General features: G+C 66.4%; 45 protein-coding genes, 2 tRNA genes and 2 pseudogenes (2 of these 49 running past the window's edge). 21 read left to right on the top strand and 28 right to left on the bottom strand.

What is annotated here, in order from left to right; genetic code table 11:
* Positions 1–370: the 5' portion of an IMPACT family protein gene (locus AC4PWQ_RS05635; protein WP_492090033.1), read on the bottom strand. Its footprint begins 296 nt before the window's first position; the window shows 370 of its 666 coding nt (coding positions 1–370); it begins with the start codon at positions 368–370; the stop codon falls past the left edge of the window.
* Positions 371–626: 256 nt separating this feature from the next.
* Here AC4PWQ_RS05635 and rpmF point away from each other — a divergent pair, with 256 nt between their 5' ends.
* Positions 627–794 carry a 50S ribosomal protein L32 gene (gene rpmF, locus AC4PWQ_RS05640; RefSeq protein WP_371152477.1) on the top strand — a complete coding sequence of 56 codons (168 nt, stop codon included), beginning with the start codon at positions 627–629 and terminating at the stop codon, positions 792–794.
* 1,134 nt (positions 795–1,928) lie between these two features.
* Here the strand turns inward: rpmF and AC4PWQ_RS05645 are convergent.
* A tRNA-Gly gene (locus AC4PWQ_RS05645) sits at positions 1,929–1,999 on the bottom strand.
* Between the two features lie 227 nt (positions 2,000–2,226).
* Here AC4PWQ_RS05645 and AC4PWQ_RS05650 point away from each other — a divergent pair.
* Positions 2,227–3,606, top strand: coding sequence for an MFS transporter (locus AC4PWQ_RS05650; RefSeq protein ID WP_492090034.1), 1,380 nt, complete (start codon positions 2,227–2,229; stop codon positions 3,604–3,606).
* Between the two features lie 84 nt (positions 3,607–3,690).
* Here AC4PWQ_RS05650 and AC4PWQ_RS05655 read toward each other — a convergent pair whose 3' ends face one another.
* The 4 genes from AC4PWQ_RS05655 to AC4PWQ_RS05670 form a co-directional block, all read right to left on the bottom strand.
* The gene (locus AC4PWQ_RS05655; protein ID WP_492090035.1) at positions 3,691–5,097 is read right to left on the bottom strand and encodes an MBL fold metallo-hydrolase RNA specificity domain-containing protein; all 1,407 of its coding nucleotides are present in this window, start codon (positions 5,095–5,097) and stop codon (positions 3,691–3,693) included.
* Between the two features lie 182 nt (positions 5,098–5,279).
* A complete protein-coding gene (locus AC4PWQ_RS05660) occupies positions 5,280–6,254 on the bottom strand; it encodes an epimerase (RefSeq protein WP_492090036.1) in 975 nt (324 codons plus the stop codon).
* Complete coding sequence (locus tag AC4PWQ_RS05665) at positions 6,251–6,679, bottom strand: pyrimidine dimer DNA glycosylase/endonuclease V (protein ID WP_371176699.1); 429 nt, start codon at positions 6,677–6,679, stop codon at positions 6,251–6,253. Before AC4PWQ_RS05665 ends, AC4PWQ_RS05660 begins: the two co-directional genes overlap by 4 nt.
* 4 nt (positions 6,680–6,683) lie before the next feature.
* Entirely contained in the window at positions 6,684–9,074 is a 2,391-nt protein-coding gene (locus AC4PWQ_RS05670) for an MMPL family transporter (protein WP_492090037.1), read from the bottom strand.
* 311 nt (positions 9,075–9,385) lie between these two features.
* On the opposite strand from AC4PWQ_RS05670, the gene AC4PWQ_RS05675 reads away from it, so the two are divergent.
* The 4 genes from AC4PWQ_RS05675 to AC4PWQ_RS05690 all read left to right on the top strand — a co-directional run bounded on the left by AC4PWQ_RS05675 (position 9,386) and on the right by AC4PWQ_RS05690 (position 13,114).
* Positions 9,386–10,312, top strand: a complete 927-nt coding sequence (locus AC4PWQ_RS05675; protein ID WP_371152471.1) for an ABC transporter ATP-binding protein — start codon at positions 9,386–9,388, stop codon at positions 10,310–10,312.
* 55 nt (positions 10,313–10,367) lie between these two features.
* Positions 10,368–11,183, top strand: coding sequence for an ABC transporter permease (locus tag AC4PWQ_RS05680; RefSeq protein WP_371152470.1), 816 nt, complete (start codon positions 10,368–10,370; stop codon positions 11,181–11,183).
* A gap of 148 nt (positions 11,184–11,331) precedes the next feature.
* Entirely contained in the window at positions 11,332–12,480 is a 1,149-nt protein-coding gene (locus AC4PWQ_RS05685) for a sensor histidine kinase (protein WP_492090038.1), read from the top strand.
* Positions 12,473–13,114: a response regulator gene (locus AC4PWQ_RS05690; protein ID WP_371152467.1), complete on the top strand. Its 642-nt coding sequence runs from the start codon at positions 12,473–12,475 to the stop codon at positions 13,112–13,114. The genes AC4PWQ_RS05685 and AC4PWQ_RS05690 overlap by 8 nt, the downstream gene beginning before the upstream one ends.
* Before the next feature lie 33 nt (positions 13,115–13,147).
* Here AC4PWQ_RS05690 and AC4PWQ_RS05695 read toward each other — a convergent pair whose 3' ends face one another.
* On the bottom strand, positions 13,148–14,410 hold the full coding sequence (locus AC4PWQ_RS05695) for a glycosyltransferase (protein ID WP_371163701.1): 1,263 nt from the start codon (positions 14,408–14,410) through the stop codon (positions 13,148–13,150).
* A gap of 155 nt (positions 14,411–14,565) precedes the next feature.
* Here AC4PWQ_RS05695 and AC4PWQ_RS05700 point away from each other — a divergent pair.
* The 7 genes from AC4PWQ_RS05700 (at position 14,566) to AC4PWQ_RS05730 (ending at position 20,422) form a co-directional block, all read left to right on the top strand.
* Positions 14,566–14,641 (top strand) — tRNA-Pro (locus tag AC4PWQ_RS05700).
* Between the two features lie 231 nt (positions 14,642–14,872).
* Positions 14,873–16,312, top strand: a complete 1,440-nt coding sequence (gene tig, locus AC4PWQ_RS05705) for a trigger factor (RefSeq protein ID WP_371163700.1) — start codon at positions 14,873–14,875, stop codon at positions 16,310–16,312.
* 284 nt (positions 16,313–16,596) lie between these two features.
* Complete coding sequence (locus tag AC4PWQ_RS05710) at positions 16,597–17,205, top strand: ATP-dependent Clp protease proteolytic subunit (RefSeq protein ID WP_492090039.1); 609 nt, start codon at positions 16,597–16,599, stop codon at positions 17,203–17,205.
* Between the two features lie 18 nt (positions 17,206–17,223).
* On the top strand, positions 17,224–17,898 hold the full coding sequence (locus AC4PWQ_RS05715; RefSeq protein ID WP_371152463.1) for an ATP-dependent Clp protease proteolytic subunit: 675 nt from the start codon (positions 17,224–17,226) through the stop codon (positions 17,896–17,898).
* Between the two features lie 300 nt (positions 17,899–18,198).
* Positions 18,199–19,452 (top strand): ATP-dependent Clp protease ATP-binding subunit ClpX, encoded by a 1,254-nt coding sequence (gene clpX, locus AC4PWQ_RS05720; RefSeq protein WP_371152462.1) that lies wholly within the window; start codon positions 18,199–18,201, stop codon positions 19,450–19,452.
* Between the two features lie 137 nt (positions 19,453–19,589).
* The gene (locus AC4PWQ_RS05725) at positions 19,590–20,000 is read left to right on the top strand and encodes a chorismate mutase (protein ID WP_371173950.1); all 411 of its coding nucleotides are present in this window, start codon (positions 19,590–19,592) and stop codon (positions 19,998–20,000) included.
* Positions 20,000–20,422: a twin-arginine translocase TatA/TatE family subunit gene (locus AC4PWQ_RS05730; protein WP_371176707.1), complete on the top strand. Its 423-nt coding sequence runs from the start codon at positions 20,000–20,002 to the stop codon at positions 20,420–20,422. Before AC4PWQ_RS05725 ends, AC4PWQ_RS05730 begins: the two co-directional genes overlap by 1 nt.
* 56 nt (positions 20,423–20,478) lie before the next feature.
* On the opposite strand, the gene tatC is transcribed toward AC4PWQ_RS05730, so the two are convergent.
* Both tatC and AC4PWQ_RS05740 read right to left on the bottom strand, forming a co-directional pair.
* Complete coding sequence (gene tatC, locus AC4PWQ_RS05735) at positions 20,479–21,315, bottom strand: twin-arginine translocase subunit TatC (protein WP_492090040.1); 837 nt, start codon at positions 21,313–21,315, stop codon at positions 20,479–20,481.
* A gap of 33 nt (positions 21,316–21,348) precedes the next feature.
* Positions 21,349–21,723, bottom strand: a complete 375-nt coding sequence (locus tag AC4PWQ_RS05740; protein ID WP_492090041.1) for a twin-arginine translocase TatA/TatE family subunit — start codon at positions 21,721–21,723, stop codon at positions 21,349–21,351.
* A gap of 105 nt (positions 21,724–21,828) precedes the next feature.
* Between AC4PWQ_RS05740 and efeU the strand changes: the two genes are divergently transcribed.
* The 5 genes and pseudogenes from efeU (at position 21,829) to AC4PWQ_RS05765 (ending at position 28,256) form a co-directional block, all read left to right on the top strand.
* Positions 21,829–22,932: an iron uptake transporter permease EfeU gene (gene efeU / locus AC4PWQ_RS05745; protein WP_492090042.1), complete on the top strand. Its 1,104-nt coding sequence runs from the start codon at positions 21,829–21,831 to the stop codon at positions 22,930–22,932.
* A gap of 76 nt (positions 22,933–23,008) precedes the next feature.
* Positions 23,009–24,199 (top strand): iron uptake system protein EfeO, encoded by a 1,191-nt coding sequence (efeO, locus tag AC4PWQ_RS05750; RefSeq protein WP_492090043.1) that lies wholly within the window; start codon positions 23,009–23,011, stop codon positions 24,197–24,199.
* A gap of 11 nt (positions 24,200–24,210) precedes the next feature.
* On the top strand, positions 24,211–25,722 hold the full coding sequence (gene efeB, locus AC4PWQ_RS05755; protein WP_371163694.1) for an iron uptake transporter deferrochelatase/peroxidase subunit: 1,512 nt from the start codon (positions 24,211–24,213) through the stop codon (positions 25,720–25,722).
* A 376-nt stretch (positions 25,723–26,098) separates the two neighbouring features.
* Positions 26,099–26,839, top strand: coding sequence for a DUF8692 domain-containing protein (locus AC4PWQ_RS05760; RefSeq protein ID WP_492090044.1), 741 nt, complete (start codon positions 26,099–26,101; stop codon positions 26,837–26,839).
* Between the two features lie 149 nt (positions 26,840–26,988).
* Positions 26,989–28,256, top strand: a pseudogene (locus AC4PWQ_RS05765) (IS256 family transposase).
* A 35-nt stretch (positions 28,257–28,291) separates the two neighbouring features.
* Here the strand turns inward: AC4PWQ_RS05765 and AC4PWQ_RS05770 are convergent.
* A protein-coding gene (locus AC4PWQ_RS05770; RefSeq protein WP_492090045.1) for an IS3 family transposase occupies positions 28,292–29,436 on the bottom strand; the annotation gives its coding sequence in 2 pieces (ribosomal slippage) (positions 28,292–29,151 and positions 29,151–29,436; 1,146 coding nt in all).
* 365 nt (positions 29,437–29,801) lie between these two features.
* Here AC4PWQ_RS05770 and AC4PWQ_RS05775 point away from each other — a divergent pair.
* Complete coding sequence (locus AC4PWQ_RS05775) at positions 29,802–31,610, top strand: AIPR family protein (protein ID WP_371176714.1); 1,809 nt, start codon at positions 29,802–29,804, stop codon at positions 31,608–31,610.
* Positions 31,611–31,669: 59 nt separating this feature from the next.
* Here the strand turns inward: AC4PWQ_RS05775 and AC4PWQ_RS05780 are convergent, their stop codons facing one another.
* From AC4PWQ_RS05780 to AC4PWQ_RS05845, 14 genes and pseudogenes are all read right to left on the bottom strand, one after another.
* Positions 31,670–32,518: a response regulator gene (locus tag AC4PWQ_RS05780; RefSeq protein WP_492090046.1), complete on the bottom strand. Its 849-nt coding sequence runs from the start codon at positions 32,516–32,518 to the stop codon at positions 31,670–31,672.
* Positions 32,491–33,147 carry a pentapeptide repeat-containing protein gene (locus AC4PWQ_RS05785; RefSeq protein ID WP_492090047.1) on the bottom strand — a complete coding sequence of 219 codons (657 nt, stop codon included), beginning with the start codon at positions 33,145–33,147 and terminating at the stop codon, positions 32,491–32,493. The genes AC4PWQ_RS05780 and AC4PWQ_RS05785 overlap by 28 nt, the downstream gene beginning before the upstream one ends.
* A 392-nt stretch (positions 33,148–33,539) precedes the next feature.
* Entirely contained in the window at positions 33,540–34,025 is a 486-nt protein-coding gene (locus AC4PWQ_RS05790) for a nucleotidyl transferase AbiEii/AbiGii toxin family protein (RefSeq protein WP_492090064.1), read from the bottom strand.
* Between the two features lie 16 nt (positions 34,026–34,041).
* A pseudogene (locus AC4PWQ_RS05795) lies at positions 34,042–35,342 on the bottom strand (ISL3 family transposase).
* 88 nt (positions 35,343–35,430) lie between these two features.
* A complete protein-coding gene (locus tag AC4PWQ_RS05800) occupies positions 35,431–35,916 on the bottom strand; it encodes a nucleotidyl transferase AbiEii/AbiGii toxin family protein (RefSeq protein ID WP_492090048.1) in 486 nt (161 codons plus the stop codon).
* Positions 35,917–36,265: 349 nt separating this feature from the next.
* The gene (locus tag AC4PWQ_RS05805) at positions 36,266–37,006 is read right to left on the bottom strand and encodes a type IV toxin-antitoxin system AbiEi family antitoxin domain-containing protein (protein WP_492090049.1); all 741 of its coding nucleotides are present in this window, start codon (positions 37,004–37,006) and stop codon (positions 36,266–36,268) included.
* A 133-nt stretch (positions 37,007–37,139) separates the two neighbouring features.
* Positions 37,140–38,987: an AMP-dependent synthetase/ligase gene (locus tag AC4PWQ_RS05810; protein ID WP_492090050.1), complete on the bottom strand. Its 1,848-nt coding sequence runs from the start codon at positions 38,985–38,987 to the stop codon at positions 37,140–37,142.
* Positions 38,988–39,109: 122 nt separating this feature from the next.
* Positions 39,110–41,788 (bottom strand): valine--tRNA ligase, encoded by a 2,679-nt coding sequence (gene valS / locus AC4PWQ_RS05815; RefSeq protein ID WP_492090051.1) that lies wholly within the window; start codon positions 41,786–41,788, stop codon positions 39,110–39,112.
* 111 nt (positions 41,789–41,899) lie between these two features.
* Positions 41,900–42,637: a DUF6318 family protein gene (locus AC4PWQ_RS05820; RefSeq protein ID WP_492090052.1), complete on the bottom strand. Its 738-nt coding sequence runs from the start codon at positions 42,635–42,637 to the stop codon at positions 41,900–41,902.
* Positions 42,638–42,941: 304 nt separating this feature from the next.
* Positions 42,942–43,391: a DUF6318 family protein gene (locus tag AC4PWQ_RS05825; protein WP_492090053.1), complete on the bottom strand. Its 450-nt coding sequence runs from the start codon at positions 43,389–43,391 to the stop codon at positions 42,942–42,944.
* Positions 43,392–43,736: 345 nt separating this feature from the next.
* A complete protein-coding gene (locus tag AC4PWQ_RS05830; protein ID WP_492090054.1) occupies positions 43,737–44,297 on the bottom strand; it encodes an immunoglobulin domain-containing protein in 561 nt (186 codons plus the stop codon).
* A gap of 209 nt (positions 44,298–44,506) precedes the next feature.
* A complete protein-coding gene (locus AC4PWQ_RS05835; RefSeq protein ID WP_492090055.1) occupies positions 44,507–45,190 on the bottom strand; it encodes a DUF6318 family protein in 684 nt (227 codons plus the stop codon).
* 409 nt (positions 45,191–45,599) lie between these two features.
* Complete coding sequence (locus tag AC4PWQ_RS05840; RefSeq protein ID WP_492090056.1) at positions 45,600–46,160, bottom strand: immunoglobulin domain-containing protein; 561 nt, start codon at positions 46,158–46,160, stop codon at positions 45,600–45,602.
* A gap of 206 nt (positions 46,161–46,366) precedes the next feature.
* A complete protein-coding gene (locus AC4PWQ_RS05845; RefSeq protein WP_371164791.1) occupies positions 46,367–47,053 on the bottom strand; it encodes a DUF6318 family protein in 687 nt (228 codons plus the stop codon).
* A gap of 426 nt (positions 47,054–47,479) precedes the next feature.
* Between AC4PWQ_RS05845 and AC4PWQ_RS05850 the strand changes: the two genes are divergently transcribed.
* Positions 47,480–48,538: a putative endonuclease domain-containing protein gene (locus AC4PWQ_RS05850; protein ID WP_492090057.1), complete on the top strand. Its 1,059-nt coding sequence runs from the start codon at positions 47,480–47,482 to the stop codon at positions 48,536–48,538.
* A 671-nt stretch (positions 48,539–49,209) separates the two neighbouring features.
* Entirely contained in the window at positions 49,210–52,767 is a 3,558-nt protein-coding gene (dnaE, locus tag AC4PWQ_RS05855) for a DNA polymerase III subunit alpha (RefSeq protein WP_371173977.1), read from the top strand.
* Between the two features lie 245 nt (positions 52,768–53,012).
* Here the strand turns inward: dnaE and AC4PWQ_RS05860 are convergent, their stop codons facing one another.
* From AC4PWQ_RS05860 to AC4PWQ_RS05875, 4 genes are all read right to left on the bottom strand, one after another.
* Complete coding sequence (locus AC4PWQ_RS05860; protein ID WP_492090058.1) at positions 53,013–55,118, bottom strand: FG-GAP repeat domain-containing protein; 2,106 nt, start codon at positions 55,116–55,118, stop codon at positions 53,013–53,015.
* Between the two features lie 651 nt (positions 55,119–55,769).
* Entirely contained in the window at positions 55,770–56,456 is a 687-nt protein-coding gene (locus tag AC4PWQ_RS05865; RefSeq protein WP_371152428.1) for a hypothetical protein, read from the bottom strand.
* A 221-nt stretch (positions 56,457–56,677) separates the two neighbouring features.
* Positions 56,678–57,238 carry a hypothetical protein gene (locus tag AC4PWQ_RS05870; RefSeq protein ID WP_492090059.1) on the bottom strand — a complete coding sequence of 187 codons (561 nt, stop codon included), beginning with the start codon at positions 57,236–57,238 and terminating at the stop codon, positions 56,678–56,680.
* Between the two features lie 328 nt (positions 57,239–57,566).
* Positions 57,567–57,671: the final stretch of an RNA-binding S4 domain-containing protein gene (locus AC4PWQ_RS05875; protein WP_371152426.1), read on the bottom strand. It continues 129 nt past the right edge of the window; the window shows 105 of its 234 coding nt (coding positions 130–234); its start codon lies beyond the right edge, outside the window — the gene reads right to left on this strand; it ends in the stop codon at positions 57,567–57,569.

Genomic DNA, 57,671 nt, shown 5'->3' on the forward strand with positions numbered 1-57,671 from the left:
AACCGCCCCGACCCAGCAGGGTGCCGCCAAAGTAGCGGGTCACCACCGCCGCCACGTTCGTCAGGCCCGCGCCCCGCAACGTGTCCAACATGGGGATGCCGGCGGTGCCGGCGGGCTCGCCGTCGTCCGAGGAGCGCTCGATACTCACCGCGCCCTGTCCCGGCAGGATGAACGCGCTGCAGTGGTGGCGCGCATCCGGGTAGATGCTCCGGGCAGCGGCGACCAGCGAGCGGGCGGCAGACTCATCCGAGACGTAAGCCAGCGCCGTGATGAAACGTGAACGCTTCTCCTCAATCTCCGCAGACACCAGGCAGCCGGGCGCGGGCGTCAGTCGCGTCGCGCAGGCGGCGGGAGAGGTCGGCAAGGTCACGAGCGCAATCCTCCCACAGTGCGAGATGGGCACGTAGAGTCCGGCAGTGCTCGCACCGGTGGCGGCGAGTGGGGCGGCGGCGGAACGTCGTCCCCGAAGGTCCAAAGCGTGGGGCAAACCACGCCAGGCGCGCTCGCCACGAGGGCTGCGCCTGATAAAATGCTCTGGTTTGCCGCGCAGGGTGCGACTCGCCCCCTAGCCCAACCTGGGCAGTGGCTTAAGAAGTCCCCCGAACACGGAAGGAGCGGCAGGGCTCATGGCAGTTCCGAAGCGCAAGATGTCCCGTAGCAACACCCGCTCTCGTCGGTCCCAGTGGAAGGCCGAGCTCACCACGCTCGACGCCGTTCGCGTCCAGGGCCGCGAGGTGCGTATCCCGCGTCGCCTGCACAAGGCGTACCAGGCTGGTCTGATCTCTGTCGACTGACTTAACGCAGGGTAAACCAGGCCGGGCCGTCCCAAGAGGGGCGGCCCGGCCTTTTGTTGCCGTGAGGTGGCCCCAGGTCTCGCAAATGTGACAACGGGGTACATGCGACCGCTTGGGGGCGTGCCCCCGGTCGGTCGGATGTACCCCGAGCTCGCGCTTGTACGCTCGGTGCCGCCTCGTGGCGGGTGTTGGGGTGATGCGCGCGGGAGTTCTGCCCGGGGGCCCCAGGTCTCGCAAATGCGAGTGTGGGGTACATGCGACCGCTTGGGGGCGTGCCCCCGGTCGGTCGGATGTACCCCGAGCGCACTTTTGTACGGTCGGGGGCACCGCGCCGGCCCCGACCTGGCCCGGCCAAGGTGAGCCCGACAGCAGCTGGGGTGTGCACGCCGTGGCCGGGTGTGCGCAGTGGCCCGGCGGCGCAGTGCGCGCCCGGACCCCGACGCCCCCACCGCCCCCACGCTCGCAAATGTGACAACGGGGTACATGCGACCGCTTGGGGGCGTGCCCCCGGTCGGTCGGATGTACCCCGAGCTCGCGCTTGTACGCTCGGTGCCGCCCAAGGCCCACGTGGAGGCCCACTCGATTGCCCGACCCGCACATAAGCGAGGATCCCACCGGTGTTCCCGGTGGGATCCTCCCTAAGAGCGGGTATGAGCCGCAGCTTTGCTGCTCTCATACCCTCCTTGTTCGCCTTGAGCATTCGAGCAAGCTCGACGCTCAATGCTCACTTCGAGCGGGTGACGGGATCCCCACTGACGCTGTGCGTCAGCGTGGGCCCACTCGATTGCCCGACCCGCACATAAGCGAGGATCCCACCGGTGTTCCCGGTGGGATCCTCCCTAAGAGCGGGTATGAGCCGCAGCTTTGCTGCTCTCATACCCTCCTCGTTCGCCTTGAGCATTCGAGCAAGCTCGACGCTCAATGCTCACTTCGAGCGGGTGACGGGATCCCCACTGACGCTGTGCGTCAGCGTGGGCCCACTCGATTGCCCGACCCGCACATAAGCGAGGATCCCACCGGTGTTCCCGGTGGGATCCTCCCTAAGAGCGGGTATGAGCCGCAGCTTTGCTGCTCTCATACCCTCCTCGTTCGCCTTGAGCATTCGAGCAAGCTCGACGCTCAATGCTCACTTCGAGCGGGTGACGGGAATCGAACCCGCGCAATCTGCTTGGAAGGCAGAGGCTCTACCATTGAGCTACACCCGCGTGCCGCCGTTAGGCTGCCGCGCCAGTATAGCCCCACCCCAACCACACGGCCAAAGCAAGCGCCGCGCAACCACCCAACGGCCCGGGGCGCGCAGCCCACCGCCCCCGCGCCAGCCGTCCCCCACCCGTTGCCCGGATTCTGACGCCCCGGGCTGCCCGCGCCGCATTCCCTTTTATCCCGCTCACACCCGCGCGAGATGAGCAGAAGCCGCCTGTAAATTAGCGACGTGACTGACAACCCCGCGCCCGTCGAGCCCACCCGCATCCCTCGCGCCCAGGCCGACGCGGCCACCGCCTCGACCGGCACCGCCCCCGCCTCGACCGGCACCGCCACCGCCTCGACCCGCACCACCCCTGCGCCGGCCACCCCGGGCCCCACCCCCGTCACTCAGCCCCCGGCGGCAGCGAACCAGGTGTCAGTGGTCCTGGCCGTCGTGATGCTGGCGATGGTCGGTCAGTCCATCCTGGGTCCCGTGGTGGCCCCGCTCGCCCGGGCCGTGGACCTGCAGGAGTGGCAGATCGGCCTGACGATCTCAGCCGCCGCCCTCATGGTGGTCACCACGGCGCAGTTCTGGGGCCGCCGCTCGCAGGCGTGGGGCCGGCGCGTGGTGCTGCGCTTGGCGGTGGTCGGCGCGTTCTTCGCCTCCACCGGCTTCGCGCTCGCGGCCAACGCGGGCATGGCCGGCGCGGTGGGCGTGACCACCCTATTCATCCTCTTCTTGGCGCTGCGCGGCGTGGGCTTCGGGGCATTCCTGTCCGCCCTGGTGCCCACGGCGCAGGCCTACATCGTGGACGTCACCAGTCCGGGCCCGGAGCGCGTGAAGGGCCTGGCCGGCCTGGGCGCGGTGCAGGGCAGCTCGATGGTGGTTGGCGCGCTGATCGGTGGCGTGCTGGCGGGCACGATGGGCCTGCGTGCCCCGCTGTTCGCCCTGCCGGTGATGCTGGTGGTGGGCTTCCTGCTCACCCAATTCGTGCTGCGCCCAGAGCCTCGCCACGAGCTGGTGGCCACGCCCAAGCGGGTCTCGTGGCGCGACGAGCGCGTCTTCCCCTTCCTGGCCGCCGGTTTCGGCATGTTCACGGGCCTGGGCTTCATCCAGCTCATCTCGGGCTTCATTGTGCAAGACCGCCTGCACGTGGCCGGCGACGTCGCCTCCATGTACACCGGCGGCGTCCTGCTGGCGGCCGGCCTGGGGATCGTGGCGGCGCAGATGGTGGTGGTGCCGCGCTCCGGCTGGACCCCGCCGCAGCTGCTGCGCAACGGATTGAGCATCGCCCTGGTGGGCATGGTGAGCTACCTGCCCGACTGGGGCCTGACCGGCCTGGTGGTCAGCTCTGTGCTGATGGGTTTCGGCATGGGCATCGCGATGCCCGGCTACAGTTCCGGCCCGACGATGCTGGTGCGCCGCGACGAGCAGGGCGGCCTGGCCGGCCTGGTGAGCGCCACCAACGGGCTTACCTTCGTGATCTCCCCGGCGCTGTCCACCTCCCTGTACGGCCTGTGGCGCCCGCTGCCGCTGATCGTCGGCGCGGTGGTACTGGCCGCCTCGCTCGCCCTGGTGGTCTTCCACCCGCGCATCCGCTCCTTCCGGCCGGTTTTGACCGACTAGTTGGCCGACGCTGCCGCGCCCGCGCCCCTCACCACCCGGCCGCTGCGTGCGGGGCCGGCAAGAAGGGCGGTGCGTGGCTGGGGGCTAGCGGCGGGAGCGTCGGACCCTAATGGTCTCCCCGCGCTTTGGTACCACGGCCACCCGGCCTAGTTCGCTGCCCAGCCGGTCGGCCAGGGCGGTGGCGGACTCCTGCTCGCCGTGGACGCAAAAGACCTGCTGGGGCGGCGGCTGCAGGGCGGCTACCCAGTCCACCAGCTCGGAGCCGTCGGCGTGCACGGAGAACTCCTCATCGCGCACCACCTCGGCCAGCACGGCGACGTAGGCGCCGTGCATCTTCAGCTGCCGCGCCCCCTCCGCCAGCGCCCACCCGCGCGTGCCCACCGCCTGGTAGCCGGTCAGGACCACGCAGTTGCGCTCGTCGGGCAGCATGTGCTCCAGGTGGTGCAGCACGCGCCCGCCCGTGGCCATCCCGGAGGCCGAGATGACGATGCAGGGCTTGTCCGGGCGGTTGAGACGCTCGGACTCCTCCGGGGTGCGCACCTCGCGCAGGTCCAGCTCCGGCAGGCGCAGCCCGCGCGCCTCCGCGCACAGCTCGTCGGCGTAGGCCGAATCCTGGTAGACGCGCAGCGAGGCCAGGGCCATGGGGGAGTCCACGAACACCGGCACCGCCGGGATACGGCCCTCGTTTTGCAGGTCCGCCAGGGTGCGCAGCACCACCTCGGTGCGGTCCACCGCGAACGCCGGGATCAACACGGTGCCGCCGCGCTGGATGGTGCGCCGGATCGCGTCGGCCAGGCGCTCGTGGGGTGGGTCCTCGCTCTCGAAATGCTCGCGGTCCCCGTAGGTCGATTCGATCAGGACCACGTCAGCGCCCGGCGGGATCTGCCGGGGCCTGAGCACCGGGTGGGTGGGCCGGCCCAGGTCCCCGGAAAACAGGACGGTCCCGGAGGGCGTGGTGACGTGGATGGAGGCCGAGCCCAGGATGTGCCCGGCGGGAATCCACCGCGCGGTCATTCCCCGGCCCAGGTCCAGCGGTGTATCGAAGTCGACCGGCTTAAGCAGCGGCAGGGTGCGGGCCACGTCCTGGGAGTCGTAGAGCGGCTGGGGGCGGGCGTGCTTGGAGTAGCCGCGCGTGCGCGCCAGCTCCGCGTCGCGCTCCTGGATGTAGGAGGCGTCCCGCAGCACGATCGCGGTCAGCTCCAGCGTGGCCGGCGTGCCCCAGATCCGCCCGGTAAAGCCCTGGCGCACCAGGCGCGGCAGCATGCCCGTGTGGTCCATGTGGGCGTGGGTGAGCAGCACGTCCGTGATTGCCTCGGGGGAGAAGGGGAACTCCGCCCAGTTGCGCAGGCGCAGGTTCTTCTCGCCCTGATACATGCCGCAGTCGATGAGGATCTGGCGTGGCTTGTCAGTCCCCGCGTCCACGGTCAGCAGGTGCTTGGATCCCGTGACCGTGCCGGCGGCCCCGATGAACGTCAACGTGGTGGCTCCCATGACACAAGTGTGCCCTGGGTCACTGCGGCGTGGGGTGGCTTTGGTGGCCCGGCGTTGCGCCAACGCCGCAGGGGCGGGGCTGCCGCCGGGATTTTCGTGGTGCTTGGTCCATTCGTTGCGCCAACGCCGCAGGGGCGGCGCGCCTCGCTACTCCAGGGCTGCCGGTATTGCCTGCGGCCGCCCTACTCCAGGGCCGCCTGGATCGCCTCGCTCACCGTGGGGTGGGTGAACGCGAAGCCGGAGTCCAGCAGGGCTCGCGGCCGCACGTTCGCGTCCGCCAGCAGCAGGGCGTCGGCAGCCTCCCGCCCCAGCGCCATGCGCAAGCCGAACGCCGGGGCCGGCAGCCAGAAGGGGCGGCGCAGCAGCCGGGCGACTGCGCGGCCAACGTCGTTCGCCGTGGCCGGGGTGGGGCCGCACAGGTTCACCGGGCCGGTCAGGCGGTGGTCGATCACGTGCAGGATCGCGCCGACCTCGTCGGCCAGGGAGATCCACGGCCACACCTGGCGCCCGCCGGCCAGCGGGCCGGCCAACCCCAGCCGGGTGATGGCGATGAGCGGGCGCAGGAAGGACTCGCGGTGCACCACGGGCGCGGTGCGCAGCAGTGCCACGTCGGTGCCCGGGGCGGCGGCGAGCGCCTGGGCCTCCCAGCGCTGGCACAGCCCGGCCAGGAAGGTAGCCCCGGGCGCGCCAGACTCCGTCAGCTCCGCCCCCGGCTGGCTGCCGTAGAAGCCGACCGCGGACGCGCTCACCAGCAGCGGCTGGCCCGCACCGCCCGCCGTACCGCCCGAGCCGTCCGCCGCACCGCCCGAGCCGCTCGCACCGTCCGCCGTACTGGCCGCCGTACCGCCCGGCAGCTCGGCGAGTGCCCGCACCACGGTGCGCACAGGGGCCAGCCGGGAGGCCACCAGCTCGCGCCGGTACTTGGCGGTCCACGGCAGGCGGGCGATGCTGGCGCCGTTGAGCACCACCACCGCGTCCGCGCCGGCCAGCACCCCCGCATCCAGCACGCCCCTAGAAGGCTCCCACCTGGCCTCGAACGGTCCGCGCGGCTCGCGCCGCACCAGGCAGGTCACGGCGTCGCCGCGCCCGCGCAGGGCGGCCACCAGCTCGCCGCCGATCAGCCCGGAGGCCCCGGCCACCACGATCCTCTTGCTCACGTTCGCTCCCACGGCTCTGGGCCTCCCTCGATGACGCTAAAGAGCGGATGGGCGCTCGGGCTAGCAGCCTCCCAGCGCTCGCGGTCTGCGGGGGAGCGCTGGGCCAGCTTGGCGCCCAGGTGGGCCCACTCGTAGTCCAGCTGCCCCCTGGTCACCGGGATCGGTGCCACCCGCGCGCCCGGGTGGATGATCTTGGAGGCGTCGAAGCGGTAGCCGCGCGCGCTGGCCTCCGCGTGCAGGGCGCTCAGGAACGCCCCCATCGCCTCCAGCGGCGCCTCCGCCCGGCGGAAGCGCTCCAGCTGCGGGTGGTGCTGGTAGCCCTTCGTCTTGCCGGCCAGCACCGCCTGCGCCAGCAGCGCCTCGCGCCACCCGGCCACCAGCCCGGCCCGATCCAGATGGGCGGGGTGCAGGGACCACAGCCGCATCTACTTACCCCCGGAGCTCTGCCGCTTGGACGACGCTCCGCCCGTCGCCCTCTTGGAGCCGCCCGCCGCCCCACCGGCCGGGTCGCCGGCCTCCGACCCGGCCAGGCGCGCGCTGGCGCCGACGGGAGCAGGGGGGCGTGGGCGCGGCAGCGTCGTGCATCAACTTAGATGGCCACCAGATGCGCGGCCCGATGTCCAGGCCGAGGGCCGGCACCAGCAAGGTGCGCACCACGAAGGTGTCCAGCAGCACGCCGAAGGCCACGATGAAAGCCAACTGCGCCAGGAACAGGATCGGGATGACGAACAGGGCGGCAAACGTGGCCGCCAGCACCAGACCGGCGGAGGTGATGACCCCGCCGGTGATGGCCAGGCCGCGCGTGATGCCGGCGCGGGTGCCGTGCTGCAGGGTTTCCTCGCGCACGCGGGCCATCAGGAAGATGTTGTAGTCGATGCCCAGCGCCACCAGGAACACGAAGCCGAACAGCGGCACGGAGGCGTCCGCGCCCGGGAAGTCCAGCAGGTAGTTGAAGATCCACGCGGAGATGCCCATCGCGGTGGCGAAGGACAGGGCGGTGGTGGCGATCAGGACGATCGGGGCCAGCACCGAGCGCAGCAGCAGGATCAGGATCACCCAGATCACGAACAGCACCACTGGCAGGATCAGGTTGCGGTCGTGGATGGAGGCGGCCGTGGTGTCCACGGCGGTAGCGGTCACGCCGCCCACCAGCGCGCCGGGGACCTCGCGGTGCAGCGTGGTGCGTAGGTCGTCGATGGTGGCCGCCGCCGCGTCGGAGTCCGGGGCGTCGGTGAGCGTGGCCTGCAACAGCACGTCCCCGCCCGCGACCGTGGGGGTGGCCGGCGGGGTGCCGGGCGGGCCCAGCGGCACGATGCCCTCGGAGGTGATCGGGGCGGCCCCGGCCGGGGAGTCGGCGCTGACCACGGAGATTCCCTCGATGCCGGAGAAGGACTCCAGGATCAGCACGGCGGTCTCCAGCTCTGCCTGCGGCACGATGACCTGGGCCGGGCTGCCGGAGCCGCCGGGGAAGTGCTTGCCCAGCGCCACCTGGCCGTCGCGGGCCTGGGAGGTGCCCAGCACTAGCTCGGACTGCGGCACGCCGCCCACCTTCAGCTGAGGCACGCCCAGCGCGCCGATCAGTAGCACCACGGTGGTGACCACCCAGATGGTGCGCGGGCGGCGCTGCACCCAGCGGGCCAGGCGGGTCCACAGGCCGCCGGTGGGCATGCCGCCCTCGGCGGCCACCACCTCCGGTTCGAAGCGCGGGGCGCTGGGCCAGAACGCCACCCTGCCCAGCAGGTAGAGGGCCGCGGGCAGCATGGTCAGGGCCGCCAGCATGGCGAAGGCGATACCGATGGAGGCCACCGGCCCCAGCGCTGCGTTGGACTTCAGGTCGCTCAGCAGCAGGCACATCAGGCCGGCGATGACCGTGGAACCGGAGGCCAGGATCGGCTCCACGGATCCCTTCCAGGCGGCGCGCGTGGCCTGCCACTTGTCGCGGGTCACCCGCAGCTCCTCGCGGTAGCGCGAGACGTAGAGCAGCGAGTAGTCGGTGGCCGCGCCGATGACCAGGATGAACAAGATTCCCTGCGTCTGGCCGTTGAGCAGCAGCACCTCCCACTTGGCCAGCCACCACACGGTCAGCAGCGCGGCGCACAGCGCGAACAGGCTGGTGGCCAGCACGGCGATGGGCAGCAGGAAGGAGCGGTAGACCAGCACCAGGATCACCAGCACCGCCACCAGGGCCACGATCAGCAGCAGCCCGTCGATGCCGCCGAACGCGGTGACCAGGTCTGAGGTGAAGCCGGCCGGGCCGGTGACGTAGACGGTGAAGCCGTCTGGGGCATCCTGGCGCAGCGTGGAGAGCAGGGCGGTGACGGAGTCGTTGATGTCCGCGCCCTCCTCGATGGCCATGAAGGCCTGCGCCGCCAGGGTGTCCTCTGAGACGAGCGCGGGGGAGTAGGCGTCGCTCACTCCCTCCACCTGCGCGGCCTTACCCAGCAGCTCCATCAGCTGGCCCTGGGTCTGCTTGTAGATGGGGGAGTCGGTGGTGAAGACGACGATGGCCGGGATGTCGTTGGAGCTGCGGAATTCGCCCAGGCGCTCTTGCACCTGCGTGGCCTCCGCCGACGACGGTAGGAACGCCGCCAGGCTGTTGGACGCCACCTCCCCCACGCGCCCGAAGTAGGGGCCGCCGATCGCGGCGACCGCCAGCCACGCCAGCAGCAGCACTACCGAGACGATGGCGCGGCCGGTGCTCTTGCTCCTGGTGGACGACGCTGCCTCCCGGCCGCCCCCACCAGCTGGCGTCCTGCGTGGGTCTGGGCGCCTGGCGGGCGCGGTGGAGGGGGAGCTGGACGAGGACCGGGGAGAGCTCATGCCTGCGTTCCGTTTCAATCGGGCGAGACCAGGGCGCGGCTAGGTGGCCGGGCCGGCACTCGCTAACTGGCAACATTCTGGCAGCGTGTCAGCTTCGCAACAATCGGATGCGACGGCTTGGGGCGAACTGTCGTCAAGCCGCCTGTTGCCCAGGCGGCGCGGGGGCAAGCCGGGTCAAGCTGAGTCAAGCCGGGGCACGCCCGCGGGCTAGGCCGAAGTCGGGCGGGGCGCGGCACCTATGACAAATGTCAGTGCTGGCCGCGCTACGCCTGCCACTTCTGGCGTCGCGCCGGCCGGGCCACACTGGTGGCATGGAAGATTCCCGCATTCCCACCGCAATCGAGGTCGCCGCCGTCACCAAGCGATTTGGTGCCACCACCGCCGTGGACGACGTCTCCGTGTCCGTGCCCTCCGGCCAGATCCTGGCCCTGCTGGGCAAGAACGGCGCAGGCAAGACCACGCTGATCGACATGATCCTGGGGCTCCAGGCCCCCGACTCCGGCCGGGTTTCCCTGTGGGGAGGCCCGCCGCGTCAGGCGATCAAGCGCTCGGCCGTGGGGGTGGTGCACCAGACGGGCGCGCTGCTGCTGGACCACACGGTGGGGCAGATGCTGCACCTGTTCGCCTCCACCCACGCCACCGCCCTGCCCCTGGAGCAGGTGCTGGCCGAGACGCACCTGACCGAGCTGCGCGGCAGGCGGATCGGCAAGCTCTCCGGCGGCGAGCAGCAGCGGGTGCGCCTGGCGTTGGCGCTGCTGCCGGACCCGCTGCTGCTGATCCTGGACGAGCCCACCGCCGGCATGGACGCCACGGCCCGCCGCGAGTTCTGGGACATGATGGCCACCCAGGCCGAGCGCGGTCGCACCATCGTGTTCGCCACGCACTACCTGGCCGAAGCCGAGCAGTTCGCCCAGCGCACAGTCATCATGAAGGACGGCGCGATCGTGGCCGACGCCCCCACCGACGAGCTGCGTCGCCTGTCCCGCCTGCGCACCCTGCGCGCCCTGGTGCCCGCCGCTCGGCGCGGGCAGACCGAGTCCGCCCTGGCCGGCTGCGGACTGGGCGGGGCCGATTTCGAGTGGCGCCTGGCCGACGTTCCTGCCGGCGAGGCGGAGCTGGTGGCGCGCTGCGCCCAGACCGACCAGGTGGCCCGCGCCCTGCTGGACCTGGACGGGGTACACGACCTGGAGATCACCTCCCCGTCCCTGGAGGACGCCTTCGCCCGCCTGACCTCCTGACCGCTGCCCCATCAGAACCGCTCCACCCTCACCTCTCCTCGGAAGAAACAGAGAAATGATCAGCACCGCCTCGAACCCAACCAGCCCCGCCACCATCCCAGACCTGCGCTCGCGCCCGCTCACCCCGGGTTGGCGCGGAATCGGCTGGGTGTTTTGGTACAGCTTCGTCAAGCTGGTGACCAATCCCTACTCCGTCGGTTTCGCCGTGCTCATGCCCACCTTCATGTACCTCATGTTCGGCGCCGGCCAGGCCTACTCCCAGCAGTGGACGGTCAACTCAAACGTGGCCGCAGTGGTGCTGGTGAACATGGCCCTGTACGGCACCATCATGACCACCTCCTCGATGGGCTCGGTGGTGGCGCTGGAGCGCACCAGCGGCATCTCCCGGCTCTACGCCATGACCCCGCTGAGCTCGATGGGCGCCATCCTGGCCCGCATCGGCGCGGCCATGCTCACCGCGGCCGTCGTGACCGGGATCGTCTTCACGGTGGGAGCCCTGACCGGGGCACGCATGTACGCCGGCGCCTGGGTGCAGGCCGCCCTCCTCATCGTCGCCCTCTCCGCCCTGCCCGCCGCCGTGGGCCTGGCCTGCGCCTTCCTGGTGCGCAGCGACGGCGCCTTCGCCCTCACCAGCGGCATCACCGTGGTGGGCTCCTTCGCGGCCGGGCTGTTCATCCCACTGTCCCAGATGGGCTCCTTCTGGGCCGCCGTGGCCCCCTGGACCCCGTTCTACGGCATGACCAACATCGTCCAGCTCTCCTCCTACGGCTGGGCGGCCTTCAAGTGGAGCTGGCTGCTCAACTACCTGGCCTGGACCGTGCTGTTCGCGCTCGCGGCAGCGTGGGGCAACCACCGCAACACCGGGCGTTAACGCCCAGAGGGCGGCGGGCGGAGCGTCGGACACCCGCAGGCCACCGCGAGGGCGGCAACCGGGTCAGGCGGCGGGCGCGGCGTTGGACAATGCGGACAACCGCGCCGTCGGGCGGGCAAACTAGCAACAAACGGCGAGGAGGAAGACGGTGAAGCAAGCTGAGGCGGGTGCACGCTTCTGGGGCGTGCCGCTGGAGCGGTGGACGGCGCTGAAGTGGTCCTCGCCGTCCCTGCTCTTCATGGGCTTCGGCTTCCACGCCGCCTTCGGCTACGGCCTGACCACCCTGGAGGGCGCCGTCTACTTCGCGGGAATGGTGGCCATGCTGGTCACCTACGTGGCCTCCTGGCTCATCAACGACCCCGCCCCGCGCACCACCGCCGGCTGGCGCGCATTCCTGCTCACCACCGCGCTCATGGCGCTCTTGCAGGTGGGGCTGGCGGGGTGGTCGGCGAGCAACGGCGGCGCGGGCATGCTCTTCATGCTCTGCTACGTGGCCGCCCAGGTGGCTCTCCAGTCCCCGCGCCGCTGGGTGTGGCCCGGCGTGGTGGCCGTGCTGGTGCTAGCCCTGGCCGAATACTGGCTCTTCCCGCTGGAGACGGTGTTCGCGCTCATGGTCATCGGCGTCACCCTGGCCTCCTGCCTGTTCTCCCGCTACGCCGTGGAGGCCGAATACCGCAAGGAACTCGAGGCCGCCCAGGCCCTGGAGATCGCCCAGGAGCGCGAGCGCAACCGCATGAGCGCCGACCTGCACGACATCCTGGGCCACACCCTCACCGGCATCACCATCAAGGCAGACCTGGCCGGGCGCCTCCTGGACGCCGGCCGCGCGGAGGAGGCCCGCGCCCACATCGACGAGCTCACCGAACTCTCCCGCACCGCCCTGACCGAAATCCGCCAGGTAGTCAGCGCCAACCGAGTGCTGCTGCCGGAGGCGGAACTCGACAGCGCCCGCCGGCTGATAGAGGGCGCCGGGGCCAGCTTCGAGGCCACCGTGGAGGGCCTGCCCGCCCCGGGAGTCGATTCCACCCTGGTGGCCCACACCATCCGCGAGGCCGCCACCAACGCCGTACGCCACTCCGTGTGCTCCTACGTCAAGGTCAGGGTGCACCCCGCCGGCGTTACCGTGGTGAACGACGTCGCCGCCCGCCTGCCCCTATTTCGGGCCACCGGCGCTGCAGACAAGAGCGCGGGCACCGGGCTGAGCGGGCTGCGCGCCCGCGTGGGGGAGCGCGGGCACCTCACCTGGGGGCAGCGCGACGGGCAATGGAAGGTAGAACTGGAGCTGAACCATGAGTGAACCCATCCGCCTGCTGGTAGCGGACGACCAGTCCATGGTGCGCGGCGCCATCGCCACCCTGCTGAGCCTGGAAGCCGACCTGGAGGTGGTGGGCCAGGCCGGGGACGGGCGCCAGGCGCTCGCTGCGTTGGCGGAGCTGGCCGCCCGGTCCGGGCGGCCCGGGGCGCCGGTGGACGTGGTGCTCATGGACGTGGAGATGCCCGGCGGGGACGGGATCACCGCCTGCGCGCAGATCCGCCAGCGCTATCCCGGCACGCGCGTGCTCATGCTGACCACCTTCGGGCGGCCCGGCTACGTGCAGCGCTCCCTGGACGCCGGGGCCGCCGGGTTTGTGGTGAAGGACGCCCCCTCGGAGCAGCTGGCCGAGGCCGTGCGGCGGGTCCATGCCGGCCTGCGCGTGATCGACCCGAGCCTGGCCGTGGAGACCCTCTCGCGCGGCACCTCGCCCCTCACCGAGCGGGAGGAGGAGGTGCTGCGCGCGGTGGCCGAGGGCGGCACGATCGCGGACGTGGCCGCCCAGCTCGGGGTCGGCCAGGGCACCGTGCGCAACCACGTCAGTGCGGCCATGCTGAAAACGCACGCCCGCACCCGGGCCGAGGCCGCCCGCATCGCCACCGAGGCCGGCTGGCTCTAGGGCGGGAAGACGGCAGAGACGGGCGCGGCGCCGCTAGCGCGCGGCGTTGGCCGCCTCCAGCAGCTCCACGCTCCGGGTGGCAGAGGTGGCGCACTCGGTGCGAACCCGGGCGGCCACCTCGGCGCAGCGGGCGCGCAGGGCAGCGTCGTCCACCATCTCCCGCAGCTCCTCGGCAAGGGCCTCGGCGTGGTAGAAGCGCGGCAGCAACTCGCGGGCCACGCCCAGGCGGACGGCGGACTCGGAATTGTCGAACTGGTCGTAGCCCACCGGGCGGATCAGCTGCGGCACGCCCGCGCGCAACGCCTGCGCCATCGTGCCGATCCCGCCGTGGTGCACAAACACCGCCGCCCGGCTCATCAGCACCGAGTAGGGGGCGTAGCGCACCGTGATCACGTTCTCGGGCAGGTTGGCCGGCACCAGCTCCGGGTACTGGCACATCAGGATGCCGCGCAGGCCCGTGCGCCGGCACGCCTCCACCGACTCCGCGAAGAACGGGCGCGCCTTCATGTTGGGTGTGCCGGCCGTAAACACCACTGGCGCAGGCCCGGCCGCCAGGAACTCCTCCACCTCGGCGGGCAGGGACTTGCCGCCCTGCTCGTCGTTCAGCACGAAGCTGGTCTGCACCAACTGGGCCGGCCAATCCGGGGCGTGGGAGAACCACTCGGGGAACAAACCCAACATCATGTGAGCCTGGTTGTGCCAAGCCATCACCCCTCCACGAATCGGGGCCAGCCCGTAGGAGGAGCGAATCTGGTTCAACGGGTGAGTGAAGTGGCGCTTGAAGAACATGCGGTCCGCGCCCCGCCAGATCAGTCGGTTGACCCGCCGGGAACGGATCAGCTTGCGGCCCAGGTCCAGCTGCGTGGCGTAGCGCGGCGGCTGCGCAAAGGAACCGATGGAGGCCGCCGCCAGGTGCAGCGTCACGTCCAGCGTGTCCGTGATCTCCGCCAGCACCCGGTGGGCCGGCATGAACAGGCCCCCCAGGGCAAGGGTGTCACCGGGCACCACGTCCGCCCGCATCGCCTCCACGAACGGGCCCACGCCTTCCACCTGGCGCTCCAGGGCCACCTTCAAGGACTGCAGCGGATTGGTCTTTTGCACCTCGCGCACAACCGAGTCGTAGACCTCGTCGGAAGAAAGCGGCACGTAGCGGGCGCCAGTGGACTGCGCCCACTCCTGGAACTTCGGAAAGCCGTAGACCACCACCTCGTGGCCGCGCGCCACCGCCTCCTTCGCGATCGCCAGATAAGGCAGCATGTCGCCGTAACTACCCATGGGGCTAAGCAAGAGTCGCATAGATATAGCCTCTCCTTCCGGGTCAATTGTGGCCCACCGTTCCGGCGGGGACATCCGCCACAAGGCCTAGCTGTGGGTGGGCGCCCAGGCGTCGGCGAGGGGACATGTATTCTGTAGCCTGCCCCGCAAGGGCAGCGGCCTAAACGCCGCATGAACGGGCTGTGGCGCAGGTGGTAGCGCGTCCGCTTTGGGAGCGGAAGGCCGCGAGTTCGAGTCTCGCCAGCCCGACCAGCCGAGTAGGTGGGCGGTGAACCCGCCACCGGCCCAGGTGGGCGGTGAACCCGCCACCGGCCCAGGTGGGCGGTGACAACCACGGTGGCCCCGGCGGTGTTGCCGGCCAACTCCCCGCCTACGGCGAAAACCACAGTTCTAGCGGTACAGGCGCATGCCTCCAGCCCCTAGACTGGTCAAGTTGACCTGGGCGCATTGCCCGTAAAGTCCCCAGTCATTGGAGAACCAGAAGTGAAGTCCGAAATCGAGAAGCTCTCTTCCACGCGCGTCAAGCTGACGGTGACCGTTCCGGAGGCCGAGCTGGCCCCGCACCTGAAGGCCGCCTACGCGGAGATCAGCTCCCAGATCTCGGTGCCCGGCTTCCGCAAGGGCAAGGTGCCCACCCGCATCGTGGACCAGCGCGTGGGCCGCGGCTACGTGATCCAGGAGGCCGTCAACGCCGCCCTGCCGGAGGCCTACGACGCCGCCGTGGTGGAGAACGAGCTCTTCCCGATGTCCCGCCCCGAGGTTGAGGTCACCTCCGTCCCCGGCGTCGAGGACAGCACCGACCTGGTGTTCACCGCCGAGCTGGACGTGCGCCCCGAGATCGAGCTGCCCGAGCTGGGCGACATCGAGGTCACCGTCGACGCCGTCAAGGTGGACGACGAGGCCGTGGAGAACGAGCTCACCGAGCTGCGCAAGCGCTTCGGCTCCCTCAAGCCCGTCAAGCGCAAGGCCAAGAAGGGCGACTTCGTTGAGATCGACCTGAAGGCCGTGATCGACGGCGAGACCATCGACGAGGTTGCCGGCACCTCCTACGAGATCGGCTCCGGCGCCCTGCTGGAGGGCCTGGACAAGGCCGTCACCGGCATCAAGGCCGAGGAGTCCGTCACCTTCACCACCAAGCTGGCCGGTGGCGAGCACGCTGGTGAGGAGGCAGAGGTCACCGTCACCGCCCAGAGCGTCAAGCAGCGCGACCTGCCGGAGGCGGACGACGACTTCGCCCAGCTGGCCTCCGAGTTCGACACCATCGCCGAGCTGCGCGAGAACCTGGCCGAGGTCGCCAAGGAGCGCGCCGCCTCCCTGCAGGCCATCTCCGCCCGCGACAAGCTGATCGAGACCCTGGTGGAGCGCGTCGAGTTCGACCTGCCGGCCGCCCCGGTCGAGGAGGAGCTGGCCCGCGTGCTGGAGCGCGAGGGCAAGGCCGACGACAAGAAGCGCGCCAAGGAGGCCCGCAAGGACATCGAGTCCGCCCTGCGTGTGCAGATCCTGCTGGACGTGCTGGCTGAGAAGCGCGACGTCCAGGTGGAGCAGGGCGAGCTGATCGAGTTCCTGCTGCAGACCGCCCAGACCTACCGCGTCGACCCGCGCGAGTTCATCTCCGGTGCCGACCGCGCCGGCCAGATCCCGGCCTTCGCCTCCGAGGTGCGCCGCAACAAGGCCATCGCCCTGTCCCTGCGCGACGTCAAGGTGAAGGACTCCGAGGGTGGCGACGTTGACCTGACCAAGTTCGTTGGCTCCGACGAGGCCGACGCCCAGGCCCAGGTCGAGGCCCTGGCCGCCCAGGCCGCCGCCATGGTGGAGAACGGCGAGGACGGCGGCGTTGACGCCGAGATCGAGCGCCTGGCCGCCCAGGCCGCTGCGGACATCGAGGCCGGCGACGTCGAGGACGCCGAGGCCGAGCAGGCCTGAGCCTGAGTCCTGTAGGCAAGGGGCGGGGTCGACCGGATGGTCGGCCCCGCCCCTGCTTCGTGCCCGACTAGGCGGGGAAACGCGGCGGGGCAAGGCATGCTGGGCGCCGCCGCTGGACGGGGCGTGGGGCGCGCTGCGGCGGGCGCTCTAGGGGAGGCGGGGCGGCAACGTCGTCCAAACGGGGCCCAAGGCGCGGGCCATGCGCCTACCGCGAAACCGGGCCGGTGGAAGGGGCCGTTGCCCGGCGGAGGCGATAACCTCAGTGAAGCGAAAGGGGTTTGAATATGAATATGCCCGTGGCAGAAGCCCGGACCGGGGGCTTGGCCCTGAACGACCACATCTACAACCGCCTGCTCAAGGAGCGCATCATCTGGCTCGGCTCCGAGGTGCGCGACGAGAACGCCAACGCCATCTGCGCCCAGATGCTGCTGCTGGCGGCGGAGGACCCCACGCGGGACATCTACCTGTACATCAACTCCCCGGGCGGCTCCATCACCGCCGGCATGGCCATCTACGACACCATGCAGTACGTCACTCCGGACGTGGCCACCGTCGCCACCGGCATGGCGGCCTCCATGGGCCAGTTCCTGCTCTCCTCCGGCGCCCCCGGCAAGCGCTTTGCCACCCCGCACGCCCGCGTCATGATGCACCAGCCCTCCGGTGGCATCGGCGGCACGGCCACCGACATCCGCATCAACGCCCAGCTGATCCTCCACATGAAGCGCGTCCTGGCCGAGCTCACCGCCGCCCAGACCGGCAAGACCGTGGAGCAGATCAACTCCGACGCCGACCGCGACCGCTGGTTCACCGCCCAGGAGGCGCTGGAGTACGGCTTCATCGACCACGTGGTTTCCTCCTCTGCCGCCGTGCAGAGCGCGGGCCAGCAGCACTGATCCAGGAAGGAAACTGTTATGACCACTCCGTTCATGGGTCTGGCCGGCGCGCAGGCCGCCGGGATTGCTCTGCCCCCGCGTTCCCGCTACGTGGTGCCGCAGTTCGAGGAGCGCACCGCCTACGGGCACAAGCGCCAGGACCCCTACGCCAAGCTGTTCGAGGACCGCATCATCTTCCTGGGCGTCCAGGTGGACGACACCAGCGCCGACGACGTCATGGCCCAGCTGCTCGTGCTGGAGTCCATGGACCCCGACGGCCTGATCACCATGTACATCAACTCCCCGGGCGGTTCCTTCACGGCGCTGACCGCGATCTACGACACGATGCAGTACATCAAGCCGCAGATCCAGACCGTGTGCCTGGGCCAGGCCGCCTCCGCTGCCGCGGTGTTGCTGGCCGCCGGTTCGCCCGGTAAGCGCCTGGCTCTGCCCAACGCGCGCGTGATGATCCACCAGCCCTCCATGGAGGGCGGCGGCTACGCGCAGGCCTCCGACATCGAGATCCAGGCCAACGAGGTGCTGCGCATGCGCGAGTGGCTGGAGGAGACCATCGCCGCCCACACCGGGCAGGACGTGGAGCGCGTGCGCCAGGACATCGAGCGCGACAAGATCCTCACCGCCGAGCAGGCGCGCGAGTACGGCCTGGTGGACCAGGTGCTGACCTCCCGCAAGTCCCCGACGCGGGTGAACTGACGCGATCGCGCGCGGGGCCGGGCTGAGGCCCGGCGGCGCGAGCGAATAGCGTGAGTGGTGTGGGCCGGGTTCTGCGGGAGTCCGGCCCACGCCCGTGTTTGGGGCGCGGATAGACGACGCTCCGCCGGCCGCCGGGCGCAAGCCGGCGGGCGTGAGTTGCGGCGAGTTCCCGGTGGACGACGCTCCGCCGGCCGCTCCGCGCACGCCGGCGGGCCGCGCTGCGGCGAGTTCCCGGGCGCAATCGGCCCCAAGGGGATAGGCTGGCGCAAGTTGTGTCATGCCAGTTCAGGAGGGACCACGATGGCGCGCACCCCAGAGGGCGTGGATCTGCTCAAGTGCTCGTTTTGTGGCAAGAGTCAGAAGCAGGTCGTGAAGCTGATTGCTGGCCCCTCTGTTTACATCTGCGACGAGTGCATCGAGCTGTGCAACGAGATCATGGAAGAGGAGCGCGCCGCCAAGGCCGGGCCGGAGGAGATCGACCTGCCCAAGCCGCGCGAGATCTTTGAGATCCTGCAGGCGCACGTGATCGGGCAGGAGTCTGCCAAGCGGGCGCTGGCGATCGCGGTCTACAACCACTACAAGCGCGTCAAGGTGCGCGAGACGATGGGCGTGGGCGGCTCCGAGGTGGAGATCGCCAAGTCCAACATCCTGCTGCTGGGCCCCACCGGCACGGGCAAGACCCACCTGGCGCGCTCGCTGGCGCGGCTGCTGGACGTGCCCTTCGTGATCGTGGACGCCACCGCGCTGACCGAGGCCGGCTACGTGGGCGAGGACGTGGAGAACATCCTGGTCAAGCTGATCCAGGCGGCCGACGGGGACGTGGAGCGCGCCCAGCGCGGCATCATCTACGTGGACGAGATCGACAAGATCTCCCGCAAGAGCGAAAACCCCTCCATCACGCGCGACGTCTCCGGTGAGGGCGTGCAGCAGGCGCTGCTGAAGATCATCGAGGGCACGGTGGCCTCCGTACCGCCCACGGGTGGGCGCAAGCACCCCCACCAGGAGTTCATGCAGATCGACACCAGCGACATCCTGTTCATCGCGGCCGGCGCGTTCGCGGGACTGGACGAGATCGTCAAGCACCGCCTGGGTCACCGCTCCACCGGATTCGGCTCCGACCTGAAAAGCAAGGAAGAGATGGGCGACCTCTTTGCGCAGGTCACCCCGGAGGACCTGCACAAGTTCGGCCTGATCCCCGAGTTCATCGGGCGCCTGCCGGTGCTGGCCACCGTGGCGGAGCTGGACACCAACGACCTGGTGCGCGTGCTGACCGAGCCGAAGAACGCCCTGGTGGAGCAGTACAAGTACATGTTCTCCATCGACGGGGTGGAGCTGACGTTCGACGATGACGCCATCCGCGCGATCGCGGAGAGAGCGCAGGAGCTGGGCACGGGCGCGCGCGGCCTGGCGTCCATCATGGAAAAGACCCTGGCGGGCGCGATGTTCGATGTGCCAAGCTTCCCTGACGTGACCAAGGTGGTCATCACCCGCGAGGTCGTTGAGGGCGGCGCGCAGCCGCTGCTGGTGCGCGAGGGCGAGGCCCGCCGCGCCTGATCGGGCGGTAAGTCGCGGGCGGTAGGCGCCGGCGGCGTGTGCGCGGCGTGGGTGCCGGGTGTGGGCCGTGCGGCGCCGACGCCGTGGTGTAGGCCGTTCGGTGCGGGCCGCGCGGTGTTTGAAGCAGAGGGGGAGAAGTGGCTGGTTTGGTTGAACCACAGGGCGAGCACGCCGAGCAGGGCGGTGCCGGCGCTATCCCCGCCGAGCTGGCGGAGGCCAGGCGCGCGATCGACAACATCGACGCCGCGCTGATCCACATCCTGGCCGAGCGCTTCCGCTACACGCAGCGCGTAGGTTACATCAAGGCGACGGCGGGCCTGCCGCCGTCGGACCCGGCGCGGGAGGCCGTGCAGGTGGAGCGGCTGCGCAGGCTGGCCACGGAGGCGGGGCTGGACCCGGTGTTCGCGGCAAAGTTCCTGGCCTTCGTGGTTGCCGAGGTGATCCACCACCACGAGCGCATCCGCGAGGAGCACGCCGCGGGCGGCGAGGCCGGGGACGACGTTGCCGCGCCTACGGGCAGCGCAGAAACCGACGGGACTGAGCGGTAGTGGAATTCCTGGGTGTCTCTGGCACGGAGTTTGCGTTCCTGGCGCTGGTGGCGCTGGTGATCTTCGGGCCCACGGGGATGCCGAAGGTGGCCAGGGGGGTCCTGCGCGGTTGGGGCAAGGTAGCGGCGTTGCGAGCTCAGATGGCCACGGCGGCTGCGAGCCTGCAGCAACAGGCGGTTGGTGACCCGCTGGTGGCCCAGTTGCGGGCCGAGGCCGCCCAAGCCCGGGCGGAGCTAGAACGTGTGACTGCGCTTGGCGCCGGCGCAGCCGGCGGGGGAGCGGCAAGCACCGGTGGGGCAGCCACGGCGAGCGGCGGGGCCGGCAGGGCCGGGGCTTACGCGCGGGAGATCGAAACGCTGGTGGCGCCGGTGCAGGAGGTCGCGCGCAGCGTGGCCGCCGACCTGGGCAAGCTCCCCGACTAGCGGTTCGCGCGGACTCTGCGGGCGCGGCAAAGGAGCCTCGGTACCCGCGCTATGCGCTAGCTGGGAGTCTTGCGCTGCGCGCCCCGCCTGGTGCGCTGACGCCAGCGTCGAATCGGACGCCACTCGCGCAGCGCGCACACCCCCACGGCCGCGTAGTACAGGGCGATGAGGGCGGCTCCCTGCAGGATCATCGACCAGAGATCCGGCAGCGGGTTAGTTATTGCCGCGAAGGTGTATGCGGCCAGGACTGCCCACCGCCACGCCCCCACCAGGCGCCGTACCGTGACCAGTCCGAGCGCGTGCGCGCTCACCACCGCGACGGGGAACAGGAAGGAAATGCCGATCACCAAGGTGAGGATGGAGACGAAGCGCAGGTAGCTGTCGGCGTCCAGCAGGGCGCGGGCGCCCTCGGGCACCTGGGTGAGCAGGATCCCCACTGCGCGCGGGAGGAACCAGAGGGCGGCCCCAACGCCAGTCAGGAACAGTGCAGCAGAAGGCACCACGATCGCCGCCGCCACCTTCTTCTCCCGCTTGCGCAACGCGGGGGCCAGGAACAGCCAGCCTTGGGCCAGCCACCACGGGCTAGAGATGATCAGGCCAGCCCACATGGAGAAGCTCAACCGCACAGTGAAAGGCGCCAGCACGGTGCGGAAGTTGAGCCCGGCCTCCGGCAGCGCGTCGGTAACGAAGGAGAAGAGCCAACGGGTGGCCGGGGGGAAAAGGAACCAACCGCCCACGGCTCCCGCCAGCAGCCCGAGCGCCGCCAGCAGTAGGCGCTTGCGCAGTTCTAGCAGGTGGGCGGTCAGGCTGAGTAGCTGCGCGTCGTCGCCCCCGGCGGCCCGGTTGGGGGCAGCAGGGGGCGCGGCAGCTCGGGCGGCGGTGCTAGTAGCCACGGCGGGCGGCGATGCGTCCGGGGACGGTGGCGGCTACTGGGGCAGCGTCGTCCCGCCGCTGGGGGCGGAGAGCGGCGGGGTCGTGGGGGCCACCGCGGGAGGGGAGGCAGGGGCGGCGGGCTCTGTCAGGCCGGCAGGCGACGAACCGGGGCCCGGCTCGCCGGAAACGGCGGGCGCACCGGGGGAGGCCTGAGCGGCCATCGGCGCGGCGAGCGCACTAGGCGGCGCAGGCGTTGCGGTGGCCGGCGTACCGGCGCCGTTGGCGGGGTCGTCCTTGGTGAGCTCGCGCACCTCTTCCTTCAGGATTCGCGCGGATTTGCCCAGGTTGCGGGCCACCTCCGGCAGGCGGGGCGCGCCGAAGACGATCAGGACGATGACGATCAGGAGAATTACGTGTGAGGGTCGCAACTTAGCTCCGTTATCGAATGTTGGAGGTAGACGCACCTTGGCTTGGCAGGTTAGCCTAACCAGGCCCTTAAACCATAAGGACGGTGTTTCTAAAATGGAGTAGCGGTGCTATTTTACGCGAACTTCCTGATCGCACTGCGTGAAGGAGTGGAGGCCGCCCTCATCGTTGGCGTGGTTATCGCCTACCTAGTGAAGGTCGATCGACGCGAGCTGATCGGCAAGGTCTGGCTGGGTGTGGCCATCGCCGCCGCCATCCCGCTCGCCATGGGCGCCTACATGACCTGGGGCCCCTACACGCTGTCCTTCACCGCGCAGGAGGTGATCGGCGGGACGCTCTCGCTGGTCGCCGTCGCGATGGTGACCTGGATGATCCTGTGGATGGGCAAGAACTCCCGCAAGTTCGCCGCAGAGTTGCAGACCAAGACGGCCGCGGCCCTGGAGTCCGGTTCCCGTTGGGGAGTGGTCTGGATCGCGCTGATCGCGGTGGCCCGCGAGGGTATCGAGACCGCGGTGTTCGTGTGGGCCACGGTGAAGTCCAGCACGGAGACCTCCGTGGCCTCCCCGGCCCTGGGCGTGGTTGCCGGCCTGGCGGTGTCAGCGGTGATCGGCTGGCTGGTCTACACGGGCGCGGCGCGGATCAACCTGAAGGTTTTCTTCCGCGTCACCGGCCTGCTGCTGATCTTCGTGGCCGCCGGCATCGTCTCTTACGGCCTGGGCGACCTGCAGGAAGCCAACGTCATCTCCGGCTGGGGAGTGCCGGCCTACGACTTCTCCGCCTACGTCAACGGCTCCGTGTTCTCCTGGCTGGATTCGCGCTCCTGGTGGTGGGTGCTGTTAGAGGCCATGTTCAACCTGAACGCCGCCCCCACCCACCTGCAGGTGATTGGTTACCTGAGCTACCTGGCGATCGTGCTGCCCATCTTCCTGGTGGGCTCCGGCATGGTCACCCGCCGCGCAGTAAAGGACCCCTCCAAGTCCGACGCTGCCCTGCCCGCCGCCCCCACGGCCGGCCCCGCTGCCCCCGGCGCCACCTCCAAGACTTCCGCCGACGCCACCTCCAACGGCGCGGCCGAAGACGGCGCCCCTTCCGGCAACGCCACCGGCGCTGCCAACCAGACCCTGTCCGCCCCTCTTACCCCCGCCACGACCCCCGCCGAGCCGGCCGGCAGCCACGCCTCCAACGCTGCGCCCGCCGCCGATTCGGCCTGACCTCACTACGACACGCAAGTGTCAAAGCGGCCGGCGGCAACGTCGGCCATCCAACTCCAACTCAATAAGGAGAAAAATGCGCAACCTCACTCGCATTGGCGCGCTCAGCGCCGTCGCCGCACTGGCCCTGTCCGGGTGCGTCGCCAACGACCCCGCCGGCGGCTCCGGCAACGCCGCCTCCGGCTCCAACACCCTCACCGTTGAGATCACGGACGACGCCTGCAACGTCTCCGCCAACACCGCCCCCTCCGGTGTGACCAGCTTCAAGCTCACCAACAACGGCACCGTCCGCAACGAGTTCGAGATCCTGGCCTCCGACAAGCTGCGCATCGTGGGCGAGCGCGAGAACGTGGGCCCCGGCACCACCGTGGACTACACCATCACCCTGGAGCCGGGCACCTACTACACGGCCTGCAAGACCAACATGATCGGCAACCTGGTGGACGTGCGCGAGTTCACCGTCACCGACTCCGGCAAGACCATCGAGCTGGCCGCCGACGAGAAGGCCGCCGTGGAGGAGGCCGTCACCAACTACACCGCCTACGTGCGCGACCAGGCCGGCCAGCTGCTGACCGCCACCCAGGCGTTCGCCGACACCTACAAGGCCGGCGACTTCGACGCCGCCCGCGCCTCCTACGCGCCCACTCGCATGTACTACGAGCGCATCGAGCCGACCGCCGAGGCCTTCGGCGACATCGACCCGGCGCTGGACCTGCGCGAGGTGGACTGGCAGGCCATGGGCTCCGAGGGCGGCACCTGGCAGGGCTGGCACCCCATCGAGAAGGACCTGTGGCGCCCGGCCGGCTACGCGGGCCTGAACGAAGCCGAGCGCGCGGCCATGGCCGACCAGCTGGTGGCCGACACCCAGAAGCTCTACGACCTGGTCTACTCCGAGGACTTCTCCGTCAGCCTGGACGAGATCTCCAACGGCGCCATCACCCTGCTGGAAGAGGTCGCCACCACCAAGATCACCGGTGAGGAAGAGGCCTTCAGCCACACCGACCTGTGGGACTTCCAGGCCAACGTCGAGGGCGCCAAGGTGGCCTACGGCAACGTGCAGGCCCTGGCCAAGAAGAAGGACGCCGACCTGGCCAAGGACATCGAGGACCAGTTCGCCGCCCTGGAGGCCGAGCTGGCCAAGTACAAGGAAGGCGACGGTTACGTCTTCTACGACAAGGTGGACGAGGCCGCCCGCAAGGAGCTCTCTGACGCCGTCAACGCCCTGCGCCTGCCGCTGGCCAAGCTGACCGAGACGCTGCTGGGCTGAAGGGCGTAGCCGTGAACCAGGAGCTCAACTCCGAGCACGGCGCCGGGGCCACCCACGCGGGTGGCCCCGGCGCGGGGTGTCCGTTCCACGCGACGGGCAAACAGGGCGATGCGGCCGGCGCGAGCGCTGGCCACGAAGGCGGCGGGGCCGGCGGGAACGTCGGCCACGGCGGCAATCCTCACCTCGGTGGGCGCGACGCTGCGGCTGGCGGCGGTGAGGCCGGTAACGCCGGCGGGCTCACGCGGCGCCAATTCCTGGGCCTGGCCGGGTGGGGAGCGCTCACCCTTGGCCTGGCCGGGGGCGGATTCGCGCTGGGGCGCGGCGCAGGCACCGGCGGTGCGGCCGCCAGCGGGGGCGCGGCCGGGGACATCGGCCAGCTGCGCTACCCCTTCAGGGGCGTGCACCAGCAAGGCGTGCTCACCCCCGCGCAGCAACAGATGCACACGGCCGCGTTCGACCTGACCACGAAGGACCGCAAAAAGGTCATCCAGCTGCTGCAGGACTGGACCTTGGCCGCCGAACGCATGACGAACGGCGACCTGGTGGGGGACTACACCACCTCCCTGCACGGGCCGCCGGCTGACACCGGCGAGACCACCGACCTGGGCCCGGCCGGGCTCACCATCACATTCGGGGTGGGCGCCACACTGTTCGAGAAGGACGGGGTGGACCGGTACGGGCTGGCCGCAAAGATGCCCAAGGCGCTGCGCGACGGCATCCCGCCGATGGCAGCGGAGAAGATCGACCCGAAGCTGGGCGGCGGTGACCTGGTGATCCAGGCGTGCAGCGAGGACCCGATGGTCAACCTGCACGCGCTGCACAACCTCACCCGCATCGCCTTCGGGCGGGCCACCATGAGGTGGACGCAGCTGGGGTACGGCAGGACCTCGTCCACCTCCACGGCGCAAGCCACCCCGCGCAACCTGTTCGGCTTCAAGGACGGCACCGCCAACATCAAGGCCGAGGAAGCCAAGAGCGAGCTGGACTCCCACCTGTGGATCCAGCCCGGCGACGACCAGGGCGACTGGGCGGCCGGCGGCACCTACCTGTGCGCCCGCAAGATCAAGATGATGATGGAGGTGTGGGACGAGCTCTCGCTAGGCGAGCAGGAGCGGATCGTGGGTCGAGACAAGATCTACGGCGCGCCCCTGAGCGGCGGGGGAGAGTTCGACACGCCCGACTTCAAGGCCGAGGGGACCGAGCGGACCACCTCACCGGCCGGGCTGGCGATCGACCCGAACTCCCACGTGGCCCAGATGCACCCGGACAACAACGCCGGGGCGCGCATGCTGCGGCGCGGATACAACTACCTGGAAGGCGTGGACTACCTGGGTCGCCTGGACGCGGGCCTGTTCTTCATCGCATTCGTGCGCAACCCCGCCGAGAGCTTCATCCCGGTGCTCGCGCGCATGAAGGACGACCTGCTCACCGAGTACATCCAGCACCTGTCCTCTGCCGTCTACCTGGTCCTGCCCGGGCTGCGGGACGGCGAGGACTACCTGGGGCAAAAGCTCTTCGCTTAAGGCGGGGCATGGCCGGGGCCCGGCTGTGGCGGGGGCTGCGTTCGAAGGAACGCAGCCCCCGTTCGAGTTTTCGGGGGTGTGGGGCGCGGGAGGGGTGCGGGGTGCGGGTGTGCGGGTGGAGGGGTGTGGGGTGGTCGGAGGAGGCGCGTGCGGGTTGCGTCCTGGGGCGTGCTCAGGACGGGGTGTGGCGCGGGTGTGGCGCGGGTGTGGGCGTTCGGAGTGAGGTGGCGTTGGGCGGGAGGATTCGTAGGAGTGGGGCTGCAATGCTGCGTCGAATCGCCAGAATTCGCAGGCTGCCTCACCTATCGTTTAATTGGCGCGTTGCTTGCAAGGCGCAGATAGTTTGCCGCCCATTTCCTCCAGTGGGAGACATACCATGCTCAAGCGCCTCAGGCTGTCCTTTTCTAGCTTCTCAGGCTGGCTAATCTGGCTCATGCTACTCATTTCGACGGCGATGGTGGGAGCGTCGGGCGTGCTATGGCTGACCGTGGGGCGGCGCGGGGATGTGTCCTCCCCGTGGTGGGAGACCTGGAACTGGTTCAACGTGGGAGGCGAGTACAACCTCTCGAGCTGGTGGGCGGCCTCGCAGTGGATCATTTTGGCGGTCGCGGCAGTGTTCGTGGCATTCCTGTCCCGCCGATTTCGGTTCATGTGGCTACTGATAGCGGCGGTAGCGCTGTACGGCTCCGCGGACGAGGCCACGGAAATCCACGAAGAATTCTGGTCCTACGGCGACGCGATCACGCCGTATCTGGCATACGACTTTTTCTCCTACCGGTGGGCCGTATTCGGGACCGTAGTGGTGATAGCCGTGCCGGTGCTGCTGGCGCCGCTGCTATACAGGCTCCCGCTGGACGTGCTGAAGCGTCTGGTGATCGCGGGACTGATCTTTGTGGGCGGCGCGGTAGGAGTCGAGACGCTCTCCGGGCACCTAGACCCGATCCTGGGGCCAATGACCTCCAAGATGCTCGCCATCATCCATATCGAGGAATACCTGGAGCTGCTCGGCGTGATCGCGGGCGTGTGGGCGGTGCTCTCGATGTGCGAGTGGAAGCGGACGGAGACGGGGCTCCAGGAGAGGTGCCGGGAGTATCGGGGTGAGGTGGGGGCGGGGTAAATGCGGGTAGAGGGTGTCAGATTGTTTGTGTAAGTGGTCGATCTTCGAAAGGTTGATTGACTATGACTGTGACCGAGACTGACGAGCGGGGTCAGGGCCCTGGTAAGACCACTGGTAGTGGGATCCCTGATGGGCTGGTTGACCAGCTCATGGCAGCGGCTGGTGAGCGTGGTACTGAACTGACCAGGCCGGGCGGGTTCCTGCCCGAGTTGATCAAGGCAGTACTAGAGCGTGGCATGCAGGCCGAGCTTAGTGAGCACCTGGGCTATGACAAACACGACCCCATCGGGCGCGGTAGCGGCAACTCGCGTAATGGGACTTCGAAGAAGACCGTAAAGAACCGAGATCGGCCCCATCACGCTGGACAAGCCACGGGATCGGGCAGGCAGTTTCGTCTCCCGCCTGGTGCCTACCGGACAGCGCCGCCCGGGCGGGCTGGATGACATGATCATCTCCCTGTACGCCGGGGGCATGTCCATCCGCGAGCATCTATCACCACCTGGGGCCGCCACCATCGGCAGCGAGCTATCTCATGAGTCCATCAGTAACATCAGGCAGGCCGTGATGGAGGAAGTCGTTGCCTGGCAGCGCCGCCCGCTAGAACGCTTCTACCCAGTGGTCTTCCTTGACGCCATCACGGTGAAAATCCGGAAGCAAAACCGGGTGCAAAACCGCGCCGCTCACATCGCGGTAGGCGTGGACTTAGAAGGCGTAAAACACGTGCTGGGGATCTGGATCCAAGCCCACGAAGGAGCCAAATTCTGGGCTGGAGTCTGCGCGGAACTGGCCAACCGGGGCGGGCAAGACGTCCTGATCGTGGCCTGTGACGGTCTAACCGGGTTTCCCGAAGCGATCGAAGCGACCTGGCCCGGGGCCCTGGTACAAACCTGCGTGGTCCACTTGATCCGCTCTTCCATGCGTTTTGTCTCCTACAGCGACCGTAAGAAGGTCGCTGCCAGCCTGCGGGAGATCTACACGGCCGTGGACGAAGAAGACGCCGCCGGCGCCTTGGAAGACTTCGCTGCCAGCCCGATGGGGAAGAAATATCCCGCTGCGGTACGCACCTGGCAAAGTGCCTGGGAACGCTTCATTCCCTCACCAGCCTTTGGGCCAGCCACCCGGCGGGTTATCTACACCACCAACGCGATCGAATCGTTGAACTACCAGCTACGCAAAATCATCAAGAACCCAGGCCATTTCCCCAAGTCGCCAGGCCGCGTTGAAGCTCTTGTGGCTAGCCATACGCAACATCGAGGACAAACGCGCCCGCCAACGCGCCAAGCACGCCGCCAGTCCCAAGGGCACCCCACGCCCCCAAGGCATCTCCAAACTCATCGAAGGAGCCACCACCCACGGCTGGCAACAAGCACTAGGCGAACTCGCCCTCCACTACCCAGAACGCTTCCCCAACAACTAACCCACCAACCCACGGGTCTGGTGCAAGTTTTGGTGTCAGTTTGTGTAGATTGTTTCGTATTCGATTGGGGTGAGTTTGCCTAGGCGGGCTTGGCGGCGTCGGCGGTGGTAGGTGGATTCGATCCAGTGGCGGATGGCGGTGGCTAGTTCCTGACGGGTTTCCCACTTGCGGGTATTGAGCACGTTCTTCTGTAAAAGCGCGAAGAAGGACTCCATGGCAGCGTTGTCCGCACACGTGCCGGCCTGTCCCATGGACTGGACCAGCCCGTAGGCGCGGGCAGCTTGCCGGTAGGCCGTGGAAGTGAACTGCGCACCACGATCTGAATGGATTACACACCCGGCTGGTGGGTGGCGGTCTGCTACCGCCTGGGCCAAAGCGTTAACCGCGAGAGAAGCGCTCATGGACGTAGCACTGCTAAGAGCCACGATCCGGTTAGACCACACGTCCTTGATCGCACACACATACAACTTGCCCTGAGTGGTGGGATGTTCGGTGATGTCAGTAAGCCAGAGACGGTTAGGCCCATCGGCATGAAAGACCCGCCCAACCAGATCAACCCCAACGCTTCTAGCGCTCTTGGTGGTCTTGGTCTTGCCTTTGGGTGCAGTAATAGACCTAATGCCCAACTCGTGACAGATCGACCACACCGTGCGGCTAGCCACCTTGACTCCCTGGCGGGCTAGTTCATCGGTGATCAGCCGGTAGCCAAAAGCAGGATCAGCACTATGGATGGCCCTCACCCGTTCCTTTAAGTAGCTACGGCGTTGTTCTAGCCGGCTTTGCCTACACCCGCGCCACCGGTAGAAAGGCTGGCGGGCGATACCAAGCACCCGGCAGATCCGACTAACTGCTATGCCCAAACCAGCTAGTTCTTCTACCAGGGGGTAGATCATTTTGGGTTCACATCACGGGCCAGGTAAGCCGCCGCCCTTCTAAGGATGAAGCACTCTTCTTCCTTCAACCGCAACTGGCGCTCTAACTGCGCGATACGAGCCTTGTCCTCACCCGCACCCGGCTGGAGCACGCCCTTAGAAACCTGCTCGCGTCTGATCCAAGCATCCAGAGTCGAACCCCCAATCCCAAAATCAGCTGCTACCTGCGCCAACGTCATCCCAGCAGGACGATTCAACGCAAAACGCACCACATCCCGACGGAACTCCGGCGCATACTTCCTGGGCATCACAGCCCCCTCCCGCGAGACCAACAGCCCCGCAACCAGTGACACCAACCATTACACCATTCCCCTTCTAGACACCCAAGGCTTTAGCCCCCAATTCCATCAATGATTGGGAAGAGCCACTTTGAAAAGACCTGCAGCGGTGCCGACGCCGATCAAAAAGGGGACGCTTCTTGATCGGCGTCAGCTGGACGAGCATGCCGACTGGAACACCGCGAAACGCAGACCTCCAGCGCCACATTGGAGTCAGCGAATCAGCGCGGCTGTTCGCCATCAGCAGAAACTGTCGCAAGTCAAATAAGCCGACGGTGGGTACGTCGAGTGTAAACTCACAAACCGTAATCTGTGTCTCGGTAGTTAGGGTCAATATGTGTGATGCGTTGCTGAAATCCCGCCTGGGTGCCTTCGCCAAAAAGTACGGGTATGACCATCTGGAAAACTCGGTTCTGTTTGAGAAGTTCGCTATAGAGTTATTTCTTCAAAAGTGGGTGGCGGGCAATTCGGAGGCCATAGACAGTGCGCATATTGAAGAGCGTGACGACGATGGTGTTGACGGTTTTGCAATCTTCATTAACGGACAGATATTTGATTCGGCGGGAGACATTGAGTCGCTTCTACATGAAGGTGATAGAAATGACGTTCATGTCGTCTTCTTGCAGGCAAAGGCCTCGCCCTCGTTTAGCGGGAATTCTATGGCCCGTTTTTTGAACACGGTGCATGCCTTTACCTTGTGTGCGGGTGGAGACGCTGCGGAGCTGAAGCCGGCGCTCAAAGGCCGGCTGTCGTTACTTGAGGCGGTAGTAAAAAATATTATTCGATTTAGGGTGACGCGCATCCCTGTCTCCTTGTTCTATGTCACGACCTCGCGAGATGAATCTGCAAAAGCTCGCGAAGATTCACAGGTTAAGAATGCTCTTGATAGAATCAGAGCGCTAAACGTTTATGAGGACGTTGATATTATCTGTCTAGGTAGCGATCAGATTGATGCAGCGCTCACTGATTTGAAGGGAGTGAAGAAAGTCGATATCACGTTGCAGCACAAGCTTGCAATACAGGGGGTTCGTGATGGTCTTAATGGCTACTTGGCCTTGGTTGCACTGTCCGATGTCCTTAAGCTGGTTGCAGACGAAAGAATGAGTATTAGAGCGGGTATTTTCGATGATAATGTCCGCCTTTATCAAGGTAGAGATTCTGCCGTGAATAAGGCTATAGCTACAACGTTGTCGTCCGATGATCGCACTCTTTTCCCCTTCCTCAACAATGGCTTAACAATTCTCTGTCAGGAACTAGAAACAAATTACAACACGGCCATTCTCTCGCGCTATCAAATTGTTAACGGCGGGCAGACTTCAGTTGAAATTTATAATTATTATCATTCTGAAAGAGGCAAGGGGGTTTCGCATGAGAGGATTGTTGAAACTCTATCCCAGGCACTTGTTTCAGTTAAGTTGATTGACACTGTGGATCGAGAGTTGTCTCAGAGGATCACGGTAGCCACTAACTCTCAGAATCAGATCAGTGCCAAGGAGATGGCGGCAATTCAGGAGCATGCAAAGAAGATTGAGGAGTACTTCGACGCTTCGGGGCTAGCAGGTTTACGATATCTTCGTCAAAGTGGTCGGATCGACTCATCGGTCCCGAAGAATCGACAATTTAGCACCGAGGGGCTTGTTCGTGCGTTCTGCTCCGCGGTGCAAGGGAGATCGTCAGATGCGATTAGGCGCCCGAAGGATCTGATGGAAGATAAGTCAGTTTGGAGCTCGAAGTATGATCCGAAGCTCTACTACTTTGCTGCGTATCTAGCGTATCGTGTTGGCGTTGTTCTTGCGCAGGAGCGTCAGGAGCATGGCTATGGTAAGGCGTTGTACCACATTGTGCGTATTGTGACAGAGGTGTTTTATCCTGAGGTTGTGCAAATTAGTGACTACGTTCATGGAAAGCTGTCGTTGAAACGTCACGAGACTAGAGATTTGCTCGGTAAGATCCCGTCACACGAGACGCTTTGTGATGAGAATGTTGTTAAGGTCATGGATTGCAATGTGCGAGAGGTTGTGACATACATTCAGAACGATTCGTTTATTTCGGGTCTGGGGCGTTCAGTTGTAAAGGATGATGTGCGTTCGCTGGAGTCATTCAGAAGTCTTCGTGATGGCTTCGTCGCGTGGAGAAATCGCTAAGATTGCTTTAGGCCAGGTTGCGCTGATGATAGTTTTGGCGTCAGCTTCGTGATGCTTCGTCATTTGCGGCGAGAAGATCGGGCGTCTCCAACCTGATCGTCGTGGGTACTCCGGCTGGAGCAGGCGTTCTGGAAGGGATGTGATGGTTTGGTTTTTGAGTTCAGGACATCTGCGGACATCAGGACTAGCTGTACCCTGTCTCTTGCCTCCAGCTTCAGAAGCAAATGACCGATGTGCGCCTTCAGGGTGCCCCTGGAGATGAACAGCTCCCGCTCAATCTCCGCGTTGGTGAAGCCGCGCCCGATCAGCGCCAGCACCTCCCGCTCCCTGGGCGTGATTCGCTCTAACCAAGCCGGGGTGGCGGGGGAGCCGCCCCCGCCACCCGCCCCGGCCCGCAGAACCTTCCGGGTCCCGGGGCGGTCGCTTTCCGGTGCGCCCGAACCCGGGGCCCGGGGAGCCTCGGCCAACTGGGACGCAAGAGCCCGCTGCACCACCGAGGCCAGCACGCTGGGGGAGAGGATCTGTTCCCCGCGCGCCAAGCACCGCACCGCCCGCGCCAGCTCCTCCGGTTGCGCGTCCTTCAGGAGGAAACCCGCCGCCCCGGCCCGCAGTGCACCGTATATATAGTCGTCCAGCTCGAACATCGTCAGCGCGCACACCCGCACCCCCGCCAGCTCCGGCTCACCGGCGATCCGTCGCGTCGCCTCCAGGCCGTCCATCACCGGCATACGGATGTCCAGCAACGCCACATCCGGCACGAACTCCCGGCACAACTCCACTGCCTCCCGGCCGTCCGCAGCCAGCCCCACCACCTCGATACCGTCCTGCGCCGCCAGCAGGTGCGCCAGGCTCTCTCGCACCAGCCGCTGATCGTCCGCGATCAGGACCCTAACCGCGCGTGCCTCCATCCGGGATCACCGCCTCCACCATGAACCCGCGCCCGCGCGGCCCGCACTTCAACTCGCCACCTGCCGCCGTCACCAGCTGAGCCAGCAGGCCCAAGCCGTGCCCACTCCCGGCCCCGCGAACGCCGTCGGCCATGCGCACGTCTGAGTAAGTGAGACGCAAAAACCTCGAGGATAGTTGACTCAACTGGCCCGTCGTCGGATTCGTAGACTCTTGCCGCTTCTGTGCCTCCGGTCTTGACATCGGCATCTTCAACCCAATCCTTTTCTGGCTTGCGCTCAACGAACTTCCCTCGCTTGGTGCGTAGATAGCCGCAGAGTATGTTCACTACGCGCTGCTTGTAGTCGCCCAGGTAAGTGTCTGCAACGTCGGCCAGTGCATAAACTCCGCTGGCCCACTTGTCGAAGGTGCAGTGGTCGAAGCTGGCCAAGCCGTTGAAGGTGCTGCCCTTGAAGCTGACCCAGTCGTTGAAGGTGCTGTGGTCGAAGCTGGCCAAGCCGTTGAAGGTGCTGTCGTAGAAGCTGACCCAGTCGTTGAAGGTTTGCACGGCAGCAAGCAGGCGCTCCTCTGCTTCCTTTCTGTCGGCCCGCGCTTCGTCGCGCTCCGCTGCAGCACGTTCGCGGTACTTCACGACGAGGTAAACAACTCCTCCGATTCCACCAACTGAAGTCTGACTTGAAGTACTGGCTGTCGATGTAGCATCGCGCCGTTGTAGATCGCAACGTGCACTCGCTCCATGAAGGTGTGGCCTCTGCCGTGGAGGCCTTAGTATCGGCAGCGTCCTGTCTGAGTAAGTGAGACGCAAAAACCTCGAGGATAGTTGACTCAACTGGCCCGTCGTCGGATTCGTAGACTCTTGCCGCTTCTGTGCCTCCGGTCTTGACATCGGCATCTTCAACCCAATCCTTTTCTGGCTTGCGCTCAACGAACTTCCCTCGCTTGGTGCGTAGATAGCCGCAGACCCTCGGCCGGGCCCGTGGTCACGCCCGCGTACAGCTCCTCGATGTCCGCCGTAAAGCGTATTCATTGCCGCCAGCGAAAAGCGCCTAAACTCCAGGCGCCTATAGAAACAGAACCGTCCAGAATGGGATTAAGACAAGCCCCCGCAACATCAAGAGCAGCAACCAGTTCCCGAAGCTCGGGAGGATACTCTTCAAATGTCGCGGCGTTTCTTTTGAACTCTGTAGTCCAAAGCGGCCCTCGTGAGACCATCTGTTTGGGAAGGCAAATCCCCCGCCTGCTGGACTCGTGCTTGAGCATTTGTGACAGGCGAGCGCCATCCAACGGCAGCATGGTAACGATTCGAACGATGTCCGCAAGATCTCGGTAGCGTGTCGAAGGCAGCTTGGCGGCACCGTGACACTCGTACATTGCGCACACCTTGTCAGCCAGATGGTTCTCGATGGGAACGGTTGGAACTAGTGGCAGATCTGAGATTAGCTCGTGTTCAATGATTGGGGAGATTCGCACGCGGTCCACGGGGCCATATATATGGCGTTGTTCGGTGATATCTGGCTCTTCCCATTTAAGGGTGTAGTTGGGGTTTGAATCCGCCTGCTTCGAGCAGGCTGCGGGTGATGTAGTTGGTCAGGTTGCGAAAGCCGAGTGCTGAGCCGCGTAGGTGTTCCAGGCGTCCGTTGAGTGCTTCGGTGGGGCCGTTGCTGGTCCTGGGATGGTCGAAGTAGGCCAGGATGTCACCGGCGCGTTTCTTCAGCGTTCGTCCCAGGGTGATGACCTCGCTCAGGGCGGCAGGTACGCCGCTAGAGATCGCGGTGATCAGTTCTTGCATGAGTCTTTTGCCCTTGGCCCGCTCGGGCTGACGGTAAGCGGCCACCATCTTCTGGTACACACCCCAGGTGACCTCGACTTGGGCATGGTCATCGTTGGCGAAGAGCGCGTCTAAACGCTTGCGCTGGGCAGGGGTGAGCAGGTCGCTACCGGTGTGCAGAGTACGGCGGGCCTTGTACAGGGGATCATCAGCCCGTCCCCGCCGTCCATGTAGTTCTTGCTGAACACGCCGACGACACTCATCAAGCGCCTGGCCTGCCAGGCGTACTACGTGGAAGGGATCGAGCACGGCCCTGGCCTGGGGCATTTCCTCGGTGGTGGCGGTTTTAAACCCGCTAAAACCGTCCATCGCGACCACTTCCACGCCATCTCTCCATGCTCGGGGCTGCTGGGCCAGCCAGCCCTTGAAAGCCTGCTTGGAGCGGCCCTGGACCATGGCGAGTAGCCGGGCAGGGCCAGTGCCATCCTTGACGGGGGTTAAGTCGATGACCACGGTTACGTACTTGTCACCTGCGCGAGTATGGCGCCAAACATGCTCATCCACGCCGATAACTCTGACTCCTTCAAGCCGGACGGGGTCGTTGATCAAGAGGCGCTGTCCTTCGGCCAGCACAGCATCGTTGGCGGTGGCGGGGCCACGGACAGGCCCTGAGCGATGCGGGATACGCTCAGGTGTTGACACACCAAGGCTTCCAACGCCCAACGCACCGCACGCCTCGATAGGCGTGCCCTGGGCTCAGCTGCCAGGTCCATGTTCTGACGCCATACGTATGCGCATTCCTGGCAGCGGTAACGACGCACTCGCACTTCCAGTGTGGTGGGACGCCACCCAAAGGGCTCGTGAGCCAGCCGGCGCTTGACCGTGTCACGTGCCAGGCCTTGACATCCACACCGCCCACACCAGTCATCAGGCTCGACCAGGCGGCATTCCAGTATCGCCCGCTCAGGCTCGACACGCTGGCCAGTAACGACAAGACCAAGCTCGTCCAAGCCAGCAAAAGTAGTCAGATCAGGCGCGACGAAGGTAGCGTTGGACACGTTGAGGTCTTTCGTGTGGGCGGTGTGATGACTCCCATCATCGGAAGACCTCAACCCCTACCCACACACCAACACACCCTCCCCTGGATCACACCACCAATACACCCTCAATTGGGAAGAGCCTGATATCTGCTTGGATCGTGTGAAACGGGAGAGCGCCCAATAATATGTCAATTGTGGCTTTGATGGTAGTGGTTCCGTAGCCAAAGGCGTCCGCGCGCCTGGTTTCGAATAGTTTATTCAGGCGAAACACAAATGGGTCGCCTGGTATGGGGAGAGAAAGATAGTGCTCTAGTTCTGCCCGGAGATCTTCGATAGCTCGTTCCGAACCGGCTAGAGCCAAGTCGATGTCTTGGGTGAAGCGCCCACCGCCAGTTCGGATTAGTAGGGCATTTCCCCCAAGGAGTATCCAGTCGCTTTGGCCTGCAGAGAACAGTCGCTTGTAAAGCAGTGCAAACGCAAATTGGTGTCTAATTTTGGTCGCATGCGTATTTCTGGCTCTCGCCTCATTGCGGATGAGCGAGTCCAGGGACGCCTTGAGTCTTTGAAGGTCGCGCGGCGAATCTGCACTCATGATTAACTTTCGCTACCCAGATAGTCTTCTGTCTCAGTGCGGAGAGAGCTACTTGGCGAGAGATCGCCGTAGTTAACTGTGTTCAGCGCACTTATCCTTTGCTGTAATTCCTGGACAGGGGATGTCTGATGGATAGCTCTCTGGACCAGCCGATTTGCTGCGTCAAGGTGGTGCTTTGTGGCCTGGTGAGAACGCATTACGTCTTCAAGGATCGCCGCGATTTGCTCGGCGCCAGGGAATGTGGATGATAATTTTGCTAGGCGCAATTGCTTAACGAGCGTTTCGGAGGCCGAGCTCATCGCCCTAATCTTCGCGGCGAGCGGATTAGGTAGGGTGGTCGAGCGCGGTGCTAATGTGCGTGCCTGTGTAACGGCCGGGTTTTCTCAATGGCGGGTATGCGGATAATCGACTGAATTGTGTCTAGTATCGGCTGGGGAAGGCCTGTGATCTGTATGCACGCACTGAGAAGCGATTCGCCGGAGGAATGGCCAAACCTGTGGGAGGTCGCGTGAAGCGCTGAGGCGAGGGCCTCGGGGGAAGTAAGTGATTTTCCAAGCGCGTCGTGCACCAGCTCCGCAACGTGCGCAATATCCGTGTTCCCTGCAGAGAGGTCTCCAATAGTGCGGGATGCGCTCGTAACGTTGAGGCCAGCCACCACGTCAACGTCTGTGTCGGAGAGCGGGGCAATTACGTAACGTATGTCCGTCTGTCGAGATTGCTTGCGAGCCCGTGTTGTAAGCGTGTGTCGGTTCGGCAGCAGGCTGCCAATGCCGTGGATTGCTGCCGCAGAGGAGTGGGAGAGTACTGGAGTCTCGCTGGAACCGACTCGTTGGTCGGCAAAGAGCGAAGGGGCACTGGCGAGCCATGCGGCACGTGCATCGGAGAACGGGTCGGCGCTGGCTGACGGGAGGGCATACACGCCGCGGCGCACGACAACTACGTCGCCACTGGAGGCAAGACGCGAGAGTGTGGTGCGGTCAATGCCAAGTTGAACCGCTTGGTTAGAGGTGATCAGCCCTCGTTGGCTGACGGTGGCTGCCTCAAGTGTGCGTAGTGCATCTACGGTCCTCATGCTCACCTCCGGCTGCATTTGTTACATCTAGGTGTAGTAAACGTAGCATCCAACTAGAGGTGGTGCGAGAGATCGCGAGAGAGGGCGGGGTGTGCGCCGCACACCCCGCCCCGACACTTCGCCCGGGAACGCCCGCCCCCAGGCCCTAACGTCAGCCTTCGGCCGGTCCCGTGGTCACGCCCGCGTACAGCTCCTCGATGTCCGCCGCGAAGCGCTGCGTCACGATCGCCCGGCGCACCTTCAGCGACGGGGTTAGCAGCCCGTTGGCCTCCGTGAAGTCCGTGGTCAGCACCTTGATCTTGCGGATCGACTCCGCCCTAGAGACCGCCTTGTTGGCGCGCGCCACCGCGCGGTCCAGCGCCTCGAGCACCTTGGGGTGCTTGGCGGCCTCGTCCACGCCCATGCCCGGCAGCCCGTGGTTGGACAGCCAACCGGGCAGCATCTCCTTGTCCAGCGTCACCAGCGCGGCGATGAACGGGCGGTTGTCGCCCACCACCACCACCTGGCTGACCAGCGGGTGACCGCGCAGGCGGTCCTCCAGCACGGCCGGGGCCACGTTCTTGCCGCCCGCAGTCACGATGATCTCCTTGGCGCGGCCCGTGATGCGCAGGTAGCCGTCGGCGTCCAGCTGCCCGATGTCACCCGTGTTGAACCACCCGTCGGCGTCGATCACCTCGGCGGTGGCCTCCGGGTTGTTGTGGTAGTACTCGAACACCTGGCCGCCCTTGACCAGGATCTCGCCGCCGTCCCCGATGCGGATGGAGGCGCCCGGCACCGGCGGGCCCACCGTGCCCAGCTTGTTCAGCTGCGGGCTGTTCACCGAGATCGGTGCCGTGGTCTCCGTCAGTCCGTAGCCCTCCAGGATGGACAGGCCCATGCCCCGGTAGAAGTGGCCCAGGCGGTCACCCAGCGGCCCGCCACCGGAGATCGCGTACTTCGCGTTCGGGCCCAGCAGGCGGGTGAGCTTGTTCAGCACCAGGCGGCTGGCCAGGCGGTGCTGCGCCTTCAACACCGCAGACGGCCCGCCCGGCTTGTCCAGCGCACGCGAGTACGTGATCGCCACCTTCGCCGCCCACCTGAACAGCTTCAGCTTCACGCCGCTGCCGGCCTTCGCGTCGGCCGAGTTGTAGATCTTCTCAAACACGCGCGGCACCGCCAGCACGTAGGACGGCGCGAACGCCGCCAGGTCATCCAGCAGCGTGGCCGGGCCGGGGGCGTGCCCCAACACGCCGGGCCCCAGCAGGCTGAGCACGTTCAGCAGCCGCGCGTAAGAGTGCGCCAGCGGCAGGAACAACAGCAGGCGCGTCTGCGGGGTGTTGATGACCTCCGCCAGCCACGGCAGACCGTTCTGAACCAGCGTGGAGAACTGGCGGTGCTTGAGCACCACGCCCTTGGGCCGCCCGGTGGTGCCGGAGGTGTAGATGATCGTCATCACGTCATCCAGGCTCACCGCCGCCGTGCGCGCCTCCAGCTCCTCGTCACTGACGGCCGCGCCGCGCTCGGCCAGCGTGCCCAGCGCGTCCTGGCTGATCGAGAGCACCTCCTCCAGGCAGGCAATAGCGGGCCTGGCCTGCGCCACGATGGCGGCGGTGGCAGCGTCGGACGTCACCATCAGCTTGATGGCCGCATCCGTCCCCATCCACTCGACCTGCTCCGCCGACGACGTCTCATACACCGGCACCAGCACCGCGCCCGCGTACCACGTGGCCGCGTCGAGCACGCTCCATTCGTACGACGTCGCCGCCATCACGCCCACCGATTCGCCGTGGCCGATCCCCGAGGCGATCAGTCCCTTGGCAACCGCGCGTGCCTGCCGGCGAAATTCCTGCGCGCTGATTTTCTGCCACGCGCCGCCGACGTCGCTCTTGCGCTCCAGCATGGTTGCGGCCGGATTGCGCTCCACGCGGCGGTCCAGCAGGCGCGCCAGCGTGTCGTCGTCGGCGGGGACCACCTGGATCGGGGTGGAGTACTCGCGCAGAGTGCCAATTCGCTCAGTCATGGCGCCAATTCTCCCAGGAAACATGCAGGTAGCTGCTTCCCGTCGGGCACCAAGACGAAGTGGCCGGTTTGGAGGAAGCCTCCAAACCGGCCACGCGTATCGCCGCAAATGTTGGGCCGATGCTACTTCGCCGGGCTCTCCTCGAGCTCGAAGTCCACCACGACGGCGCGCTCGGCAGCGTCGTCCTCCTCAACAATCAACTGGCCACGCAGCTTGCCGGCCTCACGCAGGTCCGCCAGGCACGCCTCGACCGCGCCCGCCATGCCGGCAGGCACGGCCAGGGTGGCGTGGGCGTAGGGGGTGCGCTGAGACACCTTCGCCTCGCTCTTGACCTTGCGCAGGGCGGCCAGCGCCTGCCCGGCGGCAGGAAGCAGGGCGACGTCGCCGTCCACGCCGGCCAGAGCGTCGGCCACCGGCCACGCGGCGCGGTGCACCGAACCGGTGCGGTACCAAGACCACACCTCCTCCGTGGCGTACGGCAGCACGGGGGCCAGCAGGCGCAGCACCGTGTCCACCACGACCGCCAGGGTGGTGCGCGCAGAAACCGCGCCCGCGCTCGCCTCCTCGGCGCCCTCCACGCCGTAGGCGCGCTCCTTGACCAGCTCCAAGTAGTCGTCGCAGAACGTCCAGAAGAACGTCTCCGTCAGCTCCAGGGCGCGCGTGTGGTCAAAGCGCTCGAACGCTGCGGTGGCGTCCGCGACCACGCCGCGCAGCGTGGCCAGGATCGAGGCGTCGATCGGCTCCGTCACGTTGCCCAGGTCCAGGCTCAGGCCCGCGTCCCCGCCCATCGTCAGGGCGAACTTCGAGGCGTTGAGCAGCTTGATCGCCAGGCGGCGGCCCACCTTCATCTGGCCCTCGTCGAAGGCCGCGTCCGTGCCCAGGCGGGCCGAGGCCGCCCAGTAGCGCACCGCGTCAGAACCGTACTGCTCCAACAAGCCCATCGGAGTGACCACGTTGCCCTTGGACTTGCTCATCTTCTTGCGGTCCGGGTCCAGGATCCAGCCCGAGATCGCGGCGTTACGCCACGGCGAGCAGTCAAACTCCAGGTGCGAACGCACCATCGTGGAGAACAGCCACGTGCGAATAATGTCCTGGCCCTGCGGACGCACGTCCATCGGGAAGGTGCGCTGGAACAGGTCCTCGTCAGTCAGCCAGCCGCACGCGATCTGCGGGGTCAGGGACGACGTCGCCCACGTGTCCATGATGTCCACCTCGCCGACGAAACCACCGGCCGCCCCCCGCTGCTCCTCGGTGAAACCGGCCGGCACGTCGATGGACGGGTCCACCGGCAGCACCTCCAGCGACGGCGTGATCACGTCCTCGTAGTTGACCTCGCCATCCTCACCCACGCGGTACCACACCGGGATCGGCACACCGAAGAAGCGCTGGCGGGAAATCAGCCAGTCAGAGTTCAGGCCGCCCACCCAGTTCTCGTAGCGCACCTTCATGAAGTCCGGGTGGAAAGCCAGGTCATCGGCGCGGGAAAGCAGCTCGTCGCGCAGCTGCGGGCCACCCTCGGTGCGAGCGAACTCGCGGCCGCCGTTGCGGATGTACCACTGGCGGGAGGTGACGATCTCCAGCGGCTTGTCGCCCTTCTCAAAGAAGTTAGTGTTGCGCACCGTGGCCACCGGCTCGCCCAGCATCTCGCCGCTGGCCTTGGCGGCCTCCACCACCGTCTTGCGGGCCGTGAACGTCGTGGTGCCCGTGATCGCGGCAACCAGCTCGCGGCCACGCTGCGAAGTGACCCACTCCTGCTCGCCCGTGATGCGGCCGTCGTGACCGATGATCGAACGGATCGGCAAGTCCAGCTCGCGCCACCACTGCACGTCCGTCAAGTCACCGAAGGTACAGCACATCGCGATACCCGCACCCTTGTCCATCTCCGCCGCGGCGTGGGCCAGCACCGGCACCTCCACGTCAAACAGAGGAGAGGTCACCGTGGTGCCAAACAGGTGCTGGTAGCGCTCATCATCCGGGTGGGCGATCAGCGCCACACACGCGCCCAGCAGCTCCGGGCGGGTGGTCTCGATGACCACGTCGCGCTCCTCCGCCGGGGCGTCAGCCGCCACGTCCGTGCGGTGGAAAGCCAGCTTGTGGTAGTGGCCCGGGTACTCGCGGGCCTCCAGCTCAGCCTGCGCCACCGCCGTGCGGAACGTGACATCCCACAGGCCAGGGGCCTGCGCCTGGTAGGCCTCGCCGCGCTCAAGGTTGCGCAAGAACGCCGCCTGGGCCACCTTCTGCGCCTTGCCACCGATCGTCTGATAGTGCTGGCTCCAGTCCACCGACAGGCCCAGGTAGCGCCACAGCGCCTCGAACTGCTTCTCGTCCTCCTCAGTGAGGCGCTCGCACAGCTCGATGAAGTTACGGCGCGAAATCGGCTGCTGGTCGGCCGCCTTGATCGACTTGCCCTCGCCGCCCTCGTGCGGCGGCACAAAGTTCTCCACGTACGGCAGTGACGGGTCACAACGCACCCCGTAGTAGTTCTGCACGCGACGCTCCGTGGGCAGGCCGTTGTCATCCCAACCCATCGGGTAGAACACCTGCTTGCCCGTCATGCGCTGGTAGCGCGCCAGCACGTCCGTGTGCGTGTAGCTGAACACGTGTCCCACGTGCAGCGAACCAGAGACCGTGGGCGGCGGGGTGTCGATAGAGAAAACCTGCTCGCGCGAGGCGCTGCGGTCAAACGCGTACGTACCCTGCTCGGCCCACGCGGCGCCCCACCGCGTCTCCAGGCCATCAGTGCTGACCCGCTCCGGTGCCTGGGCGGGGGGCAGAGAAGTGCTGTCACTCTGGCTAGTCATGGGGGCAATTCTCCCACGCCCGACCAACGGGCTCCCGGGCCGTGCGGGCCGTGGCGCTATGGCACCCATCACCAGGAAGGGCTGGGGCTGGCGCGTTCGGCCGGGGGAACATCAGCGAGTCTGGTCCGGCGCTTCCTTATTGACGAGTGCGACTACGTCCCATGCGTCGCCACTGAAGAGTAAGCGAACAGCAAACTGGTGGGTCTCGGGAGGTACTGAAGTCGTCTTATTCCCATCGCGATCTAACGTGAAAATAGCGCCGAGGTCCGCTTGGAGAGTCACCACAAACTCGCTGTGGTTATCGGGATTCATTCGTGAATCAACTATGCGGGGAGTGAATGCAGATAGCTCGTTTGTCACGCCCTTTTCGATTTTATCTACGGCCGTGTCCCGCATTTGCTGTTTCCACTCGCAATCGGGGAAGTTTTCATCCCACCATTCGATGTTGTGGGTGTTGATGAGGTACCACCAGGCTTGGAAGAGGAAGTAGGCGTAGGCCTCGGCACCGTCGAAACTGTTTTCCTGGGCGGCGTCAGAGGGGACGGGTGGCTGGATCGTTGTTGAGGGTTGCGGCGAGGGTGTAGCCGTTGGGGTAGGCGAGGATGGTGCCTGGGATGGAGTGGGGCTTGCCTTCATCGCTGAATGCGTCTGTTCGCTGGCCAGCGCCGTGGCTTGGGTGGCGGACGGTGTGGCGAGCTCCACGTCGGGGCTGGTTGAACACGCAGCCAACAGGAGCGGGATCGCAGCCAGGAGTGTCAGCAATACCCCGCCGGGGGAGTGATCGCGGTGGCCAGCCCCGCCTGCTAGCGCCAGCGGGCTCGTCCTGGTGGAAGTGAGTTTGTGGTGCATGAATCTAACCTGACTTTGACACGCGACAGCGGCAACTACCGTTTCTCCATTTAGCTCCATTAACAAGAAGTCGGATCCTCAAACTCGCACAGGTAATGCGGGCGAATAGGAAACCGAGACGGCGCCAGCAAGGCGGGTGCCGGACTGATGGGCGCCGAGATCTCGTTAGAGTCGTCCATGCCAGCGTCGGTTTGCACCCAGACGACTGTTACGCCAACGGCATCGCCAACGCCATCGACGATGTCACTCCAGGTGAATGGCATTGATCCGGCAAGAAATGTCGCCAAGCCAAGCGCTATCAGATTCATGACTCGGTTACCGCCCGAACAACGACTCCTAAAATGTGCCAGCTGTCTCCGGTATGGACGCCGCGAAACACGAGCTCTCGTTTTGCTGCCTGATCAACAACTGTAGAACTGCCGTTGTGAGTCACGCGTTCAATCGGACCTACTTCGGCGCGAAGCGTGATTCGGTGCTCGTTGTGGTCGTCTCGATTCCTGACCCGCTCGTGAGTGGTCGGATAGAAGGCTGAGACGTTGTCTACGCTTCCTTCCGAGATCGCAGCCTGGGCGATCTGTTTCATAGTCGTTTTCCACTCGCAGTCGGGGATGTTGGTGTCCCACCATTCGATGTCGTGGGTGTTGATGAGGTACCACCAGGCTTGGAAGAGGAAGTAGGCGTAGGCCTCGGCACCGTCGGCGCTGTTCTCAAAGGCAACGTCCGAGGGGACGGGCGCCTGTATCTGCTCCGGCAAGAGCGGTGTCTGGCTAGGGCCGCTGGGGACCGGTGTTGCCTGGGTGGATTGGTCGGAGGGCTGGCTGCTCGCCGGCGCCGTGGTGTTCACGCTGGGCATGGGCGGCGGGGCTGGGGGATGGTCGGTTTGGGTCGAGCACGCGGCCAGGGTGAGGGGAAGGGGCACCAGGGTGGCAAGGAAAAGCCCGCGTGCCACCCACCTGCGCGCGATCGAGCACGCCGAGACTTGGGTACTGGTTTGGTTGGCCTGCATGATTTCCTGCCTCCATCAACGCCCCGCCATCGCTGTGGGCGACTAGAGCTTCACCACGGCAGGAGGCGAGAACAACAAGGGGTGGGGGTGGGGTTAGTGGCCGTCTAGTTTTTCGGCTTCGTCGGTCAGGAAGGGGACGGCCATTTTCTGGGTGAACCAGCGCGAGTAGCTGAGGGTTTGCACGCTGCCTTCGATGGGGATCCAGGCCCCGGTGCGGGGGTGGAGGAACTCGGCGCGCCAGGAAGTGGTCAGGGTGATGCGGTTCTTGGCGGCGCGGGTGAGGTATTGGTGTTTGTAGGTGGCCTGGGGGTCGGGTAGGCCTGGGTGGTCCACGGTCTCGATCGTGCCGTCGCCAAAGTCCCAGGTGTACTCGAACGGGGTGGCGCGTACCTGGATGTCGGCGGTGGTGAACTGCAGGGTGTAGATGCGCTCACCCGCGTCGGTCATCACGGGGGTGGGTAGGTTTATGAGTACGTCGCCGGTGTTGGGCCACATGATCACTGCGGGTGGGGCGAAGTTGATGGACTCGACCTCCCGGATGGTCACCGCTCTGGTCCAGTCCACCTCGGGTGCCTGGCTGGGGGACGGGCGGGGCAGGCGGCGTTTTTCCCCGTAGTCCCACATGCACTCGGTCGGGTCCTCAAACTCACACAAGTAATGCGGCCTAGTAGGAACCACAGACGGCACAGGCAAAGCCACGATCGGGGCAGAACCTGGAAAATCCCCAGGGAGATCTGGTTTCACGCCCCAGTCTGTTGAAACCTCGACAGAAACGCCCTCGGAGTCTGCTGTTCCGTCCCACTGGTCAACTCCCAGCGAAATCGGGAGCATGAAAGTGAGCAAGATCGGGAGGCTCGCCTTCATCATTCGTGTCCCGCTTCGTGGTTTACGACTGCTACTGTGCGCCATTCGCCTTGGTCAAACAGGAGCCGGGCAACGAGTTCGTGGGTCTCAGCCTCCACCGACACAGTCCGCGTTCCTTGAGCGTCAATCGAGTAAATCTCGGCGATGTCAGCCCGCATCGTCACCATGAACTCGTTCGGGTCGTCTGGGTTGACTCGCGAATCGAAGACGTACGGCGTGAACTGGGCTAGCTCGTCTGTGATTGCCTCATCTATCTGATTAGCTGCTTTGGCGCGCATCTCGCTCTTCCAGCCACATTCGGGGATGTTGGTGTCCCACCAGTCGATGTCGTGGGTGTTGATGAGATACCACCAGGCTTGGAAGAGGAAGTAGGCGTAGGCCTCGGCGCCGTCGAAACTGTTTTCTTGGGCGACGTCGGAGGGGACTGGTGGTTCTATCTCCTGTGGCTGCGGCGTCGTGGGGGCCGGGCTGACCTCGGCTGCGGACTCTGAGGCAGCGGCGGACGGTGTGGCGGTGTTGACGCTGGGCATGGGCAGCGGGGCTGGCGGTGGCTTGGTTTGGGTAGAGCAGGCGGCCAGGGTGAGGGGAAGGGCCACCAGGGTGGCAAGGAGAAGCCGTGGTGCCGCCCGCCGGGCCGGGCGCGTGGCGGCCACTGCCGGTTGCTGGGTCGGGTTGATCTCCATGAATCGAACCTAGACCAGGGCTCGTTGCCGTATCTACCACTTGTGGAAAACACCCACCGCCCTCACGATCTCCACCGCCGGTCACCTGAAGGACCAGGTGAAGAACAAGGGACGAGCGCCCCACCCCAACGCCAACACGCCGAGGGCCGGTTTAGAGAGGGTGCGGGCGGAACGTCGTTCGTGCTCTGGGCTTCCACGCGGAGGGGGCGGTTGTGCAGGGTATCCCGGTAAGCCAGTTCCAGGTGTCTGGGCCTCCACGCGGAGGGGCCTGTTCAGAGCAGGGGGTGGGTGCGGCGTCGTTCATGCTCAGGGGTCCACGCGGAGGCACCGGCCCAGGGGCAGGGCTGGGTGAGGAAGTCATCCATGCCACGGGAGTAGAAGTGGGCCGGGTACGACTAGCAGGGGTGGTTTAGTGGCCGTCTAGTTTTTCGGCTTCGTCGGTCAGGAAGGGGACGGCCATTTTCTGGGTGAACCAGCGCGAGTAGCTGGTGGTGTTCACACTGCCTTCGATGGGGATCCAGGCCCCGGTGCGGGGGTGGAGGAACTCGGCGCGCCAGGAAGTGGTCAGGGTGATGCGGTTCTTGGCGGCGCGGGTGAGGTATTGGTGTTTGTAGGTGGCCTGGGGGTCGGGTAGGCCGGGGTGGTCCACGGTCTCTACCGTGCCGTCGCCAAAGTCCCAGGTGTATTCGAACGGGGTGGCGCGTACTTGGATGTCGGCGGTGGTGAACTGCAGGGTGTAGATGCGCTCACCCGCGTCGGTCATCACGGGGGTGGGTAGGTTGATGAGTACGTCGCCGGTGTTGGGCCACATGATCACTGCGGGTGGGGCGAAGTTGATGGACTCGACCTCCCGGATGGTCACCGCTCTGGTCCAGTCCACCTCGGGTGCCTGGCTGGGGTTCGGGCGGGGCAGGCGGCGTTTTTCCCCGTAGTCCCACATGCACTCGGTCGGGTCCTCAAACTCACACAAGTAGTGCGGAGCAGTAGGCAACGGAGACGGAACCGGAAGCGCAATGATCGGGGCTCCCATTGCTGGGTCGGTTGCCGGACTGGGAGAGTCCTGCCACTCGGCCATGGTGGAGATTTCGACTCCGTTGTTCGTTACGGCATTCTCCCATATTTGAGAGTCGTCGACCTGGGAATGTGGCAGCAGGAGGAGTGCAATTGTCAACGTAATCATTGTGTCTCCTCCGCCCCGCGAGTCACTATGGTCACGGCTTTCCATGAGTTTCCGTCATGCAAAAGTCGGGCGATTAGCTCGTACTTTTTAGCCGGAGCAGATATCGTTTTACTTCCGTCTTCGGCTATGTTGTAAATGTCGCCAACTTCAGTGTGTAGCGTGATCCCAAACTCGTTCCCGTTTTCTGGGTTCACTTTTCGGCTGATCACGTGCGGGTGTATTGGGGCTGTCTCATTAGTAATGCCCCGTCCATCTTGATAAACGGCTGAATCGCGCATCTGGGTTTTCCAGTCGCAGTCGGGGATGTTGGTGTCCCACCAGTCGATGTCGTGGGTGTTGATGAGATACCACCAGGCTTGGAAGAGGAAGTAGGCGTAGGCCTCAGCGCCGTCGGCGCTGTTTTCGAGGGCGACGTCGGAGGGGACTGGTGGTTCTATCTCCCGTGGCTGCGGCGTCGTGGGGGCCGGGCTGACCTCGGCTGCGGACTCTGAGGCAGCGGCGGACGGTGTGGCGGTGTTGACCGTGGGCATGGGCAGCGGGGCTGGAGGCGCCTCGGTTTGGGTCGAGCAGGCGGCCAGGGTCAGGGGAAGGGCCACCAGGGTGGCAAGGAGAAGCCGTGGTGCCACCCGCCGGGCCGGGCGCGTGGCGGCCATTGCCGGTTGCTGGGTCGGGTTGATCTCCATGAATCGAACCTAAACCAGGGTCTCCTGCGGTATCTACCACTTGTGGAAAACGCCCGCCGCCCTCGCGATCTCCACGGCCGGCCAGCAGAAAGACCCTGTAGAGAGCAAGGGACGAGCGCCCCACCCAGGCCAACACGCCGAGGGTCGGTTTAGAGAAGGTGCGGGGGGAACGTCGACCACGTTCTGGGCCTCCACGCGGAGGGACTATCCCCAGCGACGGGACGGGTGGAACGTCGGCCATCACTGGCAAGTAACAAAGCCACCACTTCCACACGCCGGCAGGAAAACCCAGCCGGGAGAACTCTTTTGGCGCTAATAGGCAACGCTGTTACCCCTCAAGCGGCGCGGCGGGCTGTGGAAAACGGCCTTTGCGCACCGCGCGCACGAGCACAGGCACGAAGGGGAAAAGCGGCATAAACAAGGGCAATGGACATCACCAAAGCCGACATCGTCCGCATGAAAGCAGAGCAGCAAAAGTCGGGCCGTCCCCACGGCATAGCGCGAATCAGACGCGGGTACGGGCTCCGGCTCCGGCCCGAAGACGAACACGGCACGCCCTGGGACCTGCGCCGGCAGGTAACCCTGGCACGAATACTGGCCACAGATATGGCGGCGAAACGTCGGCCGGTGTTCGCCGCACAGTCCGCGATGGCAGTGTGGGGCGTGGACGGGTGGACGGAAAACCCGGACGTCGTGACACGGCGGGCAACCCCAGGACGGCTCGTAGAACTGCCAGCCGTGCAAGTAATGGAAACCTGCGTCTCGGCAGCCCGGGCCACACAAATCTACCTAAAAGCCCCATTCAAGCCGGTCGAGCGCCGAGGCGTGCTGGTCGACACCCCCGCCACCGTCGCCCTCCACATGGCACTACAAGCACACCCGCTCGAAGCAGTGGTCGCCGTCAGCGGGCTAATGCGTCTCATGGTCCAGTCAGGGCCAGGCAGCGCCGACACCCGAGAACAGCTCGCCGAGCGGTCAACAGCGGCACGCAACTACCTCCTGCAACACCTCGAAACCTATGCCGGCATGCGAGGAGCGCGCAGAGCCGCCCGAGTAATCGCGGCGTCCTCGGCTGAATGTGAAAACGTGGGCGAGCGCGCGGCCCTCTACCTGCTCGCCGGGCTCACCACAAGCGAAGTAACTCCCCAGCACCCCGTGCACCTCGACGGGCGCAAGTACTACCTAGACCTCGCCGTGCCAGACCAGCGCGTAGCCGTCGAATTCGACGGGCTCGGCAAACTCGGGACCACCGGCCGCGAGCTCCAAGCCGCCAAGCAACAATGGGTGGACCGCCAAGCGGCACTGGTCTCCGCAGGCTGGCGCGTCGTGCGCCTCAGCTGGCGAGACCTAGATGACCTCACCAGAACCCGGTCCCTGCTCGGTGCCCAGACCGGGTTAGGGGACCACACGGACAGCAACCACTCCGGGCTGTGGGTTCCACCCCCTGCCAGCACGCGCACCTGGAGGCTCCACGGGCTGCGATAACGCGGGGTCTTGGGGAGGGGCGGATGCTGGGGGTGGGGGAGTGGTGGGTGCGGGGTGGTGGGGTGCGGGGTGCGGGAGTGGTGGGGAGTTGGCTGGGGGCGGTGTGGTGGGCTCCGGCGCGGTTCTGGGGGCCGGGGGCTGGGGTGCGGGGCTGGGCGCTGACGGTTGGGCGTGGGACTCGACGTTTGGTTCTTCATCTCGACGTTGGGAGGTGAATTTAGACGTTTCGGGGGGTGCAAACGTCGAGTTGAGCTGGCGAACGTCGAGTTGAGGTGGCGAACGTCGAGCTGGGGTGCCGAACGTCGAGTTGAGGTGGCGAACGTCGAGCTGAGGTCGCGAACGTCGAGCTGGGGTGGCGAACGTCGAGTTGAGCTGGCGAACGTCGAGCCGGGGTGGCGAACGTCGAGTTGAGGTGGGTGTGGGGCTTCGTCTGGGGGTTGGGCTGGCGGGGCTGAGTGCTGACGGTTGGGCGTGGGACTCGACGTTTGGTTCTTCATCTCGACGTTGGGAGGTGAATTTAGACGTTTCGGGGGGTGCAAACGTCGAGTTGAGCTGCCAAACGTCGAGTTGAGACCGCGAACGTCGAGTTGAGACCGCGAACGTCGAGCTGAGGCGCAAAAGTCGAGTGGGGCATCGGGCACCGGCCCAACCCGCCCCGTAGACTGGCCGGCATGGCCGACGCAGACTTTGTGCACCTCCACGTCCACACCGACTATTCGCTGCTGGACGGTGCGGCCAAGACCCACAAGGCGGTGGCGGAGGCCAAGCGGCTGGGGCAGCAGGCGATCGCGATCACGGACCACGGCTACCTGTTCGGGGCTTACGAGTTCTATCGGGCGGCGAAGAAGGCCGGGATCAAGCCGATTATCGGCTTGGAGGCGTACGTGACCCCGGGCACCTCGCGCTTTGACAACAAGCGCGTGCTGTGGGGCACGGAGGACCAGCGTAAGGACGACGTTTCCGCCCGCGGTACCTACACACACATGACCCTGTTGGCGCGCAACAACGAGGGCATGCACAACCTGTTCCGCATGGGCACGCTGGCCAGCCTGGAGGGCCAGATGGGCAAGTACCCGCGCATCGACCGGGAGCTGCTGCAGACCTACGCGCCGGGCCTGATTGGCACCACGGGCTGCCCGTCGGGGGAGGTGCAGACTCGCCTGCGCCTGGGCCACTGGGATGAGGCCTTGCGCGCGGCGGCAGAAACGCAGGAGATCTTCGGCAAGGAGAACTTCTTTGTGGAGGTGATGGACCACGGCCTGGAGATCGAGCGGCGCGTGCAGCGGGAGCTGTTGAAGATCGCCAAGCTGCTGGACGCCCCGCTGCTGGCCACGAACGACTCCCACTACGTCACTAAGGAAGACCGGGATGTGCAGGACGCGATGCTGTGCATCAACTCCGGCTCGGTGATCAGCGACCCGGATCGTTTCAAGTTTGACGGCGATGGCTATTTCATTCGCTCCAGCCAGGAGATGCGCACCATTTGGCGCGAGCTACCGGAGGCCTGCGACAACACGCTCCTGGTGGCGGAGATGTGCGATGTCTCCTTCCGCACCACCTCTGACGGCGCCAACTACATGCCGCGTTTCCCGGTCCCGGAGGGCGAGGACGAGCACTCGTGGTTCGTGAAGGAGGTGGAGCGGGGCATGCACCGCCGCTTCCCGGCCGGCGTCCCGGACGACTGCCGCAAGCAGCAGCAGTACGAGGTTGAGGTCATCACGAAGATGGGCTTTCCGGGCTACTTCCTGGTGGTGGCGGACTACATTCAGTGGGCCAAGAAGCAGGGCATCCGGGTGGGCCCGGGCCGTGGCTCGGGCGCGGGCTCGATGGTGGCCTACGCGCTGGGGATCACGGACCTGAACCCGCTGGAGCACGGCCTGATCTTTGAGCGCTTCTTGAACCCGGAGCGCGTCTCCATGCCGGACTTCGACGTGGACTTCGACGAGCGCCGGCGTGAGGAAGTGATCGAGTACGTCAAGCGCCGCTACGGCCACGACTACGTGGCCCAGGTGGTCACCTACGGCGTGATCAAGACGAAGCAGGCCCTGAAGGACGCCGCCCGCGTGATGGGCCACCCCTTCAGCGTGGGCGACCAGCTCACTAAGGCCATGCCGCCCACCATCCAGGGCAAGGATGTGCCGATCGCGGGCATGCTGGACGAGGGCACGCACGAGCGCTACGGCGAGGCGCTGGGCTTCCGCGAGTTCCTGGCCGCGAATTCGGGCGAGGGCACGATGCGCCTGGATGAGGTGGTCAAGCTGGCGCGCGGTCTGGAGGGCATGACGCGCCAGTGGGGCGTGCACGCCTGCGCGGTCATCATGTCCAGCATCCCGCTGGCTGAGGTGGTGCCGCTGATGAAGCGCCCGGCTGACGGCGCGATCATCACCCAGTTCGACTATCCGCAGTGCGAGGAGCTGGGCCTGCTGAAGATGGACTTCTTGGGCCTGAAGAACCTCACCACGATCTCTGACGCCCTGGAGCTGATCGCGCTGAATGGCAAGGAGGTGCCCGACGTCGACCACCTGCCGCTGGACGACACGGAGACCTACGAGCTGCTGGGCCGGGGCGAGTCGCTGGGCTTGTTCCAGCTGGACGGCTCGGGCATGCGCACGCTGCTGAAGCAGATGAAGCCGGACTGTTTTGCGGACATTTCCGCCGTGGGTGCCCTGTACCGTCCGGGCCCGATGGGCGCGAACTCTCACACGAACTACGCGCTGCGTAAGAACGGCAAGCAGAAGATCGAGCAGATCCACCCGGATCTGGCCGAGGCGCTGGAGCCGCTGCTGGCTGAGACGTTCGGGCTGATCGTCTACCAAGAGCAGGTCATGGAGATCGCCCGGAAGCTGGCCGGCTTCACGATGGGCGAGGCGGACGTGCTGCGCAAGGCGATGGGTAAGAAGAAGCCTGAGGTCATTGCCGAGCAGTTTGTGCACTTCAAGGCCGGCATGATGCGAAACGGCTTCAAGGAAGAGGCGATCGACAAGCTGTGGGACGTGCTGGTGCCGTTTAGCGCCTACGCGTTCAACAAGGCGCACTCGGCGGCATACGGCCTGGTCACCTACATCACTGCCTACCTGAAGGCGCACTTCCCGGCGGAGTACATGGCGGCCCTGTTGACCGCGAACAAGGACAACAAGGACAAGCTGGCCGGCTACCTGGCCGAGTGCCGCCACATGGGCTTGCGCGTGCTGCCCCCGGACGTCAACTTTTCCGGCGTGAACTTCACGGCGGTGGGGGATGACATCCGCTTTGGCCTGTCCGCGATCCGCAACGTGGGCCTGAACGTCGTCGAGGCGATCGTGGCGGCGCGCCAGGAGAAGGGGGAGTACACCTCGTTCTCCGACTTCATGGCGAAGGTGCCGGCGGTGGTGTGCACTAAGCGCGCGATTTCTTCGCTGATCAAGGCCGGTGCTTTCGACGAGCTGGGGGCATCGCGCCGCTCGCTGACGGTGTGCCACGAGGACTTCGTTGACGAGGTCATCTCGGTTAAGCGCAACGAGGCGATGGGACAGTTTGACCTGTTTGGCGACCTGGGCGGGGAGGAGATGGGAGGGCCCACGTTCTCCACCTCGGTGCCGAGCCTGCCGGAGTGGGACAAGAAGGAGAAGCTCACCTTCGAGCGCGAGATGCTGGGCCTGTACGTGTCCGACCACCCGTTGTTCGGCATGGAGGCGGTGATCCGCGCCAACTCGGGCACCTCGGTCTCGGAGCTGCACGAGGAGGAGGCCGGCAGCGACGGCAGCCAGGTGACGGTGGCGGGCCTGATCACGGGCAAGACGGTGAAGACGAACAAGAAGGGCAACCAGTGGGCGATCGTGCAGATCGAGGACCTCACCGGTTCGATTGACGTGCTGTTCTTCCCGCGCACCTATGAGACGGTCTCGACGATGTTGACGGAGGACACGATCATCACGGTGCGTGGCCGCCTGTCGGTGCGCGATGAGGAGCGCTCCGTCCACGCCAACGAGATGAAGATCTTGGAGGCCACTGCCGACGGCGGCGCCCCCCTGCTGCTGACCCTGCCGGCCAATCGTTGCACGCAGGACATCGCCGAGCGCCTTTCTGCCATCCTGCGCCAGCACCCGGGCGCCTCCCCGGTGCGGTTGGAGATCACGCAGCCGGGACGCTCCTTCTTGGTGCAGTGCGGGCCGGATTTGAAGGTGAATAACTCCACGCCGTTGATTGCTGACCTGAAGGCGCTGCTGGGCGGCCAGGTGATTGCCGGCTAGTGGCCCAGGTAGGCGCGGCGGTTGGGCGGCCTTTGGTTGGCCGACGTTCCGCCCGCCCCGCAGCCAGAGTCGCCCGGTGCCAGGTGAGGTTTTCTGGTGGCCGACGTTCCGCCCTGCCTCCCCTCCAGCTGCGCGCCCGGCGGCGCGGCGGGCACGCAAAGCGGCGGGGGTGGCGGTTCATTTCAATGAACCGCCACCCCCGCCAGTGCTATGGGGCAGACCCGTCGTTCAGCGCGGGCCCCCGGTCACCGGGCGACCCGGTTGCGGCGGTGCAGCGCCAGCAGCGCCAAGCCGCCAGCAGTCAGCGCCGCAGCCAGCGCCGGGGAGGCACCCAGACCGGTCTTGGCCAGCTGCTTGCCGCCCTTCTTCGCCTGCGCGGCCGGGGCCGCCTTGGTGGCGGCAGGGGCGGGAGCGGTCGGCTTCGCGGTCGGCTTCACCGTGGGCTGAGGCGTCGCCCCGCCCTCGGAGCCACCCGACTGGCCCGGCGTCTGCGGGTCGGGCGCCGGGGCCGGCTGCTTGACCTTCACGGCCATCACGTGGGCCGCGTGGGCCCAGCCCTCGTCGCCGCCCAGGTCGTCGTGGATCACGCCATCGCCACCCACGGCCAGGGTCGGGCCGCCCAGCAGCGAGCCCACGAAGGCCACGCTGCGGCCCGAGCGGGACTTAGCGCCGGGGGACTCCAACACCGTCGCCTCCGCGCCCAGGTCCGCGATCCCGCGCACCGGGGCATTGAACGCGCTCAGCGGGAACACGTAGCTGCGGCCATTGCCGCCCTCGGCGCCCTGCGCACCCACGGCCACCAGGCCCGTGCCCTTCGCGCCCGGCAGCACGTCCACCGCGTAACCGAAGCCATCACCGGCCGCCGCGCCGCGCACGATATTCACACGCAGGGCGGAGGCAACGTCGTCCAACTGGCCCTCCGGGGAAATGCGCACCTGCGCCGACACGCTGGCGTTGCCGTGCACCAGCGCCACGCCACCGCGCCCCACGTTCATCAGGTTGCCGCCGTCGAAACCGATCACGAAGTCACCGAAGCCGTCACCGTCCACGTCGCCGGCCGGCGCCACCGAGTTACCGATGCCCAGGCGCAGCGAGGTAGTACCAACCGCCTCGATCACCGCGCCCTCGAAAGCCTGGCCCAGGTCGATCCGCGCGCCCGGCTTCACGCCCGTGAGCAGCCAAGCACGGCCGTGCACAAAGTTCTCCTGGCGGGAGTGGCTGTAGTCCGTCAGCACGAAGTCCGTGCGGCCGTCCTTGTTCACATCACCCACCGCCGTGAAAGAGGTGGCCAGGTGATCCAGCGGCGTCACCACGCGGGCGATCACGCGGGCGTTCTCAGCCAGCGGGTCAGTCAGGTCCACATCCTGGCCGGCGCGAGCGCCCGCCACCACGAAAGCCACGCCCTGGTCCTTCGCCGCACCCGTAATCGGGCGCAGGTTGGAGTGCACCACGGCCAGGTCAGCCAGGCCGTCGCCGTTCACGTCACCAGCCGGCGCCAAGTGCGCCGCCGGGGCACCAAACGCAGGCAGCTTCACCGTGAAGCCCTGCGCCGGGGTGAGCGCGGACAGGTCCACGCTCGCCAGGCCGGGGCCGCCGTTAAGCACCCAGGCGCGCCCCATCGTGTGCGAGCCGACCGCCAGGTCATCCACCCCGTCGCCGTTCGTGTCACCCAGGCAGGCCACCGACAGGCCAATCGTGGCGTCCACGCCTTCCTCGCCCGTGTCTCGCGGGCCGACGATCGTGATCGAGTTGTCCTTAGTCAGCGCCGCACCCGGGGTACCGCCCGGGACGATCTGCACCGCGCCGGTGACGTTGCTGACCCAACCCTTGTTCGGGGAGTCCCAGTAGTACGGGTCGTACTTCCACTCCGAGCGCGTCAGGTTGCCGCTGATCACGTCCGGCTTGCCGTCACCCGTCACGTCGCACGCGCCGCGCGCCAGCACCGTGCCGAAGCTGGAGCTGAACTCACCCAGCCAGACCTTGCGCTCCGCCGAGTCCACGGTCTCCACGCCCGCCGGGATGTCCGGGGCCGCCGGCGGGGGAGTGGTGGGCTTGTCCGGGCCGGTGGTGGACTCCTCCTCATCGCTGCCCGAGGTGGAGCCGGTGTCGCTGCCCGTGCCGGTGCCGGACTCGGTGCCGGAGGTGTTGCCTGAGCCGCCCAGGTCCTCGTCGTCCAAAAGGTGGCCGGTCTGTTCGCCGGAGGTGCGAGGAACGTCGGCCACGCCGGGGGCGTCCGGCTGGTCGGCCGGAGCGGCCAGGGCGGCCTGCGGCAGCAGAAGCCCGGCGCACAGTAGCGGGGCGCTCAGGAGTGCCGTGAGCGGCAAGCGGTGAGAGATGCGAGGTCGAGTCATGTCGAGCGCAACCATCCTTCAATTAAGTGTTAGAAGTTAGGGACGCCTCACCTTAGTGCAGGTAAATAGGGGTGTCCAAGTTGTGAGCCGCTAAGAAGACGCGGCGTAAGAAAAGCGGCTTTTCCCCGGTCCGGGCGTGGGGTTTCCGGGAGCGGTGCCTGGTCGTGGACCGGCGATGGCGGGCGATGGCGGGCGCCGGCCCGCTGAGGCGTCGGGGTGGCGGTGGTGTGCGCCGTGAACCAGCGCTGGCCCTCTCTGATTTCGACGTTTGGGTCTTCAACTAGACGTTTGGCTGTTCAACTCGACGATGGAGCCCCGGCAAACGTCGAGATTGGGGGCGAATCGTCTAGTTGAGACGGCGAACGTCGAGATTGGGGGCGAATCGTCTAGTTGAGACGGCGAACGTCGAGATTGGGGGCGAATCGTCTAGTTGAGGCCACAAACGTCGAGATTGGGGGCCATTCGTCTAGTTGAAGCCACAAACGTCGAGATTGGGCACGGCTAGTTGGGGTGAGACCAGCTTGCCGGGCCGAAAGGCCAAGGCCCCGACCTTGCGCCGCGTTCCGCCCGTGCGCATGGCGCGTTGAAGAGTCGCCGTCGGGAGCGCCATCCAGCCGGGTGCCAACGCGCTACCCGGAGCGGCCCGGGAGGCTAGCGGCCCTGGAGCCGCTCGGCCTCGTCGGTCAGGAACGCCTGGGCCATCTTGCGAGCAAACCAGCGCGAGTGGCTGGTGGTCTTCACCGTGCCACTGACCGGGTGCCACGCCCCTGTCCCCGGGTGCTGGAACTCGGCCTTCCAGGTGGTCGTCAGGGTGATGCGGGTCTTGGGGGAGCGCGTCAGGTACTGGTGCGAGATCGAGGCGTTCGGGAAGGGAGTGCCCGGGTCGGTGGTGGTGAACTCGGTGCCGTCGCCGAAGTCCCAGGTGAACTCGATCGGGGTGGCGCGCACGTTGATCTGCTCCCCGCGCAGCATCACGGAATGGATCTGCGGGTTGCCGCTGGTCATCACCGGAGTGCGCAGGTTGATCAGCACGTCCCCGGATGAGGGCCACATCGTGATGACAGACGGCGTGATTCGCACCGTGGCCATCTCCGTTACGGAGACGCCCGGAGTGGCCGCAGGGCTGGGAGTGCCCGGGGCCGCAGCCGGCGGCGCGGCGGCATTCGGGCAGCCGCACGAGCCACCGGAGGCCGGCGGCTTGGTCGGCTTCGGGCTGGGGCAAGACTTGGGCGCCTCGTGCTCGGGCTTGGGTGCCTCTGGCTTGGGCTCCGGCTTGGGGGTCCAAGCCGGCTTCGGTGCCGGCTGGGCGGGCGGCCTGGGAGCCTTGGGCGGCTCCACCCGCGAATGCCCGCCGGCCCCCGGGCGAGGTGCCTGCTGCGGTGCGTGGTGCGCCGGCGGCGCCGGCGGCTGGAAAACCGGAGGCGGGGGCGGGGCGGGGTCGGCCCAAATGTCCGTGGAAGAAATGGTGACTTCGCCGTTGTTGCCGCCGGACTCGCCGTGATACTTACCCGTTGCGACGGGAGCGGAAAGCGCAAGCGATAGTGCAATAAGCCAATGAATCACTGCTGCCCCTGGGCTTGCGTCATTTCGGCGTCCTTAATGAGCCACCTGCCGTCAGTGTAAGAGAGAATCACTGCGAACTCCGTCAGCATAGCTGGCGTGTCAACAGCTTGCGCACCGTCCCTTGACACCTCGTAAATCGTGTCCACCTGTGCCTGGAGTACGACGACGTGTTCGTCCGGGTTGTCCGGGTTGGTGCCGCGCCGAACCGTGTAGGGCTGGAAGTCGGCCACCTTAGCCGCCGTCCCGGCGTGGGCGCCCTCCACCAGCACGTGCGCGATGCTCTCCAGCCAGGGGGCAGAGCCCTGCGCGTTGGCGCGCCACCAGTCCACGTCGTTGGACTGAATCGCGTAGGCCCAGCCGTGGAAAAGGAAGTAGGCGTAGGCCTCGGCGCCATCGACGCTAGGTTCGGCGGCGACGTCGCTCAGTCGGGGCGCCTCGAGGTCCACCGCTTGGTAGGTGTCCCCTCCGGGCGCGGCCTTTGACTCACTGCTCGCCGCAGCGCTCGCGGAGGGCACCGGTTGCGGGGAAATCGCCAGCGCGCTCTTATTCGGGTCCACCGGCTCCGGCGCATCCTGGCCAGTTGAGCCGCAGGCCGCAATCCCCAGCGTAATTCCAACCGCTAAAGCGATTAACCCAAAGCGGGGCGTCCACCCGACGGTGCTAGCGCTCCCGCGCCGACCACCGTCGCTCTGCCTCTCCCGCATGGACTTCATAAAAGAGAAAATAGCGTTTCTGGGCGGCGAGCAAGCGGAGAAAAAGTCCCGGACTACGCCACATTGAGGCAATCTCAACAGCGGTGAAGGCACGACCAAGGGCGCGGGGAGTGGCTGCCCTGCGACGCCTGATCGGCGTCCTCGCGCCCGGCCCGCAGCACCCGGCCCGGGCCTAGATGCCCTCGCCCACCACGGCGCCCTCGCGGCCGGTGGGCAGGTCGATCTCCACCACGTCGCCGGCGGCCAGCTGGGCACCGCGCCGCTGCTCCACGGCGCC

This window comes from Buchananella sp. 103232 (assembly GCF_058725725.1).

Excerpts from the sequence above, each read along its gene's own strand:
- AC4PWQ_RS05800 (WP_492090048.1), bottom strand. The coding sequence starts at position 35,916 with ATGAGTGCAGATTCGCCGCGCGACCTTCAAAGACTCAAGGCGTCCCTG.
- AC4PWQ_RS05850 (WP_492090057.1), top strand. The coding sequence starts at position 47,480 with ATGGACATCACCAAAGCCGACATCGTCCGCATGAAAGCAGAGCAGCAA.
- rpmF (WP_371152477.1), top strand. The coding sequence starts at position 627 with ATGGCAGTTCCGAAGCGCAAGATGTCCCGTAGCAACACCCGCTCTCGT.
- AC4PWQ_RS05860 (WP_492090058.1), bottom strand. The coding sequence starts at position 55,118 with ATGACTCGACCTCGCATCTCTCACCGCTTGCCGCTCACGGCACTCCTG.
- AC4PWQ_RS05760 (WP_492090044.1), top strand. The coding sequence starts at position 26,099 with ATGCTCAAGCGCCTCAGGCTGTCCTTTTCTAGCTTCTCAGGCTGGCTA.
- AC4PWQ_RS05715 (WP_371152463.1), top strand. The coding sequence starts at position 17,224 with ATGACCACTCCGTTCATGGGTCTGGCCGGCGCGCAGGCCGCCGGGATT.
- AC4PWQ_RS05805 (WP_492090049.1), bottom strand. The coding sequence starts at position 37,006 with ATGCAGCCGGAGGTGAGCATGAGGACCGTAGATGCACTACGCACACTT.
- AC4PWQ_RS05690 (WP_371152467.1), top strand. The coding sequence starts at position 12,473 with ATGAGTGAACCCATCCGCCTGCTGGTAGCGGACGACCAGTCCATGGTG.
- valS (WP_492090051.1), bottom strand. The coding sequence starts at position 41,788 with ATGACTAGCCAGAGTGACAGCACTTCTCTGCCCCCCGCCCAGGCACCG.
- AC4PWQ_RS05710 (WP_492090039.1), top strand. The coding sequence starts at position 16,597 with ATGAATATGCCCGTGGCAGAAGCCCGGACCGGGGGCTTGGCCCTGAAC.
- AC4PWQ_RS05695 (WP_371163701.1), bottom strand. The coding sequence starts at position 14,410 with ATGCGACTCTTGCTTAGCCCCATGGGTAGTTACGGCGACATGCTGCCT.
- AC4PWQ_RS05655 (WP_492090035.1), bottom strand. The coding sequence starts at position 5,097 with ATGGGAGCCACCACGTTGACGTTCATCGGGGCCGCCGGCACGGTCACG.
- AC4PWQ_RS05835 (WP_492090055.1), bottom strand. The coding sequence starts at position 45,190 with ATGGAGATCAACCCGACCCAGCAACCGGCAGTGGCCGCCACGCGCCCG.
- AC4PWQ_RS05665 (WP_371176699.1), bottom strand. The coding sequence starts at position 6,679 with ATGCGGCTGTGGTCCCTGCACCCCGCCCATCTGGATCGGGCCGGGCTG.
- AC4PWQ_RS05675 (WP_371152471.1), top strand. The coding sequence starts at position 9,386 with ATGGAAGATTCCCGCATTCCCACCGCAATCGAGGTCGCCGCCGTCACC.
- clpX (WP_371152462.1), top strand. The coding sequence starts at position 18,199 with ATGGCGCGCACCCCAGAGGGCGTGGATCTGCTCAAGTGCTCGTTTTGT.
- AC4PWQ_RS05670 (WP_492090037.1), bottom strand. The coding sequence starts at position 9,074 with ATGAGCTCTCCCCGGTCCTCGTCCAGCTCCCCCTCCACCGCGCCCGCC.
- AC4PWQ_RS05845 (WP_371164791.1), bottom strand. The coding sequence starts at position 47,053 with ATGGAGATCAACCCGACCCAGCAACCGGCAATGGCCGCCACGCGCCCG.
- dnaE (WP_371173977.1), top strand. The coding sequence starts at position 49,210 with ATGGCCGACGCAGACTTTGTGCACCTCCACGTCCACACCGACTATTCG.
- AC4PWQ_RS05810 (WP_492090050.1), bottom strand. The coding sequence starts at position 38,987 with ATGACTGAGCGAATTGGCACTCTGCGCGAGTACTCCACCCCGATCCAG.
- efeO (WP_492090043.1), top strand. The coding sequence starts at position 23,009 with ATGCGCAACCTCACTCGCATTGGCGCGCTCAGCGCCGTCGCCGCACTG.
- AC4PWQ_RS05780 (WP_492090046.1), bottom strand. The coding sequence starts at position 32,518 with ATGGAGGCACGCGCGGTTAGGGTCCTGATCGCGGACGATCAGCGGCTG.
- AC4PWQ_RS05680 (WP_371152470.1), top strand. The coding sequence starts at position 10,368 with ATGATCAGCACCGCCTCGAACCCAACCAGCCCCGCCACCATCCCAGAC.
- AC4PWQ_RS05775 (WP_371176714.1), top strand. The coding sequence starts at position 29,802 with ATGTGTGATGCGTTGCTGAAATCCCGCCTGGGTGCCTTCGCCAAAAAG.
- AC4PWQ_RS05820 (WP_492090052.1), bottom strand. The coding sequence starts at position 42,637 with ATGCACCACAAACTCACTTCCACCAGGACGAGCCCGCTGGCGCTAGCA.